Source organism: Polaromonas sp., assembly GCF_013817205.1.
Taxonomy (GTDB): Bacteria; Pseudomonadota; Gammaproteobacteria; order Burkholderiales; family Burkholderiaceae_C; genus Polaromonas.
The window spans coordinates 1-54167 of the sequence record NZ_JACDDD010000001.1 but is presented as its reverse complement, the minus strand read 5'-3'; the positions used below and the strand labels follow the sequence as shown (position 1 = coordinate 54167).

The window sequence follows — 54167 nt, the reverse complement described above, 5'->3', positions numbered from 1 at the left end:
CCAGCACGCACCGGCAAGCTGGCAGGCAGCAAGGTTTTTTCCTATGTGTGGCCCACCACGCTCGATCCGGCTGCGGCTGGTTTTGAGGCCAAAAGTGGCATTCTTGCGTTTGCTGTGACTTCACATCCGGACTTCGACGACACGCCCTTGTTCGATGAAAACGGCGATGGCGACCCCAAAAACGATGGCAATGTGTGGCACTCGCATTGGGTGGTGCTGCAGCCCGACGAAGCCTGTGGCAAGGGTGCGTTGAAGGTGGTGGACATCCCCGAAGGCAGCAAACCCCGCCTGCCAAAAACCTGGCCGGGCCTTCCCTTGCTGATCGACAGCCCGGGCTGGAGCCCGATCTTCAAAGGCCAAACACTGGAGGTGCGCGTGCCTTTTGATGACATATCCGCGGTCAACACTGCCGGGTTTGATGGCGTCACCGCAGCCCTGCGTGTCAACGCCAGCGTGCACAACCCGCTGCTGTGTGTTGCCAATGTGTTTAAAGTCGGCTCGGGCAATTTGTCTTTGCCCGGCAAAGTGAATCAATAAGTATGAACACCACTGTGGAATTGGCGCCCACGCTACAGGTCAGGCAATGGCTCAACACGCCAGCGCCCATCAGCTTGGAGGGCCTGCGTGGGCGCGTGGTGGTGTTGCATGCATTTCAAATGTTGTGTCCGGGCTGCGTCTCGCAAGGGGTCCCGCAGGCTAAACGCATTCAGGCCGCGTTCCCTGCGGAGGACCTGGTCGTCATTGGTCTGCACACGGTGTTTGAACACCACGCCGTCATGAACGCCGAGGCGCTGCAGGTGTTTGTGCACGAGTACGGCTTGTCATTTCCCATTGGCATCGATCAACCGGCAGAGCGTGGCCCCGTACCGCTGACCATGCAGGCCTATGGGTTACGCGGTACGCCCAGCCTTATTGTTTTGGACAGAAGAGGACAGGTTTGCCTGAATCACTTCGGACATCTGGATGACTTCCGGCTGGGGGCTCTGTTGGGGCGGCTCATCGAAAAGCGACAGGCTGCGCTTCAGCCGCCGTTGCCATAAGGCCGGGTGATGATCTCCAGGTAGTGGCCGTCAGGGTCGTTCCAGTAAACCCCGCGCCCGCCGTCGTTGTGATTGATCTTCTCCGGATGCTGGTGGCCAGGGTCGGCCCAGTAGGGCAGGCGGCGCTGGCATATTCGCTCAAAAATCGCATCAAACTCGACCTCACTGACCAGAAAGGCGTAGTGCTCCACAGTGATGTTGCCGTCATGCGTCAGAAAGTCGAGGGTCACGCCGTTGTCAAGTTCTACTCCATGGAAAGGCCCGAAGCGAACCGGCGCAGCCAGCCCCAGCATGTCGGCAAGAAATGTTGCAGACGCCAGTGAATCCCGGGCATGAACAATGGTGTGGTTGAGCTGGATGGCCATGGGGGTTCCTTCTCAATCTTCCTGAAGCTCACCGATGGCAAACCAGAATCCTGGCGGGCTGATGCCGACCTGCTGCAGCCATGTGCCGAAGTCCTGCTTGGTCACAAACTCTTCGAACAGCAACTGCGGATCAGGTGTGGCTGCTTTTTCCACCACCTCTGTCATGTGGCTAAGCGCCGATGAACGTATGAAGATAGGGAGACTTCCGTCCTTGGCAACGTAGCCGACCAGTGGAAGGCCGCGCAATTCAAAGGTGCCCTTGTTCGCCCACTTTGGATCCACGCTTTGGGCGCGCAGCCCGTCGCGGAGCACGCCCTTGGCAAGAGCCCTGGCAATAACACTCTCATGTTGAAGCGTTTCCCTTGCCCACTGGGTAACGATGTCCCATAAGCGGTAGCTTTCAACGTGATGACCTGGGTTCATGGCGTTGCTCCTGACGGCCGACTTCTATAAACGCTGCAATTTCTTGCGCACCAAATGGATATTGCTGCGCAGCGCATACAACTCATTGGTGTATGAAAGCGGCACACTGATCTTTTCTGCGCGGGCTTCAAGGGTGTCGAGCTCTTCAAATAACGCGCTGTTGTCGCCCGTGCCTTCAATGCGGTTTTCAATGTCGCGCAGCTGGCCATACCATTTGAAAATGCGTGAGCGCACGCGAAACTCGTACAGCGGCGGCACGATGCGTGACAGCGGCAGCATGATGGCGATGATGATGCCCATCACCAACCACATGCGCTCGACCAGGTTGGCTACCCAGAAGGACAGGTAGCGTTGCAAAAAAGGCTTGTCGCTTTTAATGCTGCGTTCAGCTTCAGCGGAAATTGGCAGCTCGTTGTTGGTCAAGTTGGGGTATTCGCGCGCCCGTTTGAACCAGCCTGCAGTGCTGTGAATCTGGTTGCCCGCCTGCACAAACAACTGCAGAAGGGCCGGGTGGGTGCCGGTGCGGTTGATGAGTGCAGTCGTAGGCGCCACCAGCCGCACGTCTTGCGCCGGAATGTTGGCTGCAAGGTCCACCACGCCACGCGGAAGCAGCGCGGGGCTCAGAAATGCAAAGCGGCGCGAGTAGGCTTCGCTCTGCGGAAAGTCCATGAGTTTGACGCCGGGGGTTTGCAGCAGCATCTGCACCATCAGTGATTCGGGGGCAGAGGCAAACACGATGGCGTCGATATTGCCTTCCAGAAAAGCCACTGTGGCGGGGGTCTGCTCAAGCTCCGACGTTTTCAGCGTGGTGATGTCTACCTTGTTGCTCTCCAGCAGCTTGTTCATCAGGCTGGGAATTCCGCTGCCAGGCGTTCCCACGTTGATACGCCAACCCTGGAGTTGCGTCAATGAATTTAAGGCCCCCACGCTGGTCGCTTCGCGTGCCAGAGGCGTTACGCTGCCCTTTTCATTGGGTAAGGGGGCTGTGCTTGCTTGGGGCGGCCCGGCGCGGCGCACGCCGTCGCTACCCGCCGCTGCTTTGCGCGCCGCTTCTTCACGATAGAACAGCCAAACAGGTTCGACAAACAGGCTGCCGAGCGACTCCAGATTTTCCTCGTCTTCGGGCTTTTGCTCACTGGTGCCGCCCTGCACAAAGCCCAGGTCGGCCTTGCCTTCGCGCAGCAGTTGCAGGTTGTGTGCCGATCCCTGCGAGGGCAAGAGCACCACTTCAATGCCATCTTCCGCCAGGATTTTGGCGTAGCGTCTACCAAACTCTTCATAGGCGCTTTGCGCCGGCCCGGTGGCCAGTGTCACGCGATTGGGCGGGTTCGGGTCCAGCCACCAGTAGGCCAGCATCAGCATGGCGACAGCCAGCACGATGAAAGGCCCGGCCGACGCCCACAGGTCGCGAAGTGACAGCAGGGTGTAGCGTATGGTTTTCGGCATGCGCAACCATAGCATGGCCGGTGGATGGGTCCGGCAGCGCCAAGGTTTTAAAATGCAGGCGAAAAAGACCTGTAGTCCATGGCTGGTGGGCGCAAGCAGCTATCAAAACTGTAGCAAGTTTGCGTGTTCAAACTGCCTGCAACCAGGGCTGCACAAAGGCGAACCAGCCGCCTGCCAGATACAGGGCAACACTCAGGCCAAAGACTCGGGCCGATGTTTTGCGTGTGCGCAGGCAGGCGTGGCGTAGCGCCGGGTCGGTGGGACAAGGCGCGAAGCGGTTGCGCCACTGCAGCGCGCCGCTAAGCACCAGCATGGCGCCCGCGAGACCAAACACCAGCCCCTTGTACTCGCTGACCCAGACCAGACCAGGCACCACAGACACCAGGGTGGACAGCGCCGCGCCTGCGCCCAGCGCCACCAGCAACGCCGGCAGCGCGCAGCAGATCAGCGTGCCCGAACTGGCAAACAGCGCCACCCAGGACGACCAGACCGAGCTTTGCCCGCTGGGGTCGATGGCGTCCTCGCTCACTTGGCCGCCTTCATCTGCGCCCGGATCTCGGCGACTGACTGGGGTACGGTTTCCAGTTTCGTGACGTCGTAGCCGGCTTCCTTGATCTCGTGGCGGATGGCTTCGCGGTCCAGGGTCTGGCCCTCTTTGGCTTCCACGGCGACGACCTTTTTCTTCAGGTCGACCAGCACCGCCTTGGTGGCCGGCATGCTGGAGAGGCGCTTTTCAATGCCCTGCGCGCAAAACGCGCAGACCATGCCGTTGACGCTGGCCTTGATACTTTCTGCGGCGAATGCGGTGGAAGAGAAGGCAGCAGCCAGAGTGATGGCGACAAATTTCAGAGTGAATGATTTCATGATGAATGCCTGTAAAAAAGTTGACGGATAACCGGGAGTGGATGTTCAGAAGATGTACATGAAATTGAAGCGCCCCTGCTTCATGTTGTTGATACCGACTTCGACAAAGTAGCTTTTGTGAATGAAGCGCAGCATGGGCGTGATTTCGTTTTTTTCCGAGAGGCCACGCATGCGCCTGGCTTCGACGATGAACCAGGGCTGCACTTCGTCGTAGTCGACCTCATAAAACGAGAAGCCGGTGCGCACCGAGGCGAAGTCATGGTTGATGCCCGGCGCCCGGTACAGGCGCAGCGTACCCGACACATAGACCCGCGTGGTTTCGTAGTCGGCCGAGATGCCTGGTGCCAGCATGGTTTTGCTGTCGGCGAAGTTGTTGCCCGTGAGCCGGCCGACACCGCCGACAAACCAGAAGTTGGCCTGCGAATGTTCACCGTTGATGCGGTGCATGAGCCGCGTATAGGTCAGTTCGGAAAACTCCCGCGTCAGGCGCTTGTTGTCCGAACGCATATAGACGCCGCCCGCGCCAAAAGCGTCGCGCGGGCTCACGGCGTGGTTGACCCATGCCTCTCGCCAGTTCGGGCTGAAGTCGCCCATCGCCATGGTGCTGTCCTTGAAGCCCATGGGGCCGGCGTGTGCGGCGGCTACGCCGGCCATCAGACAGCTTGCGAGGGCTGGCCGCCACGAAGTCAGGTTTATTCTCATTTGATCTCCACCAATGCATGCAGCGCAAGGGCTGCCGATGTCACAACGTCTGCCTGTCTACGGCGGACGCACCTTGGGCATGGCGGTCAGGAGATCGGTGGTTTGAGGCTGGAAATGCGTTCAGCACTGCTGAAGTGCTGGACGCTGGCAGCAGGCCCGGCGTGCGGAACAGTGGTCGCGCTTGCCGGCGGGTCCCAGGCAAAGCTCGCCAGGGCCAGGCAGAGCTGGCAGGTATTGCAGCTGGAGCAATGCGCCCCGGCCGCAGCTTCTTCGGCGTCCGCCTGGGCATGCATGGGACAGTCCGGCGGCATGATGGATGTATCACTCACAGCCTCGGCTGAAGCGGGTGTTGCTGCCAGTGACTGCTGCGCGGCCATGTCCACCGCCATGGCGTTGCCGACCCAGCCGCGCACAGGCAGCAGGGCAATCATCAGGGCGAGGAGCAGGACACGCATGAACTATTGATACGACTGAGACGCAGAAAGTTCCTGCGCCGGGTTACTTGCCCGCGGATTCTGGCACGATGGTCAGCACGGTGTAGGCCCCGTTGATCTTGTCGGCGGTGAAGCTGATCTTGTCGCCGGCCTTGACCTTATCGAGCAGGGCCTTGTCCTGGACCTGGAACACCATGCTCATGGGCGGCATGTCCAGGTTTTTGATCTCGCCGTGTTTGAGTGTGATCTTGCCGGCGTCCTTGTCCACCTTGCGGACTTCGGCCTCGGTGGTGGGCAGGGCGGCATGCGCGAAGGCGGCCGAGGTGAGCAGGGCGGCGATGAGGATAGTGAAGCGTTTCATGGGGGAATCCTTCAGGTTCAAGTGCGGTTGTAACTTTGATAAACGCGAGTGCCGCCATTGCGGCTGACAAGCACCACGTCGTACGGGTCTTTGCGGTCGCCGTAAATCTTGCCGTCCATGCCCGGCGAGCCGACCGGCATGCCAGGTACCGACAGGCCAACGGCGGCCGGGCGTTCTTTCAGCAGGCGGTGCACCTCGCGCGCGGGCACATGGCCTTCGATGGCGTAGCCGTCGACCAGCGCGGTGTGGCAGGAGCCGAGCTTCTCGGGCACGCCCAGCCGCTTGCGGGCAGCGCTGTTGCCGCTGCCGTGTACTTTCACATCGAAACCGTTGGCTTCCATATGGATCACCCAGTCCTTGCAGCAACCGCAGTTGGGGTCTTTCCAGACTTCGACCTGCGGCCGGGTCCTGGCCATCAATGCAGGCGCCAACAGGGAGGTGCCCGCGAGGCCAGCGATGGTTTGTACAAAAAATCTTCTTTGCATGGCCTTCTCCTTGATTGATATTTAACGGGATACTGCGGCGACGCTGATCTTGCCGACCATGCCCGCCTGGTAGTGGCCGGCGATCAGGCAGGCAAAGTCAAAGTCGCCGGCGCGGTTGAAAGTCCAGATGAGGCCGCCGGTTTTTCCTGCGTTGACATGCGCCATGTAAGGCTCGTCATGCTCCATGGCTGGAAACTTCAGCATCATGGCGGCGTGGTCATCGAGTTCCTTCTTGGTGCCAATCACCAGTTCGTGACGCAGCTTGCCCTTGTTGCGGATGACAAACCGCACGGTTTCACCCTGTTTGAACGACAGCTTGTCGGGTGTAAACCGCATGTTGTCATCCATGGTCACGGTCACGGTGCGGGTGACGGATTTGGCGTCACCGGCGATGCCCCAATCCTTTTGCTCCTTGGTGACTGCCGCCTTGTGCGACTTCGGATTGTCGCCATGGGCCAGGCTCAAGGGGGTGGTGCCTGCGAGCACCAGGGCGGCGAGGAGAGAGTAGATTTTTTTCATGAACAGTTCTCTTTCAAATCAGTGCTTGTGGGTGGGGGCGGCGACCGGCGCTGGTGTGCCAACAGAACTTGTGTAGCCGCGCAACTGTGCATAACGAGAGATCTGCGTGGGTGTCAGCAGCGCGGTCTGCTGCAGGTGTGTTTCCAGGTGCGACATGCGCAACCGGGCCTGCAACTGGCCAAGGCGTTCGGTATGTGTCGCCAGCCGGGCTGCGTCGATCTGGCGCGACGAGAAAGCGCGGTCCAGCGCGCGTTCGGCTTCGACCAGTTGGGGACCCAGGTCGCGCGCTTCGGCTTTGTGGCGGGTCATCAGCGCTTGACTGGCTTGCTTTTGTTCAGTGCTCAGCTCAAGTTGCGTGGCCAGCTCCAGCGTGTGCATGGGACCGGGGTAGCCGTTAAGCTCGGCGGCTTTCGCCAGCTCCATGCCTTTGCCAGCCAGCAAGTCGGCGGTCTGCTCGGGCGAGAGGGACTTGATCTCACGCGCTTGCTGGCCCGCATACGGACTGGCGTTGTGTGATGGCGGGTGGGAATGTTGGCCAAATGTGCCTCCAGCCCCCGCCAATAAAGCGCAAGCAGCTATCAATTTGGGAGTAAATCGGATCGTCATGGGGTACTCCTGCGTCAGTGGCCGGCATGGCCGGAAGGTTTGCGGATCTGCACTTCAGTAACGGGTCCGGCTGTGGCCGCCGGCATCGCCTTGCTGCCGGGGCGCGGCCGGGCGGGGTCGGGCAAGGCGCCAGTCCATTCATAGGCGACGGTGCCGGCCGGGTGCTTGTACCAGCCCGGGTCTTTGTAGTCGCCGGCCTTCTGATTGGTCCGTACCTTGAGCATGCTGAACATGCCGCCCATTTCGACCGGACCAAACGGGCCCGTGCCGGTCATCATGGGGGCGGTGTTCTCGGGGATTTCCATCTCCATCGCGCCCATGTCGGCCATGCCGCGTTCGCCCATGACCATGTAGTCGGGCACGGCCTTTTGCAGCTTTTTGATCAGGCCGCGGTGGTCCACGCCAATCATGGTCGGTACGTCGTGGCCCATGGCGTTCATGGTGTGGTGACTCTTGTGGCAATGAAAGGCCCAGTCGCCTTCTTCGTCGGCCAGGAACTCGATCTGCCGCATCTGGCCCACCGCAATGTCGGTGGTCACTTCGTACCAGCGCGTCGACTTGGGTGTGGGACCGCCGTCGGTGCCGGTCACCAGAAACTCGTGGCCGTGCAGGTGGATCGGGTGGTTGGTCATGGTCAGGTTGCCCATGCGTATGCGGACTTTGTCGCCCTTGCGCACGTTGAGCGTGTCTATGCCTGGAAAGATCCGGCTGTTCCACGACCACAGGTTGAAGTCCAGCATCGTCATGATTTTTGGGGTCATGCTGCCGGGGTCGATGTCGTAGGCGTTGAGCAGGAACACGAAGTCGCGGTCCACCTCGTCGATCAGCGGATGTTTTGCTTTGGGGTGGGTGATCCAGAAACCCATCATGCCCATGGCCATCTGCGTCATCTCGTCGGCGTGCGGGTGGTACATGAAGGTGCCGGGCCGCCGCGCGACAAACTCATAGACAAAGGTCTTGCCGACCGGGATGGCCGGCTGCGTCAGGCCCGATACGCCGTCCATGCCGTTGGGCAGGCGCTGACCATGCCAGTGAATGCTGGTGTGTTCGGGCAGCTTGTTGGTGACAAAAATGCGCACGCGGTCGCCTTCAACTACCTCGATGGTCGGGCCGGGGCTTTGCCCGTTGTAGCCCCACATATTGGCCTTGAAGCCGGGTGTCATCTCGCGCACCACCGGCTCGGCCACCAGGTGAAATTCCTTTACGCCGGCGTTCATGCGCCAGGGCAGCGTCCAGCCGTTGAGCGTGACCACCGGCTTGTACGGTCGGCCCGTGTTGGGCACCAGCGGCGGCATGGTGTCGGGTTTGGCCTGCAGCACCGGCTCGGGCAGGGCGGCCATGGCAACGCGGCTGACCGCGCTGGCAGCGACTGCCGTCGCGGTAGCTGCGGCTGCGCCAGCAAAAAATCGTCTGCGTTCGTTGTTGATGCTCATGTCAGTGTCCTTTGGCTTCGCCGCCGCTGGCAGCAGCGCCGGCGGTCAGGGGTGCCATGCCGGCGGAGGTCCCTGTCAGTGTGGTTTGCAGGTCGGTGTCTGCCAGCCAGAAGTCGCGCTGCGCTTCGATGCTGGCGTTAACTGCTGCAATACTGGTGCGTGTGTCAGCGAGCAGGTCGAATACGCTGGCCAGCATGCCGTTGTAGCGCAGCAGCAGTTCGTTGTTGATGAACTTTCTTAGCGGCACCACCTCGTTGCGGTAGTGCAGCGCCAGGTCATGGGCGGTGCGCCAGGCGTGGTAACTTTCGCGTGCCTCGGAGCGGGCCTGGATGGCGGTTTCGCGTACCCGCGCCACCGACTGCATGTATTGGCCCTGCGCGCGCGCGTTGCTCGCACCACCCCAGTCAAAAATCGGCAAGGGCAGCTCCAGCTCCCAGCCGCGCTTTATTTCCTTGTCGCCGGTGGCGTTGTCAAACGTGGTGTTGCGCGAATACTTTGCGTCGAGCGCGTTGATGAAGCCCGTGCTGCGTGTCAGCCCCATGTTGTCGGCCACATAGCCGGCCTGCGCCACACTGGCGCGCACGTCGAGGCGGTCGCGCAGTGCGCGGGCTTCGATGTCCGGCATTTCAGCGACCGTTTTCGGCAGGTCCGGCAGGCGCTCGCTGAGCGTGAACTGCGTCTGTTTGCCCCATAGGCCCATCAGGCGTGTGAGTTTTTCGCGTGCGGCATAAGCCGCGTTCTGGCTGCGTGCCAATTGCGCGGCGGCATCGGCGACAAAAGCCTGTTCGCGTGCCTGGTTCAGCTTGCTCCAGTTGCCCACACGCGCCAGACGCCGCGCCAGCTCGCCGCTGGCCTCGGCCGCTTCCTTGGCGTCTTTCATGTAGGCGGCGGTCTGCTGCGCCGCCACGGCGTTGATCCAGGCCTTGCGCGTGTCGGAGGCGAGTTTGACGACCTCCTGTGCGGCCTGCAGCTTGGCCACTTCATGCTGCTGGCTCTGGTATCGGGCGCGCCAGGGCAGCGTGAGCAGGCCGATGACATTGAAGCCGATGCCGCGCTCGATCTCCACCTTGCGGCCCTCGACAAAACGGCCAATCGAGAAATGCGGATTTGGCAGCGTGCCGGCGCGCACACGGTCGGCATCGCTGATGCCCAGGGAAGCCATGGACGCATGGATGCCGGGGTTGTTCAGCAGGGCGATACGCACGGCCGATTCAGCGCTCAGGGGTTGGGACAGCAGCTTGTCGACAGCTTCGCGAGTCTCCGCGCTGTCGCCACGCCCGACCTGCGCGTTGATGCCGCCAGTTTTGCCGGCGGTCAAGGTGTTGATGTCGGCTTGGTTGCCGTCGGGCGACAGGCTGGCGCAGCCGGCCAGCGTGGCGACCGTCAGCAGGGCTGTTGCGGATTTGGGGAATGAAAACATGGTGCAGCTCAATGTTTGTGGGGATGGGCCGCTGCAGGTTTTGCTGCGGCCGGCACAGTGGCCTGGCTCGGTGGCGCGGGCTGCTGCTGTTCCGCCTTGAGGATGTCAACATGTCCGCGCGTGAAGCGGCCGACCTCGTTGTTGGCTTTCTTCCAGTCCTCGCGCCCGGCTTCCACGCCGGTAGGCAGGTCAGCAAACACCGAGCGGTAAGTGACCGCCGGCACGGGCGCCGCCGGGTCGCCGGGCTGGGGCGCGGTCGCGGTCTGGGCCTGCACACTGCCTAGCGGCAGCGCGAGCATGTAGAAAAAAAGACGAATAGTCACGAAAAACCTCCTGAACACGAGCGGAGCGACGGCAAGGTCGCGCGAATCCGGCGAATCCGGCGAAACCGGGCGTGTTGCCCGTGCCGGACGCCAAGTACAAACCCAGTTCGGGCCTGGAGCTCAGGAAATGGGTGGTTTTTGACCCAGCGCGGCGATGGCGCTGGCAAAGTCGGCAGCCGGCGAGCGCGGCAGAGCAGGAGGAGCCGCCAGGGAGGCGGTGCTTGTTGTCGGGGATGACAGCGCTACCGTGTTGCAGGCTTGGCAGGCTGCACACGATTCGCAGTGTCCCGCCGTTTCCTGTTGTACGGGGCCACTGACCTCGCCAGCGGCGTGTCCCGCGCAATCGGCAGGTGTTGCCACCGGGTATGCCACCGATTGCGCTGCGTTTTCATGGTCAAAAAGGCCGTCAGCTCTTTCCCCATGGCCGTGAGTAGCTATTGTTTCTGTAGCAACAGAGCCTTTTTGCAGATGACCAAAGGCCATGCCTGCGGCCATGGCATCGCCCACCATTCCGCGCAGCAGCAGCAGGAAGATCATGGCAATGAAGAAGGGGCGGCGCATGTCTGAATGATACAGCGGAGTTGCGAAAGTTCAAAAAGACGTCAGACGAATGGCTGCGGCCGCCTGCCGGATCAGCTCGCTCAAATGCCGATCCAGCGGCATTGCCGCAAAGGCGCTGACAGTGGCACGACCGGAATTTCCGGCCGGCAGCCGCTGCATGAGGTGGCCCAGCGGGACCAGGGCCAGGCGAAACAGCTGCCCTGCCACTTCGCCCAGGTCCCTGGTCTGCAGTGCAAAACGCAGCATGGCAGTGTGCGAGGCCCAGTGCAAGGCGAAGTTTTGCTGCCCCAGCACATGCGCAGCTTCAAGCCAGGCCCAGCGGGTGGCGATGTTGGCAGGCGTAGCTGTGTTGAAACTGTGCATGAGCTGGCGGAAAACCCGCAGTCGCTGGTCGGGCGTGAACTGGTTCATGAAGCCGTGGGTGGCAAATAAGTGGTTTGCAGCTCGCGCCGCGCCTGTTGCATCACCGACCAGCCGCCCCAGATCGCCATGCTACCCATGACCGCCGCCACCGACAGATCCGGCCAGGCGCTGCCGGTGCCGAAGACGCCCAATGCGGCCAGCATCACGGCGAGGTTGCCGATAGCGTCGTTGCGCGAGCATAGCCAGACGCTGCGCATGTTGGCGTCGCCCTCTCGGTAGGCGTACAGCATGGCTGCGACGGCTACGTTGGCGATCAGGCCCAGCAGGCCGATGCTGCCCATGGTCAGCGCTTCGGGCGTTCCGCCCTGCATCGCCACCCACGCCGCCCGACCCAGCACAAACACGCCAAAACCCAGCATGCTGGCCGCCTTGAGCAACGCCGCCCGGGCACGCCAGGCCAGGCCCATGGACAACACGGCCAGCGTCACGCCGTAGTTGGCCGCGTCGCCAAAAAAGTCGATGGCATCGGCCAACAGCGACACCGAGCCCGACTGGAAGCCGGCGCCGATTTCGATGCCGAACATGGCGAAATTGACAACCAGTGCGATCCAGAGAATGCGCCTGTAGCGTGGACTGTTGGCCTGGGCGGCACTGGGCTCGGGCGTGTGGTTGCAGCACTGTGCGGACATGACGGGTTCTTCGTTGTAGTGATGGGATGGCATGATTGGAAACCCTCAAGTCACTTCAAGGTCAAGCGATGCCTGCTTCAAGTCCACTCCCGGTGCGGGGTTATCAGATTGGCGAGGCCGCCGGGCGCAGCGGCGTCAGCGCCGCCAACATCCGGTTTTATGAGAAAGAAAAGCTGCTCAGCCCGCATGGGAGAAGCGACAACAGCTATCGATTTTATAGCGATGGCGATGTGCACCAGCTGCGCTTCATCCGCCTGTGCCGGGCCATGGACATGTCGCTTGACGAGGTGCGCACCTTGCTGGGGCTGGACCTCAACAACAAGTCAGACTGCGCAGCTGCGCGTGAGGCGCTGGACGGGCACCTGGGCCATGTGCGCGCGCGGCTGGCGGAACTCAGGGCGCTGGAAAAAGACCTCAAGGCCCTGCGCGACCGCTGCGACGGCAGTGACACCCATTGCCACATCATCGAGGCCTTGCATGAGCTAGCTGATGCGCAGGTCACACCCAAGGCGGTGCTGACACGCAAGAAAGGCCATGTGTAGGCCGCTTCGCTGTCGCTCATCCGTCTGGATATGATCAGCCACCACATCTGTGAAGGAGTTTTTTGTGGAAAGCAAATCGCATTGGGAAGAGGTCTACAGAACCAAGTCGTCCGATGCCGTGAGCTGGTACCAGCCGCACGCCACCTTGTCTCTGGAGCTGATCCGCACTGTCGCCACGGACAATTCGGCGCGCATCGTGGATGTGGGCGGCGGCGCCTCCAGTCTGGTTGACGACCTCTTGGCGCAGGGAATGACGGATCTGGGCGTGCTGGATATTTCAGGGGCTGCGCTCGCAGTGGCGCGTCGCCGCCTTGGGCCGGAGCTGGCATCGCGTGTACGCTGGCTGGAAGGCGACATCACCACCCTTGCCCTGGAAAAAGCCAGCATCGACATCTGGCACGACCGGGCCGTTTTTCATTTCCTCACCGATGCGGCAGATCGCGCAGCGTATGTGGCGCAGGTACGGCACGCGGTCCGGCCCGGCGGCCATGTCATCGTTGCGGCGTTTGCGCCGGACGGGCCGCTCGAGTGCAGCGGCTTGCCGGTGGTGCGGTATGCGCCAGACGCCTTGCATGCCCAGTTTGGCGGTGCGTTTGAGTTGCTGGAGCACATGCAAGAAGACCACCACACACCCTCTGGCCTGGTGCAGCATTTTGTGTATTGCCACTGCGTGATGCATTGACCGGCGCTGACCATGCTCTCTGGCCATGGCTGTGCCATCGGTACGTCCAAGGCAGCGATGTTTACCGCGCGATGATTTGCCCCAACCGCTGCGCCAGCATGTCCGCCTCCGCATACCCGTTCGTCAAAACCTGAGCCTGCCCGTCCACCACGGCGAGCAGGGTCGGGAAACCGCTCACGCCCCAGCGCTGGGCCTGCGCAAAGTCGTCGCGCGCGCGCTGGCGCATGGCTTCGCTGTCAAAGTCGCGCAAAAAGTCGATGTGGCCCCAGGCTTCCCTGGTACGGCCATGCACGTCGTCCCAGATCTCGCCGAGAACGGCGGCCTTGGTGGTGTCCCTGCCGTCTGCATAAAACGCATGCTGGATGGCGTGGTACATAGCCAGCGCCAGGTGCGGCGCGTGCTCGCGCACGGTGACCACGGCACGGCAGGCGGGTTCGGTGTCGTAGACAAAATCGTTGCGCTCAAACAGCGCGGGTGAAAACGGCTGACCGGATCGCTGCGCCACCCCGGCCCAGGCGCCGCGCAGTTTGTCCTTGAGGGCGTCGTCCATGACCTGTGTGTTGTAGGCGCGCAGGCCGCCGAGCACCAACTGGACAGACACCTCAGGAAAGCGCGTCAGCAACTGCCCCACCGGTACGCCGAAGCCGTAGCACCACGAACACATCGGGTCGCCGATATAGATCAGTGAGACCGGGCTGGAAACAGTGGTCGGGATGCTCATGGGGAGGGCTCCTTGTCGAGTTGGGCTTGCGCATGGTCTACCCACTGCTGCAGGCTGTCCAGCAGATCATGCTGGCTGAAAGAGCAGCTTTCTTCGTTGAAAAGTGCGCTGGACTCCAGTCTGTCGAGCAATTGCTGTAACACGCCGGCATAGCGGGCGGGAAGCGCAGTCTGCAGTGCAGGCAGGTTTTGGGCGAGACGCGAAAACGCAGCGACGCCCAGGGCGTCACTGCGCAGTTGCTGCACGGCGGCGGCGAGTGCTCTGAGCTGATCCTGTGCGGCGGTCATGGCGATCCTGCCGGCGCGGCCATCACAGGGCGGACGTGGGCTGGCTCGAAAGCCAGCGTGAGCAGGGCCAACAGTCCGAAAGGCACACCGACCCAGCCGAGTTGCGACAGGTGAAGCTGGCCCAGCAGGGAGCCGCTGATCACCGCGCCCAGCGCCGTGCCGACATACAGCATGGAGCCATTGAGGCTCAGCAGCAGCGGCGCCTGGGCCGGCGCCAGGCTGGCCAGTCGGCTCTGTTGCGGCGCCATCATGCCGAAGCCTGCGATACCCCAGACCACCAGCGTGGCCATGGTGGCATACAGATGGCCGCGCGTGAAGGGCAGCACGGCCATCATGGTGACCAGCACGCTCATCTGCACACGCATGGTGGGCAGCGAGCCAAAGCGGTCATTGGCCCAACCACCGGACAGTGTGCCAACAACGCCTGCCAGGCCGAACACCGCCAGCGTGATGGACAACTGGGTGGAACTCATGGCATTGAGCGCCTGCAGCACCGGGCCGATGTACGCAAAGACGCTGAAGATGGCAATGAAATAAAGCAGCGTGCGCAGCCAGGTGCGCAGCACGGCCCCTTGCCGCGCGGCGGCACCAAAGCCGGCAAAGCTGGCCCCGGCGGAAGCCATGTTGGACGGCACCAGCCAGCTGGCAGCCACCAGCATGGCGAGGCTGGCCCCTGCCGACAGCCAGACCGGCACGCGCCAGCCGTACTCAAAGCCCAGCCAGGCGCCCACCGGCACCCCCACGGCGTAACTGATGCTCATGCCCAGGAAGGTGATGGACAGAGCCCGGCCACGCAAGGCCGGTGCGACCAGGCTTACAGCCAGGGCTGAGGCGGCGGCGCTGAACATCGCGCCGGCGCCCATCAGGACCCGCCCGGCCAGCATCACGGCGAAGCTGCCCGAGAGCGCGCAAACCAGGCATCCCGTGCCAAATAAAGCCAGGGCCAGCTGGATGGCACGTTTACGCGCGGCCACCGCGCCGTGGCGATGATCAAAACCGGCGCCAGCAACGCGGTGGAAATGGCATAGGCCGTCATGACCTGGCCGGCCGCCGCCAGGCTCACATTGAGCGAATCGCTGAGCGGCACCAGAATGCCGCCCAACACAAAGGCGCCGCTGCCGATAACAAGATTGCACAACGCGAAGAGGTAAAGCACGGGAGGCATGGCGGGTCTGTCCATTGCGGAAATAAAGAGTAAAATCATGCCTCAGCCCGCGACCCTCTTGCGTATGATGCTATCAAAAGCAGAGCGTATCGCGGTTTGCTGTGGGCGCTGCGGGCAGGCTGCTTTCACGATTGTGCCCGGATGACGCAAAGCATGTGTGCGCCCGTGGCAGCGCATCGCGCTTCAGTCCTGTTGCTGGCCCAGCGTGAAGTGAAAGCTGGTGCCTTGGCCCGTAGCCGACTCGGCCCAGATGCGCCCACCGTGGTGCGCAATGATGCGATGCACGGTGGCGAGACCAATACCGGTGCCGGCAAACTCGGCGTTGGTATGCAAGCGCTGGAAGGCGCCAAACAGCTTGTCAGAATAAGCCATGTCAAAACCTGCACCGTTGTCATGGACTGTGTAGATCGCTTCCCCGGCGCTGCCCTGGCTGCAGCTGAAGTTGATGCGGGCCTGCGCGGTCTGGTTGGTAAACTTCCAGGCATTGCCAAGCAGGTTGTCCAACACCTGCTGCAGCAGGCGCGTGTCCCCCTCGGCCCGCATCCCGGGCGCAACCGTGATGGCTACTGATCGCTGCGGTTCGCGCTCACAGTAGTCGTCAAGCACGGTGCTAGCCATGGTGCTCAAATCCACCGTTTCCCAGTTCAGTTTGGTGCGAGAAAGCTGGGCCAGAGAGAGCAGGGCGTCGATCAGCTCGCCCATCTGCACCACGCCAGCGCGAATGCGCGACAGATAGTGTTTGCCGCGTTCGCTGGCACTGGTGCCGAGATCCTTGACCAGCAGACTGCTGTAGCCGTCGATAGCGCCGAGCGGTGTGCGCAGGTCATGCGATGCGGAGTACGAAAAAGCCTCCAGTTCCTCGTTGGCAACCTGCAATTGCTCGGTGCGCCGCCGCACCCGCTCCTCCAGGCTATTGTTGAGCGCCTGCAGGTCTTCCTGCGCCTGCTTGCGCGCGCTGACGTCCAAATGCATGACGATCACCCCACCCTTACGGTCCTTCGACAGGGGCGTGACCATGAGCATGGACCAGCGGCGCTCTGACCGGGAGTGGCAGGCATATTCGAGCGAGAAGCTGGGCAGGTCGCCCCTGAGCACGGCACGTATGCCCTGAGCGGCTTGCCGTGCGTCGCTGGCGCTACCGCCCTGGGCCTCGTCACAGGCGAGCAGATAGTCGAGCCCCAGGCCGTACTCGGGGCTGAGCAGCACATGAGCGTCGGCGAAATTCCGCCAGGCGTCGTTCACCGAGATGATTTGGCCCTGGCGGTCCAGCAAGGCGATATGCGCCGGCAGCGCATTGAGAATGGCCCCCTGCCGGGCAGCCTCGCTCAGTTGCAACTCGGTCGATTGCCGCAATTCAGCGGTACGCGCCATCACCTGGTCTTCCAGCAGCAGGTTGTGGTTACGCAGGAAGTCGCTGTAGTCTTTCAGGCGCAGCAGGTTGCGCACCCGCAGCCATAGCTCGGCCCTGTCTACGGGTTTGCTTAAAAATTCTTCGGCCCCGGCTTTCAGGCCGGTGATCCGCGCGTCACGGTCGTTGAGCGCCGTCAACATGATGATGGGAATGTTGGTCGACGCCGGGTCGGCCTTGAGCAGGGTGGCGATCTGATAGCCGTCGAGCTCCGGCATCATGACATCCAGCAGGATCAGGTCGGGTGCGGATTCGGCGACCTGTTTCAAAGCCTGCGCACCGCCGGCGGCTGTGATGGTACGGTAACCTTCGGGGTGCAGCAGGGCTTCGAGCAGCTTGCAGTTTTGCGGCTCATCGTCAACGATGAGAATGGTTGCAGGCACTTGGCTCATGGTTGTATCCCGTTTTTGTTCGTTCAAACTGCTCCCGGCGTTCTCGCATCGAGCAGGGTATCGATGGCTGCATACAATGCCTGATATCGCAGCGGTTTGGCAATATAGGCGTCGCAGCCGGCAACCTGGCTTTTTTCCTGGTCTGATTTCATGGCCATGGCGGTCAACGCAATCACGGGGATGGCCGCAGTGATCGGGTCCTGTTTGAGAAGGGAGGTTGCTGCCAGCCCGTCCATACCCGGTAGCTGGATGTCCATCAGGATCAGCTCAGGCCGGTCGGTGCGCGCAGTGGTCAGGCCGGTTTCGGCGTCCACGGCGCACAGCACCTCGTGGCCGGCGTTGCGCAGCAGCAGGCAGGCCAGTTTCATGTTGGCCGGGTTGTCCTCGATGACCAGTATTTTTGCCATCACTTTCCCTTTTGCAGTTGCGGCAGCGCCCGCCTGACTTCGTCGAGAAAGTGCGCCTGGTTCAAGCCGGCTTTCTCAACAATGTGAACGACATTGCCGTGGTCTTTGTTCAAGGTTTTGCGATCCCCGTCCGTGATCTGTTTAGCCGTGACCACCAGGATCGGGATGCGAGCGGTTTCGCTGTTGCGATGCAGCGCCTCGACCACATCGAAGCCGCTGACCTCGGGCATCATCAGGTCGAGAAAAATCAGGTCCGGCCTCAGCCTCTGGGCCAGAGTGATGGCCTCGGCCCCGCCGTAGGCGCGCACGACGGCATACGACGGGCTGGGCAGGAAAGCCGCAATCACTTCCACGGCCTTGGGATCGTCATCTACCACCAGCACGGTCCAGGTCTGCTCAGCCACCGGGTGCAGGCCCAGACTGGCCAGAGACATCTTGAGCTGCGCACGGCTGATGGGTTTTTGCAGCACCGCCGCCGCCCCGCGCGTCAGGCCTAGCTTGCCGGCCATGCCCGAAATGATAACCACCGGCACGTGGGCCAGCTTGCCGCTGTCGCGCACGCGGGCCAGAAACTCCCAGCCGTTGATGCCCGGCAACTCGATGTCCAGGGTGATCAGGCTCAGCGTGTACTGCGGTGCCAGCAGCAGGGCTTCTTCAGCACTCGCGGCGCGCACCACGGTGAATCCTTCAGCTTCGAGCAGCAGCCGCACCAGGTCGGCCGCCTGGTCGTTGTCCTCGATCACCAGTGCCGTGCGCTGGGTGTCGGAGGCGGGCGCCGCCAGGTTGGGCAGTACCGGGTCGGTATCTGCCGGCACGTCAGTGCGCAGCGGCAACCAGACAGCAAAACGCGCGCCTTCACCTTCAGCGCTGGCCACCGCAACAGTACCGCCATGCAGCTCGGCCAGCTGTTTGACCATGGCCAGTCCCAGGCCTGTGCCTTCGAACTTGCGGGCCAGACTGCTGTCGATCTGGCTGAAGGGCTGGAACAGCTTTCCCATGTTGGGCCGGGAGATACCGATGCCGCTGTCACTAACGGCGATTTCCACGAACTCCGCGAACTCGCTGTCTGCCAGCGGGAAGCTGTGTACCGGCCAGGCGCCGGACAACAGCCCCGCGCTATGGCGCGGAACGCGCCGCGCACTGAGCGTCACACGTGCGCCGCGGGGGCTGAACTTGACCGCATTGGCCAGCAGGTTGTAAACGATCTGCTTGGTCTTGCGCATGTCCAGCAGCGGCTGGCCCAGGCCGTCGGTGGTTTCCAGTTCCAGGGTGATGCGCTGACTCAGCGCTTTTTCCTTCACGATGGACAGGCTGCCCGCCAGCAGGCGGTGCATATCCAACGCCTCCAGGTCCAGTGACATCATGCCGGCCTCAACCTTGGACAAATCCAGGATATCGTTGATCAATGACAACAGGTGCTGGCCGCTGGTGAAGATGTCTCCAATGTATTCCTGTTGCGTGGCGCTCATCTCGCCCATGAGACCGTCCTTGAGTGCTTCAGAAAAACCAATGATGGCGTTCAGCGGCGTGCGCAGCTCATGCGACATGATGGCCAGAAACTCGGACTTCATGCTGCTGGCGTGTTCAAGTTCGAGGTTTTTCTCCTGCAGGGCGCGCTCAAAACGTTTGCGCTCGGTCACGTCACGCGCGGCGGCAAACACGCCTTGCAGTTTGCGGTCGCGGTCCTGGAAGGTGGCGGCGTTGTAAGAGACCACGGTTTCCTCACCATTCTGGGCGCGCACCGTGAGCTCGTAGTTGCTGACCTTGTTTTCGGTGAGCACGCGCTTGATAGCCGCTTCGGCCCGCGCCGGATCAGTAAAGAAGTTCTTGCAATGTGCACCGATCAACTCGTCGCGCGTCCTGCCGGTCAGCGTCATCATCTGCTGGTTGACGTCGGAGATGAATCCCTGTGGATCGGTCATCATCAGCGCATCGATGTTGGATTCGAGCAGCGAACGGGTGTAGAACTGTTGATCGCGCAGGCGCTGGTCCAGCAGTTCTTGGGCTGCCTCGACTTCCTTGCGGGCGGTGTTGTCGGTGCCGATCAGCAGGTAGCCGATGATGCCCTCCTGCGCATCTCGCAGCGCTGTCACAGACACGATGGCCGGAAAGCGGCTGCCGTCTTTGCGGATGTAGGTCAGCTCGTAAATGTCTTCAATACCGCGTGAGGCCTTGAAGACCAGCGCCTCAAAGCCCGGTGTGATCGGTGTGCCGAGCTCCAGACTCAGGTTTTGAGCACGTGCAATGACTTCCTGCGGGTCGGAAATGTCGGCGGGGGTGATCTTGTTCAGCACATCGGTGGCTGCGTAACCGAGCATGCGCTCGGCGCCCACGTTGAAAATCTGGATCACGCCCTTTTCATCGGTGGCGATGCTGGAGAAGTTGGCGCTGTTGAAAATCGCGTTTTGCAGCGCGCCCGCCTCGCGCAGGGCTACTTCTGCCTGTTTGCGGGCCGTATTGTCGGTGCCGATCAGCAGGTAGCCGATGATGGTCTGCTGGTCATCGCGCAAGGCGGTGACCGAGACAATGGCCGGAAAGCGGCTGCCGTCCTTGCGGATGTAGGTCAGCTCGTAAATGTCTTCAATGCCGCGTGAGGCCTTGAACACCAGCGCCTCGAAACCCGGCGTGATCGGCGTGCCGAGTTCCAGACTCAGGGCTTCTGCCCGAGCTACAAGTTCGCGCGGGTCGGAGATGTCGGCTGGCGTGACCTGGTTGACGACATCCAACGCGACATATCCGAGCATGCGCTCGGCGCCGACGTTGAAGATCTGGATTACGCCTTTTTCATCGGTCGCAATGCTGGAGAAATTGGCGCTGTTGAAGATGGCGTCCTGCAGGGCGCCGGTCTTGAGCAGGATTTCCTGACGCCGGAACTCGGCGACACCTTCCGACGCTGCGTGTTTTTCGTTGACACTGTCTGAAATCGAGTTGTCCGCCATCACAAGCCTCCACGCAAATGGTCACCTACCGATTGACACGCTGACAAGCGCGGCAGTTCAGCGGACTCACCGCTTACCCGGCCAGCCGGAATGCGGTCGGACCGATGGCAAAGAGGAGTTGTATGTAATAAATAGTAGCAGAGGCCGGCTTGTGTGACTACGTGTTTTCTCGGATCGAGAGACACCGTAACTATTGAGTGCTCGGGGTCAAAAGCAGAGGTGATCTCGTCGCATACGCGCATCGGGGCCGGTGCGTCAGTCCAGCTTGGCCCCGGATGCCTTGACCGCTTGCGCCCAGCGCGGCATTTCTGCAGCGAGGAAACTTGCAAACTCCTCGCTGCCCAGAAAGGCCGGATCTGCGCCCTGGGTCACCATGCGGCTGCGGATGTCGGGGCTGGTCATGACCTGTCTGAAGGCATCGCTGAGTTTTGCGGTCACGTCTTTTGGCAAGCCGGCGGGTGCCAGAAAACCATAGAACCCGACGACCTCGAAGCCCTTGAAGCCCGACTCGATGACGGTCGGAATGTCGGGCAGTGCAGGGTTGCGCTCCTTGCTGGTCACCGCCAGCGCGCGCACCTTGCCCTGCTTGTGATAGTTCGCCGCCTGCGGGATCGACTCGCCCATGAACTGCACCTGCCCACCCATCAGGTCGGCGAAGGCCGGTGCGCTGCCCCGGTAGGGAATGTGCACCATGAACAGCCCGGCAGCGTTCTTGAACATTTCGGGCACCAGATGGCTGATGCCGCCATTGCCAGCCGAGCCGTAGTTGATCTGACCGGGCCGCGCCTTGGCATAGTCCACAAACTCCTTGAGGCTGGTCACCGGCACCTTGGGGTTGACCAGCAGGGCCAGAGGCTGCATGGCGGTGCGCGCAATCGGCGTGAAGTCTTTCAGCGTGCTGTAGGGCAGCTTGGTGTACAGCGCCGGGTTGATGACCATCACACCGGTGTTGGCCAACATCAGCGTGTAGCCGTCTGGCGCGGCCTTCATGACATCCTGCGCGCCCACCGTGCCGCCGGCGCCCGACTTGTAGTCGATGACAATGGGCTGGCCAAGCACCGCCTGCAGGCGCTCAGTCAGAAGGCGGGCGTGCTGGTCCAGCGGACCGCCTGCCGGAAAACCAATCACCAGGCGTATCGGTTTTTCGGGGAAGGCGGCCATCGCCGCAGAGCTGGTGGCGACCAGAAGCGCTGCGAGAAGGTGTCGGGCATGGAAGCGGGGAGCGAACATACAGGTCTCCGTGGTGTTGAAAAATGCTCTCATCATAATCAGCGTCGCGAATGTGACGGCTCTATCGTCTTTCCCGATGCCCTGCTGCCCCGGGCACGTTAGGCTTGCATCAAGGAGACCTCATGGACCGCGCCCATTTCAAGTTCTGGCCGAAACGCCTGCCCCACGCCATCACCTCGCCTGCCACTTCGCTGTGGCACAACCTGGCCGTCAGCACTCTGCGTTTCCCCGACAAGGCTGCGCTGGTGTTTTTTGGCCGTGTGTTCACCTATGCGGAAGTGCTGGACAAGGCCGAACGCCTGGCCGCGACCCTGCATGCGTTGGGGGTTAAAAAGGGTGATCGCGTGGTGCTGGATATGCAAAACTGCCCGCAGTGGGTGATCGCCCACTTTGCCATCCTGCGCGCCGATGCAGTTGTGGTCCCGGTCAACCCGATGAACCGGGCCGAGGAACTCAAGCACTACATCACCGACCCGGACGCCAAAGTCGCCATCATCGCGGCCGACTTGGCACCCGAACTGGCCCGTGCCAATGCGGAGTTGGCACCACCCGAGCGGCTGCAGCACATGATTGTTTCGCATTACAGCGACGCCTTCGACCTGCAGGCCGACGGCGCCGAGACCCTGCCCCCGGCGTGGGAGGAATGGCTGACGACGCGTCATGCCCTGCCGGTCCTGGACGGCGGCGCGGTCATGGACTGGGACCACGCCCTGCGCGGCGACCGCACCACGCTGCCTGCCGGCACGGCCATGCCGCAGGATCTGGCGGTGCTGCCCTACACCAGCGGCACCACAGGCTTGCCCAAAGGCTGCATGCACACCCACGCGAGCATCATGCACAACGCGGTCGCGAGCAGTTTGTGGGGCAACAGCACATTTGAAAACGTGGTGCTGTCGGTGGTTCCCATGTTCCACATCACCGGCATGGTGTCTGTCATGCATGCGTCGATTTATGGCGGCGCGACCTTGGTGGTGATGCCTCGCTGGGACCGCGAGCTGGCCGGGCGGCTGATCTCGAAGTGGCGTGTGACGCATTGGACCAATATCCCGACCATGGTCATCGACCTGCTGGCCAGCCCGAACTTCGCGAGCTTCGACCTGAGTGGTCTGGTTTATATCGGCGGTGGCGGCGCGGCCATGCCGCAGGCTGTGGCCCAGCGCCTGTGGGAGCAGTACGGCCTGCGTTTTGCTGAAGGTTACGGCCTGACCGAAACAGCCGCGCCTTCGCACAGCAACCCGCCCGACGCGACCAAGCAGCAGTGCCTGGGCGTGCCTTTTGTTGGCGTGGATGCGCGGGTGATCGACCCCTTGACGCTTGAAGAAATGCCGCAGGGCGAACAGGGCGAGATCATCATGTGCGGGCCGCAGAACTTTTCCGGCTACTGGAAACGCCCCGAAGCCACTGCTGCGGCCTTCATCGACATCGACGGCAAGCGTTTCTTCCGCTCGGGTGATCTCGGGCGGGTTGACGAGGACGGCTACTTTTTCATCACCGACCGGCTCAAACGCATGATCAATGCGTCCGGCTTCAAGGTCTGGCCTGCCGAGGTTGAGGCGCTGATGTTCAAACACCCGGCCATCCAGGAGGCTTGCATCATCTCGACCCGCGACGCCTATCGCGGCGAAACCGTCAAGGCGGTGGTCGTGCTGCGCCCGGCCGCCAAAGGTGCTACCTCCGAGGAAGACATCATCGGCTGGTGCCGCGACAACATGGCGGCCTACAAATATCCACGAGTCGTGCAGTTTGTTGAGGCCCTGCCCAAGAGCGGGTCCGGAAAGGTGATGTGGCGGAGTTTGCAGGAGGCGGAGAAAATCTGAGGCCCTGATTGACCATGCGATCGTCCCGGACCCCGAATAAAGTCCGGGGCTGGCCCGGTCCGGGCCCATTTGCGTGGATTACCACCGTTCGGGCTGAGCTTGTCGAAGCCTTCTCTGTCTCTTTGATCCGTGGCTTGCCAGCAAGCCGGGTGTCGCCCCGGCGGGATGTCCTTTTTTTCTTTGCGACGCAAAAAGAAAGTGAGTTGCCGCCGAGCCCCCCGGCTTGTTGGCGAACTGCAAACCCAACGAGGCGTTGAAGCAGTCAGCAGACACGGTTCCCGGATAAAGTCGGCGACAACATTGAAAAGAAAAGAAATCGCTATGAATTCCATAGCTGCATGTCCCCGTCAGACGAGGGCTGTAGCCCGATTTTGTGCATGAACCGGCCCCGGACCGGCGGTCTCAGTCCCGAACAATCAGAATCGGCAAATGCGCATGCGCCAGCACTTGCGCCGCCACGCTGCCGAGCACGAGTTTTTCAAGACCACGGCGCCCATGCGAGCCCATCACGATGAGGTCCGCGCCGACGGAGTTGGCTGTTTCCAGGATGCCGCGATAAACCGCGTGGCCCTCGATAATGGAGGCGGTCACCGTGATACCGGCCGCTTCAAGCGACTGCGTGGCGTCACCCAGCGCGCCCTTGGCCTCGGCGGTCGCCGCCTCCAGGTACTGCGCCTGGCCGTAGGCGAAGTCGGTACCGCCCCCACCGAACGCATACGGGTCGATCACGTAGATCAAGGTCACGGTGCTGCCGAAAGCCTGGGCCAGACCCCTGGCTTTTTCGACCGCCATCAGTGAGGTGGACGAGCCATCGACTGGCAACAGTATGTGCTTGAACATGATGAGACTCCTTGAGTCAGGCTTCGATCTTCACGCCCTTCCAGAAGGCAATGCGGCCCTTGATTTCTTCGGCCTCGGGCTTGGGGTCGGGGTAGTACCAGGCGGCGTCGGTATTCATCTCGCCGTTGACCAGCAACGAGTAATAACTCGCCTGGCCTTTCCATGCACACATGGTGTGGTGGTTGCTGAAGGTGACGTGATCGCGGTTCAGCGCGCTCTCGGGAAAATAATGGTTGCCTTCGATGGTGACGATATCGTCACTTTGCGCAATCACCGCGCCGTTCCAGATGGCCTTCATAAGCTTCTTTCTTGGGTTGCTGGTCCGCCGGCAGACCGGGACAAGGGGGCAGAGCAACAATCTTCGCACAGTCTTCGCCGCGCGCGCGTCATGGCGGCGGGTAACCCAAACGAAAAATGGCGCGACGGCAAGCCATCACGCCTTTTCATGGTGCCTTGCGGCAGGAAAGATCAGGCCATGCGCAGGTTATTGCCTTCAACAATCACCTTGGATCCGACCGCTACCGAGCTGGACACCTCGACATTTCGGGTCGAGCCATCGTTCATGCGCACGCGCACCTGATAGACAGTGACTTTCTTCATGTTTTGCTCGATCTTGTTGCCGGCAAAGGCGCCGCCTGCCGCGCCCAGCACGGTCATGGCTGTCTTGCCGTTGCCGCCGCCGACCTGGCTGCCCAGCAGACCGCCGATCACTCCGCCGGCGACGGTGCCCAGACCCACGGTGGTATTGCCAACAGCCACGCCGTTGACCTGGCCCTGGCGCTCAATCGGCGTCACGGCTTCAACGGTGCCGCAATCGGCGCAGACTACTGGTTTTGGTGCCGGTGCCGGTGCCGGTGCTTGGGCCACGACAACCGGACGCTGTTCCGCGTAACGCTGTTCGACCGGGCGCTGTTGCACCGCAGGTCGGGCAGGTGCCGCCGTATTGCTGGCAAGCTTGGTGCTTGTGCTGGTACTTGTGCCTGTGCCTGTGCTTGTGCTTGTACTGGTTTTCGATGTCGTTGTCGGCGCGACGGCAATCGCCTCGGTACCGCCTGGCTGTGCGTTAGAGCGGTTAACCACCAGTACGCCGGCCAGGGCCATCACGGTAACACCGAGCACGGCCACAATCGCGACCAGCCCCTTGCTGTGTTGCATGCGCTGCGGAAAACCGAGCTGGCTGCCCGGCGTGGCGGAAATCTGATTGTTTGTATCCATGATGGGTACTCCTTTGTGTGAGCCTCCCTTGTACCAAGACCGTGTCAACGGCAATGTAGGACGGAGTGAAATTCGTAAGTAAAGGTATGCGCAGACCCACCATAAGCGCGCAGTAATGCGCACCGGAGCCCAACTTAACAACCGCTTTTCCTGTGCTTTACACGCCGACTTGGAGGTGGGTGGGGTCAGTCGACAAGCGCAGCATACACAAGACTGCGAAACAGCGGCCGGTAGTGGTCGCGCTGATTCGGCGCCTGGATCATCAGAAGCGCATACAGCTGCTGCGCCGGATCGACAAAAAAGGTGGTGCCCGCGATGCCGCCCCAGTAGTAGAGGCCGACAGAGCCGGGTACCGGTGACACGCCCGTCGCCGTGCGCACTGCAAACCCGAGCCCGAAGCCATGGCCGGGTGGTAAGAGGTCGCCGGTTGACGGCAGGCCATCCAGATGATCGGCCGTCATGAAGTCCACCGTGTGCGGCCCCAGCAGGCGCACGCCTTGCAGTTCGCCGCGATTGAGCATGAACTGCAGGAAACGGGCGTAGTCCCTTGCGGTGGACATCAGGCCGCCACCCCCGCTTTCCATGGCAGTGGCGCGGCGGGCGTCCAGCACCCGCATCGGCACGCCGCCGTCGGGATCGTGCGCAAAGGGCTCGGCAATCCGGTGATGGGCGCTTTCGGCCACGGTAAAGCCGGTGTCAATCATGCCCAGCGGAATCAAAATGATTTCGCGCAAATAGTCACCGAGGGACTGCCCGCTGACGACCTCGACCAGCCGGCCCAGCACGTCGGTGGCGCGGCTGTATTCCCAGACACTGCCGGGCTGGTGCATCAGCGGCAAGGCCGCCAGGACGCGCGAAAACTCCGCATTGCTGCGCTCGCGCGAGCCCATCTGCTGCCCGGCATACTGCCGCTGCACTGCCGTCGTACCGAGAAATTCATAGGTCAGGCCGGCGGTGTGGCGCAGCAGGTCCTGCACGGTGGCGGGGCGCTGCACATCCTCCAGCACGACCTGGCCGTCCCGTTCCACCGCCACCTTCTGGTCGGCAAATTCGGGCAGGTGCTTGAACACTGGATCGCTGAGCAGCAACTTTCCCTGCTCCATCAGCATCATGACGGCCACCGAAACCACCGGTTTGGTCATGGAATAGATGCGGAATATCGCCTCGCGGTTCATGGGCGTGCCGGCTGCCGGATTGAGCTGGCCAAGGCTTTCAAACAGGGCGATGCGGCCGTGCCGGGCGACCAGCGCCACCGCGCCGGGCAAGCGCCCGCAGTCCACGTCGGCCCGCAACACATCCAGCAAACGCTGCAGGCGATCCGGGCACAGGCCCAACTCACTTGATGGGGCAAACGCCAGTTCAGTCATGCCTGCCCCCATGCCGCGTAACGCTCTCGCGCGAGCGCAGCTCCCTGGGCCAGCGCCTGCAGCTTTTTGAGCGCAATCTCGCGGTCCATGGGTGCCAGGCCGCAGTTGGTGCAGGGCAGCAGGCGGTTCTTCGGCACGTACTGCAGGGCCATGCCGATGGTGTCGGCGATCTGCTCGGGTGTTTCGATCTCTTCGCTGGCGACGTCGATCACGCCGACCATCACGTCTTTGCCCTCGAGTAGTGCCATCAGATGCGGCGGCACATGCGAGTGGTAACACTCCAGGCTGACCTGCTGGATGCTGCTTTTGGCCAGTGCCGGCAGTACCTGCTCGTACTGGCGCCACTCCTCACCCAGAGTCAGCTTCCAGTCATCATTGGCCTTGATACCGTAGCCGTAACAGATGTGAACGGCGGTGGTGCAGGTCAGGCCCTGTGCAGCGCGCTCCAGCGCCTTCACGCCCCAGTCGGCCGCGTCTTTCATGTACACGTTGAAGGCCGGCTCGTCAAACTGGATGATGTCCACACCGTCGGCCTGCAAGGCCAGCGCTTCCTGGTTCAGCAGCTCGGCAAAGGCCATGGCCAGTTTGATGCGGTCGCCGTAAAACCGGTCGGCTACGGTGTCCACAATCGTCATCGGGCCTGGCAGAGTGAACTTGATTTTTTTGTCGGTATGCGCGCGCAGCAATTGCGCCTCGGCCGCATGTACACGGCCCTTGATCCTGAGCGGCGCCACCACCTGCGGCACCATGGCGTCATAGCGGTTGTCGCGTATGCCCATCTTGACCTTGTGCTCAAAGTCAATGCCTTCGACTTGCTCGAGAAAGCCATGCACAAAATGCTGGCGCGACTGCTCGCCGTCACCTATCACGTCGAGACCCGCATCCTCCTGCGCCTTGATCCACAGCAGGGTGGCGTCGGCCTTGGCCTGCGCAAGTTCGGCACCTTCGGCCTTCCATTGGGGCCAGAGTTTGCGGGTTTCCGACAGCCAGGCCGGCTTGGGCAGGCTGCCGGCAATGGTGCTGCTGAAGATTGCTCTTGTCATGGGGTTTCCTGTTGTTGATGGAAGTATGAAGGGCTAATCCGTGCGAAATTGCGCTGCCAGCAATTCGTAGGAGCGCCGCCGCACGGCCGGGTCATGGGCCCAAGTGATCACCACCAGTTCCTCAATCTCCAGCGCTGCGGCCAGATGACGCAATTTTTCGGCAACCTGCGCGCCGCTGCCCACCAGCGCGGATCGCCTGATCTGCTCCGCCTGGATCTTTTCAGAAGGACTGTAAGGCAACAGCGCCACCTCGGCCGGCGACTGCAGCGCCCCAAGCACGCCGCGGTTGCGGTCCATCTTCCAGCGCTCGCGGCCCGAGAAATGATGCCAGGCATCTTCTTCGGTATCAGCCGCCAGCGCCCACAAACACAGGGCGGGCTGCGGCTGCGGATGCTGCACGCTGGGGCGATACAGTTCTCGGTACAGCGCGATGGCCTCTTCCGCGCCCTGCCCGTCGGTGATGAACCAGGCAAACGCATACGGCAGGCCGTAGTGCGCCGCCAGTTGCGCGCCATAGTTCGAGCTGCCCAGCATCCACAAGGTCGGTGCGGTCGGCCCCCTGGGCTCGGCCGTCACACCCCGCCCCGGGTGGCCTTCAGGCAATTCGGTGCCGCTCACCCAGGCCTGCAGCTCACGCACCTGCAGCGGGAAGTGGTCAGCGGCGCTACGCGTCTGCGGGTTGAGCAACTGCGCTGTGCGGCCGTCCGAGCCCGGTGCACGGCCGACGCCCAGGTCGATGCGCCCGGGCGCCAGCGCTTCAAGCACGCGAAACTGCTCGGCCACCTTGAGCGCTGAATAGTGCGGCAGCATCACGCCGGCGCTGCCTATGCGTATGCGCTGAGTGGTCGCCGCGATCGCCGCCATCAGCACCTCGGGTGCGCTGCCCACGATGGTCGGGTGACTGTGGTGTTCGCTGACCCAAAAGCGCTGATACCCGAGTGTTTCGCAGTGTTGAGCCAGGGCCAGGGTTTCACGGATGGAGGCATCGGCGCTGCGGCCGGTCACGGCCACCGATTGATCAAGAACAGACAGTCGGATCATGGGATCATGATAGCCAGACTGACTTGCCCTTGCCTGTCTGTTCCAATACAGGCCTCTACCGATAACATCCAGAAAACCAACATGGCACTCAAAGCCACCATCTACAAAGCGCAACTGGCGATTGCCGACATGGACCGCGGCATTTACGGCGACCACAACGTGACGATTGCACGCCATCCATCTGAGGCGGATGAACGCATGATGATCCGGCTGCTGGCCTATGCGATGAATGTCCCCGCCGACGACAAAAAGGGCCACCTTGAGTTCGCAAAAGACTTGTGGGATGTCGACGAGGCCGCGCTCTGGCACAAGGACTACACCGACCACATCCTGCACTGGATCGACGTCGGCCAGCCCGACGACAAGCGTCTGATGCGCGCCGCCGGCCGGTCCGAACGGGTGAGCGTTTACAGCTTTGCTAGCAGCACGCCAGTCTGGTGGAAAAACATCGAAAGTAAACTCACGCGGGCTGACAACCTGATGGTTTGGCAAATTGATGCGGCGCAAAGCCAGGCCCTGGCCAAACTGGCCGAACGTAGCATGCAGCTACAGGTCTCTGTACAGGACGGCACGGTCTGGATGAGTACTCCGGCGAACTCCGTCGAGATCACGCCACGCCGGCTCACGGCGGGCGCTTAGGGCGCTTCTTTGCTGAGGCTTTCTCCGGCGCCGCTTCCTGCTGGTAGACCGGCAAACGCGCGCCGCAATTGAAGCAAAAACTTGCCTCTGCGGCATGACCCTCGGTCAGGCACTCGTGGCAGGTGCGCGTGGTCGGCGCATGCGACCAATGGGAGCGGCGCTGCGACGACATTTCGGCCGTGACAATGCCCGTCGGCACGGCCAGAATGCCCCAGCCCATCAACATCATGAAAGAGGCAATCAAGCGCCCGAGGTCGGTCTTGGGCGTGATGTCGCCAAAACCCACGGTGGTCACCGTGCTGATGGCCCAGTAGACGGATGTCGGGATGCTGGTGAAGCCGTTGGCCTGACCCTCAACCACATACATCACCGTGCCCATGATGAGCACCAGCATCAGCACGGCCGACAAAAAAATCAGTATCTTGCGGCCACTGGCCGCCAGCGCTCGTCCGAGAAACTGGTATTCGGCGACATAAGCAGCCAGCTTCAAAATCCGGAACACGCGCAGCAAGCGAAGCACACGCACGTCGATGAGCGCATGCAGCTCCGGGAAAAACAGCGCCAGGTAAGTGGGCAGCACCGCCACCAGATCGACGATCCCGAAGAAACTCGTCGCGTACTGCAGCGGCCGGCGCACAGAAAGCAGGCGTGCGATGTACTCGGCCGTGAACAGCAGCGTGAACAACCATTCCAGCGTCATGAAAACGCGGCCATGACGCAGTTGAAGCGCCTGCACGCTATCGGCCATCACCACCGCAATGCTCAGCAGGATGATAGCGAGCAGGGACAGGTCAAACCAGCGGCCGGCCCGCGTGTCAGATTCAAAGATAACCGTGTACCAGCGCAGCCGCCAGCCGGTCAGCGGCCTGTCGGCGGACGAGGGAAAAGTAGCGGATTTGGGTGGGGTCATGTGCGCGCGTGATGGCTTGTCATGCAGACCTTAACCTTAACCGAGTTCTGCGTAATGGTGCGTCGGCTGGGAAGCCGTGGGGGGGGGGCGATTGGGGAGTTGCAACTAGCGCCAAGAGCAAGACAGGGGCGCAGCGCGATGACTGACTGCGTCGAATCGCGCGCAGGCTCAATTTATGAATAATTCGGCCTCCAGCCCTTATGCATCAAGCGCACATAGCTATAAAATATGTAGCAAACAGACTCAGTCTCTTACATCTGCCACCGGCTGGCTGCCGAAGTCCGCTCTGGCCAAAAAGGCCAGGATGCGTGCGGCAGCTTCTTCCGGTGAGGTCAGCAGACCGCGCTCCTTGAGGTTGATGAAGTTGCTCTGGTCCGGAAAGGCCGCCGCTTCGGCGCCGCGTAGCTGGGTTTGCATGTCGGTGTCGATTACGCCGGGCGCCAGTGAGCAGAGCGTGGCGCCCCGGGGCTTGAGCGCTTCTTCCAGGGCCACGCAGCGTGTGAAGTGGTCCATGCCGGCTTTGGCGGCGCAATAAATCGACTGGGACGCCATGGCCTTGCGTCCCAGTCCCGACGAGATGTTGAGCACCTTGCGTTGGGCGGTCCAGCTTTCGGTGGCGCGCAGGAAGGCGGCGGTCAGTTGCATGGGCGCTTCCAGTCCGACAGCCAGACCCTGGTGCAGGTCGTCGGCATCCGCATCGCTGAGCGGGCCAATCCGGGGGATCACGCCGGCGTTGTTGATCAATACGGCGCTGGCAAAACCTTCGCCGGCCAGCTCGCGCAGCCATTGCTCCAGTCGCGCGCTGAGATCGACGCTGTGCGCCAGGTCCTGCGGCCACTGCACCAGCGCCGCGCCTGCGAGCTTGGCCTGCGCGGCCAGGGTGTCGTTGGTCTTGCGCGAGATGCACAGCAGCGTATGGCCCGGTTTAAGCAGTTGCCGCGCCATGGCCAGGCCCATGCCGCGGGAAGCGCCGGTCAGGATGAAAAGGTGGTGGGTCATAGCTGCCGATGTTACTGACAAACGCGACCGGCATGCCGGTTTGTGCGCCTCAGGCCGTCACAACAATGGGAAAGTTTGCACGCAGGCCATCATTACCTGCCGTGAACGGAACGGTCAATGCTGCCCGGTCCGTCTCATCGAGCCGGCGCCACAAAAAATCGCGTGTGTTGCCGGCGTCTCCGGCCACATACAGCTGGGTTGTCAGCAGTTCGCGCTGGCCGAGCTTGACTTTCACATGGATGTGCGGTGTGCGCCCGGCATAAGCGACCGGCCGGAGCGTGCGAAAGCGGTAGCGTCCGTCGGCAGCCACCGTGACGCTGCCGAAGCCCTGGAAGCGCCGGTCTGCCCGGTCGCCGTCGCCGGGGTGGTGATAGTGGCCGGCGTGGTCGCACTGCCAGATCTCGACGCGGGCACCTGCCACCGGTTTGCCGGCCAGATCGCTGACCTGGCCCTCGACCCAGGCCGGCTCGCCCTCGGGATAGACCAGCGTGCCGTTGCGCAGCAGGTCGGGGTCGCTGTCCCTGGGCAAAGCCACCGGGTAAAACGGCCCTTCGGTTTGCGAGGGTGTGGCGCGCCGGGCGGTGCCTGGTTGCGCGCGCGGGCCCAGCCACAGGGCGGGGAAGGCCACCAGGGCGGCGGCGACGGTACGACGACGAAGCAAAGTTGGGCGGTCAGTGGGCATGAGAACTCCGTTTCTGATGGTCATCAGATGCAGCCGACGTCGACGAAGTTCCGCGCCCCTGCGTCAGTGTTCAGAACGGAGGCGCACTGCGGAGATCCATCAGCTCACCGCTGACGGGATGTGCAAACTGCAAACGGCTGGCGTGCAGCAGCAGGCCCGGCGCGCGTGCCTGCACGGTGGCGTCGCCGTACAGGCGATCCCCCAGGATGGGGTGGCCGATGGCCTGCAGGTGCACGCGCAACTGGTGCGATCGGCCGGTCAACGGCGCCAGTTCCAGGCGTGAGCTGCGGGTGAGCGCATCGTGCCCCAATACGCGCCAGCGTGTCTGGCTGGCTTTGCCATGCTCTGCGTCAATGACGCGCAGCGGGCGGCTCGGCCAGTCCACGGCGATGGGTAGGTCGATCAGGCCCCAGGCTCCGGCGCCGGGCGGGGTGACAGGGTCGCCATCGACCACCGCGACGTAGCGCTTGTTGACCTGACGGCGCTCGAACAGCGCGCCGAGTGCGCGCTGGATGGCGATGCTGCGCGCCATCATCAACAGGCCCGAAGTGGCCATATCGAGCCTGTGCACGACCAGCGCGTCGGGGTAATGTTGTTGCACCCGTGTGCTCAGACAGTCCTGCTTGTCCTCACCCCGGCCCGGTACCGACAGCAGGCCGGCGGCCTTGTTGAGCACCAGCAGGCTGGCGTCGGCATGGACTATTTCAAAACCGCGCGGCGCGGCGTCATTACCTCTGAGGTCATTGTTTTGCGATGAGCCAGGCAGCATCATGGAGCCATCAGCAAGTGTTTAACCAAGGAGAAAAATCATGACAGACGCAGGTGCCATTTCCATTGCAGCCGGCCTTTTGATCGGACTGGGCGCCGTTGGCGCCTGCCTGGGCATAGGGGTGATGGGCGGGCGTTTCATCGAGGGCGCGGTGCGCCAGCCCGAATTGATGGAACCGCTGCAGGTCAAGATGTTCCTGCTTGCCGGCCTGATCGACGCCAACTTCCTGATCGGTGTGGGTGTGGCCATGATGATGCTGTTCGCCAACCCGCTGGGTGCTTAGGTCTTTGGCGGCGGGAAATTGTGCACCGTCGGCGCGGCGCGGCGTTGCTCGCGCAGCATGAACAGGAAAAGGCTTTCGACCTTCTCACGCGCCCAGGGCGTTTTACGCAGGAATTTCAGGCTGGATGGCACGCTCGGCTCGAAAGTGAAACAGCGGATCGCAATCCGCTGGCCGAGTTCTCCCCAGCCATAGTGCGCCGACAAGGCGGTGACCATGGCTTCGAGCGTGACGCCGTGCAGCGGATTGCCCGCCTGTATGGCCCCCACGCTCGGCACTGGCGTGTCCTCGCTGCCCCCCGAGGGGGCTAATTTTCCTTGGGGCGGCTCGGCGGAAAATTGCGGTGGGACTGGAGCCGTCACTTTTACTTGTTCTTCAGTTTGCCGCGCAGGGGGACTTGGGTGACGATGGTCGGGCGCACCGCGTCGGGCGACACCGCTTTCGGTGGCGAGGTGTCTTTTTTCGGTTTCTTGACCATCTTGTTGTTGTGGGTCTGTCCTTTGGCCATGGTGTTTCTCCGTTGGGTTGATGGGAATGCCGCTGATTATCAGTGCAACTTGATGCGCGGGCGGTAGGTGCGGTCAATCATTTCCGACAGGGTGATCAGTGCGGTTTTCTTCCAGCCGCCCAGCGCCAGCTGGTGCTGCTTGTGCAGCGCCCAGTACATCACTTTGGCGAGCTGGCCTTCGATGAAAAAGCTGCCCTTGGTGAGGCTGCCCATCAGGCTGCCGACCGAGGAGTACTCGGACAGCGACACCAGCGAGCCCTGGTCTCTGAAGACGAACGGCGACATCGGCTCGCCGCGCTGCAGGCGCGGCAAGGCCTTCACCAGGTACATGGCCTGCTGGTAGGCCGCCTGCGCACGCGGCGGCACCCAGGTGCCGTCGGGTTGCTGGCAGGCGGCGCAGTCGCCGAAGGCGAAGATGCTGGCGTCGGTGGTCTGCAGGTTGCCGTTGACGACCAGCTGATTGAGCCGGTTGGTTTCCAGTGCCTGCTCGCCGCCCAGTGTTTTCAGGAAGTCGCCGGCCTTGACGCCGGCGGCCCAGACCGTGAGGCTGGACGAGATCACCTTGCCGCTGGCCATCTTCAGGCTGCCTTCGGTGACCTCGACGACCTTCTCGTTGGTATGGACCTCGATGGCCAGCTTGCGCAACTCGCGCAGCGCTGATTCGCTCAGGCGCTGGGGCAGTTGCGCCAGCAGGCGCGGCGCAGCCTCGACCAGCACGATCTGCAAGTCTTTTTCCGGGTGGATGTGGTCAAAGCCGTAGTTGGCCAGCACACGCGCCGAGGCATGCAGTTCGGCCGCCAGTTCCACACCGGTGGCGCCGCCGCCGACGATGGCCACCGTCAGGCGGCCGCTGCCTGCGCTACGCGGAACGGTCTGCGCGCGTATGCAGGCGTTGATCAGCCGGTCGTTGAAACGTTTGGCAGCCTGCGGGCTGTCCAGCTTGATGGTGTGTTCGGCTGCGCCCAAGGTGCCGAAGTCGTTGGTCTGGCTGCCAACGGCGATGACCAGCGTGTCGTAGCCCAGCTCCTGCGCCGGCGTGATTTCGCGTCCGGCCTCGTCATGGCTGGCGGCGAGTTGCAGGGTTTTGCTGGCGCGGTCCAGGCCTTCGAGCCGGCCCAGGCGGAACTTGAAATGATTCCAGCGCGCCTGCGCAAGATATTCGATTTCCTCGGCATGGGTGTCAAAGCTGCCGGCCGCCAGCTGGTGCAGCAGGGGCTTCCACACATGGGTGCGGGCGGCGTCGACCAGCGTGATCTGGGCCAGCCCCTTTTTGCCCAGGCGTTTGCCGAGCTGGGTGGCCAGCGCCAGCCCGCCTGCGCCCCCTCCGACGATGACGATGCGATGCATGAGATTTTTCCTCTCCGGCCTCAGGCGGCCGGTGGTGATGTTGTTGTGGCTACATGGTAACTGGCGGGGAGGCGGGTGCGTTTGGAGTAATAAGTCTATGCCTCGGTGGCGGGTTGACCATGCACTGAAGTTGCCAGCAAGTAGGGGGGTGCCCGGCGGTAACTAATTTTTCTTTTGCGTCACCGAAAGAAAAATAACCCAAAAAAAAGCCGAGCCGATGGTCTGCATCCGCTTCGCTTGGCGCGGGAGCAACCGCCAGTGCTCGCCAAAAGCGGGTCTCGCTCGAACTCGGCTTCACCTCAAACAATCGCGATCCCTGTTCCGCTTTTTTTGCCTGCGCTCCACGGCCCAGCCCGACGGGTGGGAGCTCAAATACAGAACCCCATCCGGTGCCCGCAGGCCGATGCCCGGCGGCGTGGCCAAGCCGTCAGTCCGCAGCCAGCGCCGGCTCAACGGGCGGCCGCAGCGGCAGCAGGACGGTGAACACCGAGCCGTGGTCGGGCTGGCTTGCCACTTCGATGCTGCCGCCATGCGCATGCACCAGCTGGCGGGTGATGTACAGACCCAGGCCGAGGCCGCCGGTATGGTCACCTTCGCGTGAAGTGGCGCGTTCAAACTGGCCGAAGATGCGCTTCTGGTCAGCCACCGAAATGCCGCAGCCGCCGTCGCGAACATCAATGCGCACGCCGTCGGGCAGCGGTGTCATGCGCACATCGACGGGTTGGCCCTTGCCGTAACGCAGTGCGTTGGTCAGCAGGTTGATGAGCACCTGCTCGATACGGAACTCGTCCCAGAAGCCGATGACGGGTTGCGTGGCGTGCAGCGTGATGGCGCAGCCGGCCGAGGCGGCCTGGTTGGCGAGATTGCCGACCACACGCTCCAGCAGCACCGGCAGGTTGACGTCGCTGGGGCGTATTGACAGGCGGTTGTTGCGCAGCCGGGTGACGTCCAGCATGTCGTCGATCAGGCGCACCATGTTCTGCACCTGCAGCTTGTCGCGTGCCACCATTTTCTGCAGGTAGGCCGCGTCGAACATGGCGGTGTTGCCGAGGTCCAGCTGCATCTTGCGTAACTGCGCATCCAGAAACAGGGTGTTGAGCGGTGTGCGCAGTTCGTGAGCCACCATGGACATGAAATCGTCGCGCATGCGCACGGCAACCTTCAGCTCGGCCTCGGCGGCCTGCAACTCCTGCACCAGCACTTCCTGTTCCTCGCGGCTTATTTCGAGCGCCTGTACCTGGCGCCGCGTTTCGTTGCGCTGCAGATGGAGTTCGACAAACACATTGACCTTGCTCCTGACCGCTTCGGTATCCAGCGGCTTGTACAGAAAGTCCACCGCGCCGGTTTCGTAGCCTTTGAAGGCGTAGTTCGATTCCTTGCCTGCAGCGGTCACAAACACGATGGGGATGTTGCGTGTTTTTTCGGTGCTGCGCATTATTTCGGCGAGCTCGAAGCCGTTCATGCCGGGCATCTGCACGTCCAGGATGGCCAGCGCAAACTCATGCTCGAGCAGCAGGTCCAGCGCTGCCTCGCCGGAGCTGGCCTGGAAGATTTCGCGGCCTTCCAGGCGAATCAGGGCGTTGAGCGCCAGCAGGTTGTCGGGCAGGTCGTCAACGATCAGGACTTTGGCGGTGTCAGGTATTCGCATGGTTGTGGTCAAGTTGAATGAGCAATTGCCGGATGCCATCCAGCGTGAGAATCAGGTTGGGTTTGAGTTTTCGTATGGCTGCTTGCGGCATGGTGGCGACCTGGGCTTCGGCCGGGTCCTGTACCGCAGTCAGGCCGCCCCGTTGCTTGATGCGGGCCAGGCCAGCCGCGCCGTCAAAATTGGCGCCGGTCAGGAGCACCCCGGCAAGACTGGGCCCGTAGGCGTCGGCAGCGGAATCCATCAATATATCGATCGAGGGCCGCGAATAGTTGACAGGTTCTTCGCAACTAAGTGAAAAAGTCCGGTCGGCCTCGATCGACAGGTGGTAGCCGGAGCCAGCGAAGTACAGGGTGGACGGCGCGATGGCTTCCTTGTCGGCGGCCTCGCGCACCACCATGCCCAGCCTCTGGTTGAAGACGTCCGCCAGCCGGCTGTCGCGCTCTTTGGGCAGGTGCAGCACGGCAATGATGGGCAGCGAAAACTGCGCCGGCAGCCCTGACAGCACGGTCAGCAGCGCGTGCACTCCGCCGGCCGAGGCACCAATCACCACGGCCTCGACGGCATGTCTTGCTGCGACCTGCTGGATATCCATGCGCCTGCTCAGTCCTCCAGCTTGCGGAAAATCCGCTCGGGCCGGTCCAGTGGCTCAAAGCGCGTGGCATAGGACGAGAAGTCAATGCTTTCCTTGCTGCCCAGGCCCATGAAGCCGCGGAGGCTCAGTGATTCGTGAAACAGGCCCAGCGCGCGGTCCTGCAGCTTCTTGTTGAAATAAATCAGCACATTGCGGCACAGCACCAGCTGGATTTCTGAAAACACGCTGTCCGTGGCCAGGCTGTGATCGGCAAAGGTCACGTTGTCACGCAGGGACTTGTCGAAAACGGCAGCTTCGTAAGCGGCTGTGTAGTAGTCGGAAAACACCTGCCGGCCGCCGGCGGCGTGGTAGTTGGCAGTGTGGCCCTGGATACTGGACAGCGAAAAAATGCCCTTGCGCGCTTTGGCCAGCGACTTGGGGTTGATGTCCGTTGCATAAATGAGGGAGCGGTCCAGCAGACCTTCTTCCCTGAGCAGGATGGCCAGTGAATACACCTCTTCACCGGTGCTGCAGCCGGCCACCCAGATTTTCAGCGAGGGATAGGTGTGCAGCACCGGCATGACCTGCTGGCGCAGGGCCAGGAAAAATGTGGGGTCCCGAAACATTTCGCTGACGGGAATGGTCAGGTACTGCAGCAACTGCATGAAAACAACCGGGTCTTGCGCAACCGCTGCCTGCAGGGCCGGGATGGTCGGGTAACCGAGCTGGGCGAGCGCCTTGATGACCCGCCTTTTCTGGGACGCACCCGCGTAGTCGCGGAAGTCGTAGCTGTACTGGCTGTAGATGGCCTGCGTCAAAAGGTGCAAGTCAGCTTCTGCATGGTCCTCGGCAGTATCCCTGCCCGGGGCGCGTCCGGTCGCTGCTGCGTGGAGCTCGGTTTTTTTGGGCATCAGCTGCGATCCGTGACCGGCATCCACACGCGAAGCAGGGAAAACAACCGGTCCAGGTCAATCGGCTTGGCGAGGTAGTCACTGGTGCCGGCCTTCAGACATTGCTCCTGGTCGTCCTTCATGGCCTTGGCGGTGACGGCAATGATGGGCAGTTTCTTGAAACGTGCATCCTTGCGGATGCGCCGCGTCGCCTCCAGCCCGTCCATGCCCGGCATCATGATGTCCATCAGCACCAGGTCAATGTCTGCGATTTCGTCGAGCTTGCTGATGGCTTCAAAGCCGTTGCGACCGACCTCGACCCGCATGCCCTTTTGTTCCAGGGCGCTGGTCAGGGCGAAGATGTTGCGCGCATCGTCGTCCACTACCAGCACCTTGCGGCCGTCAAAGGCGGCATCGCGGCTGCGCATGTTCTGAAGCATGATCTGGCGGTCCGCCGACAGCTCCGATTCGACCTTGTGCAGAAAGAGGGTGACTTCGTCTAGCAGCCGTTCGGGCGAACGCGCGCCCCTCATGATGATGGCGCGCGAATACTTCAGCAGCTCGGCCTCTTCCTGGCGGGTCATCTCGCGTCCGGTGTAGACGATGACGGGCGGTGAAGAAGAAAGTTCCTCGGCCGACATGCGCTGGAGCAGCTCATGGCCCTGCATGTCGGAAAAGTTCAGGTCCATGATCATGCAGTCGAACATGGTGCGAGTGAGCAGCTCGAGCGCCTCACCGCCGGTTGCCACTGCGGTGATCTCGATGTCACCGTCACCAATCAGTTGCACCACACTGTCACGCTGCAAGGCATCGCCTTCGACCAGCAGCACGCGCTTGATTTTCTGGGCCAGTTTGTCGCCAAGCTTCTGGAACACGTCCTTGAGCTGCTCGCGCGTGGTGGGTTTGAGCGCATACCCGATGGCGCCCATCTGCAGGGCTTCCTCGGTCAGGTCTTCACCCGACACCACATGTACCGGGATGTGCCGCGTTTTCGGGTTTTCCTTGAGTCGCTGCAGCACCGACAGGCCCGGACGATCCGGCAGCCCCATGTCGAGCAGGATGGCATGCGGAATGAACTGCATGGCCAGCGCAAAACCGTCTTCGGCGCGATGGGCCACCAGGCAGTGGTAGTTCATCTCGCGCGCCAGGTCGTAGAGGATTTGCGCAAAAATGACATCGTCTTCGATCACCAGCGCCAGGCGGCCGCCGGGCGGTAAATGCCTGTCATCGGCAAAAGCCGCGGCAGGCACCGGCCCACGCAAAGGGGCGGACTCCGGAACTGGCGCCGTGTTGCGGGGTCGCGCGGGCGCCCGGCGGGCGGGCTTCAGGACCTGGGGAGCCGATGCCGGGTTCCATTCGCAGGGCAGCAGCAGGGTGAAGGTGCTGCCCCCTCCCTGTCTGCTGTCTACCGAGAGCGAGCCGCCCAGCAGGGTGGTCAAATCGCGTGAGATCGACAGGCCCAGCCCGGTGCCGCCATAACGCCTGCTGGTTGTGCCATCGGCCTGACGGAAGGCGTCAAAAATGAGCTGCTGCTGGTCGGGGCGTATGCCGATGCCGGAATCGCGCACCGAGAAGGCAACGATGCCCTGTTGGTGCAGCGCGACGCGCAGGCTGACTTCCCCGGCGTCGGTGAACTTGATGGCGTTGGAGAGCAGGTTTTTCAGGACCTGCTCAATACGCTGGCGATCGGTTTTCAGCGTCGCCGGGGCCCCTGGTTCGATGCGGATGGTGAGGGCCAGCTTCTTCTGATTGGCCAGCGGTTCAAAGGTGTTTTTCAGCGAGTCCACCAGCTTGGTCACCGCCACGTCCTCCGGCGACAGCTCGAGCTTGCCGGCTTCGACCTTGGAAATGTCGAGGATGTCGTTGATCAGGCTGAGCAGGTCGTTGCCTGCCGAATAAATCGACTGTGCAAAGCGGACTTCTTCCTGGCTGAGGTTGCCCTTGGGGTTGTCGGCCAGCAGCTTGGCAAGAATCAGCGAACTGTTCAGCGGCGTGCGCAACTCGTGTGACATGTTAGCCAGGAATTCTGACTTGTAGCGGCTGGCGCGGCTCAATTCAGCGGCGCGCTCCTCGAGCAGGGTCTGGGCCTGGTTGAGTGCTGCGTTTTTGTGGTCCAGCGACAGGGCCACTTCCGACAATTGTTCGTTGTTCTGCTCAAGCTCGGCCTGCTGGTTCTCCAGCGTGACCTGGTACTCCTTGAGCACACGGGACTGCTCTTCGAGTTCTTCATTGGTGGTGCGCAGCTCTTCCTGCTGGACCTGAAGCTCCTCATTGAGCTCCTGCGACTGGCTGAGCACATCTTCCAGGCGACGGCGGTAAAGCGCCGCGTGGATGGAGTTGCCGATGTTGCTGGCGATCAGGGCGACAAATTCCAGGTCGCGCGGGGCCAGCGCACGCAGGAATCCGAGTTCGACCACGCCATTGACAACCCCGTCGTTGTGCACCGGGATCACCAGCACATGGCGGGCAGAGCCCTGGCCCAGGCCGGAGCTGACCTTGAGGTAGCTGGCCGGCAGATCGTCAAGCTGGAGGATCCGGTTTTCAAGCGCGGCCTGGCTGACCAGGCCCTCGCCGGTGCGATCTGTTTGCCCCGCTTCGCCGCCGTCATGGGTCTGGCCGTAGGCTGCCACGCGCTGCAGCTCGCCGTTTTCCTGGCGCACATAAAGAGCGGCGACGGCCACATCGAGATAACGCGCCAGAAACTCCAGCATCTTGCGCCCCAGCGACGCCAGTGCGTGTTGTCCCTGGGTTTGTTCGCCCAGTTGCCTTTGCCCGGTGCGCAGCCAGAGCTGCTGCTCCAGAAGCAGCGCCGTTGCGGCTTGTTTGTGTTCCGCCTCGCCGTAGGAGTCCGACAGACGCTGCAACTCGCGGTGCCCAAGTAATGCCAGCAGCCCGCTCAGCCCCAGGCTGAAGAGCAAGTAGGCAGCCATGCCCCAGGCGGTGTTGTTGCGTGCCTGCGCGTTGCGCTCCTGCAGCAGGCGCTCTTCAATGCTGATGAATTCTGCGAATTCACGCCGGATCTCGTCCGTCAGGCTTTTGCCGCCGGCCGAGCGCACGGGCGCCTGGTAGTCGAGGTCCTTGCGCCGCAGATCCACAATGCTTTGCGCAAACTCGTTCCATTGCGTCTGCAGGGCTGCAATGCGCCGGAGCCGGCTGACCTGATCCTGGTTGTCCCTGACCAGCCCGGACAGCGTGGCGGTTTCAGCGGCGATGCGCGGCTTGCCGATCTCGAACGGCTGGAGCAGGGGCTCTTCGCCGGTAACCAGGAAGCCATACATGCTGGCTTCCATATTGGCGCCCAGTTTGGCGATCTGGTTGGCGCTGCTGATGGCGCGCTCTGCCCGCTCGACACCGCCCAGAACGGACAACAGGTAAAAGATCAGAGCGACGAAAACGACGGCACTCAGCGTGCCAACGCCCAGCGGCAGGCCGACGTTGCGCGTCAGGATGCGACGATAGTTTTCTTCGTTGATGACGCTGGGTGCGGTCATGGATTTTCCCCGCGCCATGCGCAAAATCCTGATTGTCCTACAAAGACCGCTCGGCCAGCGTGCTACTTGGGGTCAAGCTGCCCCAGGGGCTACGTGGGCGAGGGCTGCGGCGCAGATTCCTGGCCCAGAAAGTCCCCGATCAGCTGTGCGAGCTGCGCGGGCTGGTCATGGTGCAGCATGTGGCCGGCGTCCTGAATGACGGCGGTGCTGATTTGTGGCACGGATTTCAGGCGCTCGTGGTATTCGGCCAGTGTGTATTTGCCTTGCCACCATTTGCCCAGGGAGTCGTCCGAGGCCTCGATGGCCAGCGTGGGCGCGCTGATGTTGCGGTAGATTTCCAGCACCTCGTCGACGCGGTAAAGCTGCGCGTTGGTGATCTTGTGGGCCGCGTCGCCCAGAATGTTCCACTGGCCCTGGGCGTCGGGGGCAGCCCAGTGCCGGGCCAGCCAGTCGGCCTTGTCCTGGCTCAGGCGGGGGTTGGTGCGCATCAGCCGGCGGGCCACGCCATCGGCGTCCTTGTAGGGCTTGAGCGCCATCTCGCCCTTGTGCAGGCTCTTGAGCTCGTCCATCCATTTGGCAAAACGTCCCGGTGCCTGGCTGGCGCGGGTGGCAGGCATGCCGAAACCCTCCAGGTTAATCAGCTTGCGAATGCGGGCCGGTCGCACGCCGGCGTAGAGCATGGCGACATTGCCGCCCATGCTGTGGCCAACCAGGTCCACCGGGTGGTCGCCGGCGTAGTGGTCCAGCAGGAAATCGAGGTCGGCCAAATAGTCCGGAAACCAAAAGTTGTCTGCCCCCCCTGTTCCGGTCTGGCCATAGCCACGCCAGTCAGGCGCGATGATGCTGCGGCCCTGGACAAACGCGTCAGACAGGGCATCCACCACAAACTGGTAAGACGCGGAGACATCCATCCAGCCGTGTACCAGTACAAGTGGTACCCCCACGTTCCCCACTGCGTGTGGTTCACTGCCCCCCGAGGGGGCTGGCCTTGCTTGGGGCGGCCCGGCGCTAGCGGCCGAGGCGTCAGTCTGCGGGGACTGCCAGATGCGGACGCGGTAGGTGATACCACGTATAGGGACTAACTCGCTGCGGGAGATGCGTTTTTCTTTGTACATTGGAGTGATGATAAAGAGACTTGCACCGCCTACGAGTAAAGGCAGGGACAACGCGACCGCCAAGCCCCCCGATCTTTACGACGCCCTGCACGCCGGCTTTCGGTGGCAGGTCGATGAATACTTCAACATTGCCGGCGTTTGCTCACGACGCTGGGCAGAGATGCCGGATGCTACAAAAAGAATAGCTATCCGCGCCCACCAGTCGGGGGCTGAGGGTATTTTTTATACCTATTTCCAGCTGCAGGCGGCAGCCGATGCGCTCAGCCATGTGCTGGTGGAACTCGGCGTCAAACGCGGTGACCGGGTTGCCATCGTGATGCCGCAGCGTTTTGAAACTGCGGTGGCCTACATGGCGGTGTTTCAGATGGGCGCAGTGGCCATGCCGCTGTCCATGCTGTTCGGACCCGAGGCGCTGGAATATCGCCTGCAGGACAGCGACGCGGTGCTGGCCATCTGCGACGAAAGCTCCATGGACAACATCCAGGTCGTGCGCAGCCGCTGCCCGGCCCTGCGCACGGTGATCGCCGCCGGCGCGGCTGCGGGGCAGGGCGACGTGGATTACGAGGCTGCGGTGGCCGCGCAGCAGCGCGCATTCACCGCCGTCAAAACCAAAGCCGACGACGCAGCCATATTGATCTACACCAGCGGCACCACCGGCCCGCCCAAGGGCGCATTGCTGGCGCACCGTGCGCTGATCGGCAACCTGCCCGGGTTTGTCTGCAGCCAGAACTGGTTTGGTTTCCCCACTGACGGTGGTGTACCGACCCCCTCCCCCGCGCGGGGGAGCGAAGTCGGGATGCCCTCCCCCGGCCGGGGGAGGGGTCGGGTGGGGGCGAGCCTGAAAGGGGCAAAGCCCAGTCTGCCGGAGCCAGAAACGCAAAGCGTTTTCTGGTCACCGGCGGACTGGGCCTGGACGGGCGGCCTGATGGATGCGCTGCTGCCGACGCTGTACTTCGGTCGGCCGATTGTGGCTTTCAACGGCCGCTTTAGCCCGGAGCTGGCCTTCAGCCTGATGCAGCAACAGGGCGTGACCCACACCTTTTTGTTTCCGACAGCGCTCAAAGCCATGATGAAGGCCTACCCGCAGCCGCGAAAGCACTTCAAACTGAAGTTGCGGGCCATGATGAGCGCCGGCGAGGCGGTGGGCGACGCGGTGTTTGCTTACTGCCGCGACGAGCTCGGTGTGCTTGTCAATGAGATGTTCGGCCAGACCGAAATCAACTACATCGTCGGCAACTGTTCTGCACTGTGGCCAGCACGGCCCGGCAGCATGGGCAAGGGCTACCCTGGGCACAGGGTGGCGGTGATAAACGACGAGGGCAATGAATGCGCCGTCGGTGTGGCTGGCGATGTGGCCGTCAACCGCTTTGACATCCATCGCCATGCCGACCCGATTTTCTTTTTGGGCTACTGGAAGAAGGAGGCGGCGACACAGGCCAAATTCACCGGTGACTGGTGCCGCACCGGCGACCTCGCCACGCGCGACGCCGATGGCTATCTCTGGTACCAGGGGCGTGCCGACGACGTGTTCAAGGCCGCCGGCTACCGCATCGGCCCCGGCGAGATCGAGAATTGCCTCGTCAAACACCTGGCGGTGGCGAACGCCGCAGTGGTGCCCAAGCCGGACCGGGAGCGCGGCGCGCTGGTCAAGGCCTATGTTGTGCTTGCTCCTGATTTCATAGCTGCCCGCGCCCGTCGGACGGGGGCTGAGGGCCAATTTGATGCTGAACTGGTAGCAGAACTGCAAAACCATGTGCGGGGACTGCTGGCGCCTTACGAATACCCCAAGGAGATCGAGTTCATAGCCGCACTGCCCATGACCACCACCGGCAAGGTCCAGCGCCGCGTGCTCCGGCTGCAAGAGGAGCAACGCTTCCTCCAGGCAGGCTGAGCTGCTGTTCTCTACCAGCAGGGGTGAGCTTAATTGGCGCGCGGGGCCGGGGTGCCCGGCACCGAGCGCGGCAGTCGAACCGTAAAGGTGGTGCCATCGGCTGCAGTGGAGATTACGTCCAGGCTTCCGCCGTGGGCGCGGACAATCTCCTGGCAGATGAAGAGGCCCAGGCCCAGGCCCGAGGTTTCGCGGCGCTCGCCCTGGCCGGCCGCCATGCCGCGCACCAGCGGCCTGAAGATCCGCTGCTGCTCCTGCAGCGGGATCGGCGTGCCCAGGTTGTGCACCGAAAAGGCCACACCTCCGGCTTCTTCCCACAGCCGGACCTTCACAGGTTCCCCGCCATGGGTCAGGGCATTGGTCAGCAGGTTGGACAGCAGTTGCCCCATGCGGCCCTCGTCCCAGAAACCGTTGAAGTCCCCGGTGCTTTCAAGGCTCAGCACGCTGCGTGGATACCGCGCGCGGGTTTCGGCCAGCACTTTGGCAAACTGGAGGGCCAGGTCGCCGGGCACGGGCTTGATTGGCATCATTCCCTCGGACTGCACACGCGTGAAATCGACCACGTGCTCGATCACGCTGTTGATACGGACCACGCTGTTGATGATGGTTTCCGCCGCACTGGCTTCCAGCTTGCCGGAGCGCACCAGATACTGCGCCGACATGGAAATGGTGCCCAGCGGGTTGCGGATGTCGTGGCCGAGGATGCCTATGAACAGCTCGGTGGATTTGCGGGTCTGATCGGTGTAACGGGCCACCGAGTCGGCAATCGCCTGGTCCATGGATTGATGGAAGCGCACCAGATCCTCCATGTCGCGGGGCTGCTCGCGCCCGCCGCCTGCAGCCAGCCACAGCTGGACAATGCTGGTGCGGAAGGCCCGGTATTCGGTGATCATGGCGTCGATGGCAAACCCCGAGACCATGCGGGTGTCGGCATGGGTTCCGGCGGCAGCCTCCAGGTCATCCGAAGCCCCATCGCTGGCGTCTGGGGGCGTGTCGAGTTTGTCCGCGGGCGGCGGGCGATCAAGTTCGTCGGCGATGGCCGCAAGAATCTCACCGGCATGATCCCGCAAGGTGGCGGGGTCCATCATGCTGCCGTCCTGCACCAGGGTGGCCGCAAAAGTGTCCCAGGCTACAAGAATCTCCTCCGCGTTAACACGCAGGTGGGTTGAAAGTCGCATGAAAAGCCTTTGGTGAATATGCCCCAAGCATTATGGTGCACGCCGGACCGGCGGAGCCGGAAAACAAAAACCCCCCCGGTCTCCCGGAGGGTTTGCCATGGGTTTCCCCATTGATGTGCCGGTGCCTGCCCTGCGCACAGAGCGTCACCGGCAGGTGGCGCCTGTGCCCAAAGGATCAGGATGCGACGGTTCGATCAGCGCGCTGCGGCCTGGACGGGCTCTGCCACATAGATTTCGACGCGACGGTTCTTGGCGCGGCCTGCATCGGTGTTGTTGTCTGCAATGGGCTGGCGGGCGCCGGCGCCGTCGGTGCCGACACGATTGGCGGCCACACCGCGGCTGACCAAGTAGTTGCGGGTGCTGTTGGCACGGTCCATGGACAGCGGATTGTTGATGGCATCGCCGCCGGTGCTGTCGGTGTGGCCGATGATGGTCACACTGGTCACCGGGTTCTGATTCAGGCTGCCTGCGAACTGGTTCAGGATGGGCGCGAAGCTGGAATTGATGTCCGAACGGCCGGTCGCAAACGAGATGTCGGCGGGGATGTCAAGCTTGAGGCGGTTGTCGGCGGTCTGGCTCACAGCCACGCCGGTACCGACGGTGGCTTGCTCCATCGCAGCTTTTTGCTGCTGCATACGCTGCGACCAGAGATAACCGCCGCCTGCGCCTACGGCACCGCCAAGCACAGCGCCAGTGGCTGCACCCTTGGAGCCGCCAGTAGCGGCACCGATGACTGCGCCTGCGACAGCGCCAATGCCGGCGCCTTTGGCCGTGCCTTGCTGGGTTTCGCTCATGTTGGCGCAGCCGGTGAGGAAGAGGGCGGCGCAGGTCAGGGTGGTAAGGGCGAGTTTCATGGATTTTCTCCTGGAAAGTTGTTTGGCAAAGCACGCCGAGTGCGCGCTTGTGTGGAGCATCTTAGGCGCGGCAGCTCCGGGGACTTGTAAGTCAAACGCCCGAGTGCCTGCGCGGCAAGGGCGTGTTTTGCACGCTTTAAAATTGTTGGGGTCAGCCACCCCTGTTTTCCCTCATAGCCCTTATTGAACCCGTAGTGAATCCATGAACCAAGTCCAACTCGGCAGCAGCGACCTGAAGGTCACCCCCCTTTGTCTGGGCACCATGACCTTCGGTGAGCAGGTGAACGAAGCCAGCGCCCACGCCATTCTTGACCGCTCGCTGGAGCGTGGTGTCAATTTTCTCGATGCGGCGGAAATGTATTCGGTGCCGGCGCGCGCTGAAACCTTTGGCGCGACCGAGACCATCATCGGCAATTGGTTCGCCAGCCGCCCCGGCGCGCGCGGCAAGATGGTGGTGGCGACCAAGGTCGCCGGCCCGGCGCGCGGCATGGACTGGATCCGCAAGGGCAGCCCTGACCTGACGGCCAGTGACATCGTGCAGGCCTGCGAGGACAGCCTTCGGCGCCTGCAGACTGACGTTATTGACCTGTACCAGATTCACTGGCCTGCCCGCCATGTGCCGGCTTTCGGCGTGGCGTATTTCGACCCCGCCAAAGACAAACCAGTCAGCAGCATCGAGCACCAGCTCGAAGCCCTGGACGGCCTGGTCAGGGCGGGCAAGGTGCGGGCCATCGGCCTGTCCAACGAAACGCCTTATGGTGTGCACGAGTTCGTGCGTCTGGCTGACCAGATGGGCCTGGCCAAAGTGGCCACGGTGCAAAACCCGTTCTGCCTGGTTAACCGCACGGTGGAAAACGGCCTCGACGAGAGCATGCATCGGCTGGGCGTGTCGCTGCTGGCCTATTCGCCGCTGGGCTTCGGCCTGCTTACCGGCAAGTACGACCAGAGCGGGACCACCGGCCCGGACGTACCGGCCGAAGCGCGTATCGCCAAATTCGAAACCGTGCGCAAGCAGCGCTGGGGCCGGCCCGAGGCGCTGGCCGCCGCGCGCCGCTACAACGCGCTGGCGCGCGAGCATGGCCTGACGCCCACGCAAATGGCACTGGCCTTTTGTTACGGCAAATGGCAGGTCGCCAGCACCATCATCGGCGTCACCTCGGTCGCGCAACTTGATGAGAACCTGGATGCGTGGGGCACGGAGCTGTCGCCCGAGTTGCTGGCTGCGATTGACACCATCCGTTGGGAATTGCGCGACCCGGCGCTTTAAATATGGCTTCCCCCCGAAGCGCCTTCGGCGCCTCCCCCCAGGGGGCGCCATCTGCGGCCCGGCAAAGCCGGTTCCGCGCTGGCACTTGAACGGAGGCGCCGCTGTGGGCAAAAAGGAACATGTCTCGGAGACACCGGCCACGCAGCTGTTGAAGGCCAACAATGTGGTTTTCACCGAACACCCCTATGAGTACCTGGATCACGGCGGCGCGCAGCACAGTGCACAGGTGTTGGGTTTTGATCCCTTCACCGTCGTCAAAACTTTGGTGATGCAGGACCAGGACGGCAAACCCCTGCTGGTGCTGATGCACGGCAACCGCAAGGTCTCGACAAAAAATCTCGCGCGGCAAATCGGCGCCAAGTCGGTTGAGCCCTGCCAGCCGGAGGTGGCCAACCGGCACAGTGGTTATCTGGTCGGTGGGACATCGCCCTTTGGCACCCGCAAGACCATGCCGGTGTACATCGAGGAAAGCATTCTGGCGCTGCCCCGGATCGCCATCAACGGCGGGCGGCGCGGCTACCTCGTCGGGATCGCGCCGCAGGTGTGCGTGGACCTGCTGGGTGCAAAATCCGTCAACTGCGCGCTCATCGACTAAAAACAAGACACCGGAGAACACATGGACTATCTCTATTCCGCCATCGCCGTGGTGGCCGCCTACCTGATGGGCTCACTGTCTTTTGCTGTCATTGTCAGCAAGCTGATGGGCCTGAACGACCCGCGCAGCTACGGCAGCAAGAACCCGGGTGCGACCAATGTGCTGCGCTCGGGCAACAAGGCCGCAGCGGTTGTCACTCTGCTGCTCGACGCCCTCAAGGGCTGGCTGCCGATGGCGCTGGTGGGCTGGTTCGGCCGCGACTACGGCCTGAGGGAAGGCACACTGGCGGCCGTCGGTCTGGCGGCCTTCCTCGGTCACCTGTACCCGGTGTTCTTCAAGTTCGAAGGTGGCAAGGGTGTGGCAACAGCCGCCGGCGTGCTGTTCGGTGTGCACTGGGTGCTGGGGCTGGCGACGCTTGCGACCTGGGTCATCGTCGCCTTTTTCTCGCGCTACTCGTCGCTGGCCTCGCTGGCCTGCGCTCTGTTTGCGCCCTGGTACTACATGATCGGCGACCGCAGCTTCTGGTACGCAGAAAAATCAATGGCGCTGGCGATATTTGTGATGAGTGCCTTCCTGGCTTTCCGGCACAAGGAAAACATCAACAAGCTGCTCAAGGGTACGGAATCCAAGCTGGGCAGCAAGGCCAAAAACTGAGCTGCTCCGTGCCCTGGTTCAGTAGCGCTTGACGAGAATCATCTGCTCGTTTTCGCGCAGCATCTGGAAGCGGGTCAGGAAGCTGTTGCCCAGCAGCATGTAGGGCATGGGCTGCGGGGAGACGACCGCATCCACGTCATACACCTCGACGTCGCCGACGCGCACCGAAGCAAGTTTCACGCGAAAGCCCTGGGTGATGCCGTTGGCGGTGCTCATGCGCACCGGCTGGCCGTCTTTGTAGCTGATGCCCGCACGCTCGGCATCGGCCGCGCTCATCGCGATGCTGGTGGCGCCCGTGTCCACCATGAACTGCACCGCCCGCCCGTTGATCTGGCCAGCTGTCATGAAATGGCCGCCGCTGCCGGCGTTGAGCACAATGCGGGTGCCCTTGCCGGCCCCGCCCCCGCCGCTGCTCGCGCCCACGCTGACCGGCGCATCGCCCACCCGCAAAGTGTGGCGCTTGCCATTGAGCTCCAGCACCGCCTGGTCGCCCGAGACCGAAATCACTTTGACATTCATGTGGGTCTCACCGGCTGCCACCGACTTGGGTGGTGCACCGTTGACGACCAGCAGCGCCTTGGAGCCCAGCATGCCGGCGAGTGCCACGCTCTGGGCGATGGCCGCCGGTGCGGCCAGAAAAGCAGCCAGGCCGAGCAAGCCCGCCAACAGGGAGCGGACAGGTACGCTATTCATGGGCTCAGTCTCTGAAGTTGTTGAAGCTTAAAGGCATGTCAGGCAACTCGGCCTTGATCATGGCCATGGCCTCCTGCAGGTCGTCGCGGTTCTTGCCGGTGACCCGCACCGCGTCGCCCTGGATGGAGGCCTGCACCTTGACCTTGCTGCCCTTGATCAATTGCGAGATCTTCTTGGCCTGCTCGGTCTCGATGCCGTTGCGCACCTTGGTGACCTGCTTGACCTTGTCGCCGCCAATTTTTTCGACCTTGCCGGCGTCGAAAAAGCGCACATCGACGCCGCTTTTGGTCGCCTTGTTGCGCAGGATGTCGGTGATCTGGTCGATCTGGAAGTCGCTGTCGCCAATCAGGGTGATTTCCTTGTCCTTGAGTTCGATCGCGGCTGCCGTGCCCTTGAAATCAAACCGCGTGCCGATTTCCTTGGCGGTGTTTTCAACCGAATTCTTGACCTTGACCAGGTCGGCTTCGAGGACGGTGTCAAAAGAGGGCATGGTTCGGGGCTTCCTGGTTGACGCGACGGCGGCGGTCCGGATGAGACAATCCCCGGATGTTAGTCGAGAAAAACGTCCCTCTCCAGTTTTCCAACAGCTTTGGCATCATGGCCAAGGCCCTGAGCCTGGTCCGCATCACCAATGAGCAGGATATCGCCGCGGTGCTGGCCGATCCGGCGCTGCGCGACGCGCCCAAGTTTGTGCTGGGCGGCGGCAGCAACATCGTTATCACCGGCGACGTCAAGCCGCTGGTGCTCAAGGTCGAGATCAAGGGCAAAAAGCTGGTCGGCGAGACTTCCAAGGCCTGGATCGTCGAGGCCGGCGCCGGTGAAAGCTGGCACGACATCGTGGACTGGACCGTGCACCAGGGCTACCCGGGCCTTGAAAACTTGGCCTTGATCCCGGGCACCGTGGGCGGCTCGCCAGTGCAGAACATAGGCGCTTACGGCGTCGAACTGCAGGACCGCTTCGAGTCGCTGGACGCGGTGGACCTGTCAACCGGAAAAACCTTCACACTGGACGCCGCACAATGCGCCTTCGGCTACCGCGATTCGGTGTTCAAACACAGCAGCACCGGCCCCAACGGGCTCGGTCTGGCCGGCAAGGCGCTGATCACGCGGGTGCGGTTTGCCTTGCCCAAGGCTTGGAAACCGGTGCTCGGTTATGCCGATATCGAGAAAAAAATGGCCCAGTCGCCGGGCGTCCAGCCCGATGCGCTGCAGATTTATGAGTGGGTCTGTGAAATCCGGCGCGCCAAGCTGCCCGACCCCCAGGTCATCGGCAACGCCGGCAGCTTTTTCAAGAACCCCACGGTGTCGCCCGAGCAGTGTGCCGACATCATCCAGCGCGAGCCCAAGATCGTCCATTACCAGCTGGCCGACGGCTCGGTCAAACTCGCCGCCGGCTGGCTCATCGACGCCTGCGGCTGGAAGGGCAAAAGCATAGGCAACGCCGGTGTTTACGAACGCCAGGCGCTGGTGTTGGTCAACCGCGGCGGCAGCACCAACCCAGTGACGGGCGGCGAGGTCATGACCCTGGCAAAAGCCATCCAGACCAGCGTGTACGAACGCTTCGGCATCCGGCTGGAGCCGGAGCCGGTGGTGGTGTAGGGCCGGTAGAGCCTGCTGCGCGGGTGTGCTGCTGCTCTACGGTGCCTCGAAGCGCTACGTTTTTGATAGCTGCTCGCGCAGATTTGACGGGGGCTTGAGGCCGATTTGGCTTATAAAAAGTGCAAATTTCGGGTTTTCTGGCCGTCTGCCTCTCTCTCAAGCCTGCTTTCATACTTGCGCTTTGTATTAAAGATCAGTTTAATGTGATTTCATCAAATTAAAGACCTCTTTTGCACCATGCGCAGCACCGGTACCTACGCCACCTCCACCACCTTGGGCGAATCCGTGCAGGCGTTTGTGCCGCACGCACTGCCGCCCACCAAGCCAGCGCTGGCACCCGAGTCCTTTGTTGAGGCCAACCGTGCGGCCGAGCTGGCGCTGGCCCGGTTGTCAGGCGTTGCCGGGCTGGTGCCGTCGGTGGACTGGCTGCTCTACAGCGCCATCCGCAAAGAGGCGCTGCTCACTTCTCAGATTGAGGGCACCCAAGCCACGCTGGCAGACTTGTTTGACGAAGAAGCGGGTTTTGCGGTCAGCAACACCGATGACGTGGAAGAGGTCACCAACTACCTGCGCGCCTTCCGGCTGGTGCAGTCGCAACTGCGTGACCCCGCTGGCTTGCCCTTGAGCGTGCGCTTGCTGTGCGATGCGCACCGGTTGCTAATGGACGGCGCGCGGGGCAACGGCAAGCAGCCTGGCGAGTTGCGCCGCTCGCAAAACTGGATTGGTGGCACGCGGCCGGGCAATGCGGCGTTTGTGCCGCCACCGCCTGAGCGGGTGCCTGCCCTGCTGGCAGACCTGGAGCGTTTCATACACAACACAGACCATGGTTTGCTGCCCTTGCCCCCGCTGGTAAAAACGGCCCTGGTCCATCTGCAGTTTGAGACGATTCACCCATTTCTGGATGGCAATGGCCGTATTGGGCGCCTGTTGATTGCCGCGCTGCTGGAGCATTGGGGCTTGCTGCCCGAGCCGTTGATGTACGTTAGCGGCTACCTGAAGCAACACCAGGCCGAGTATTACCGGCGACTTTCCAACGTGCGTACCGAAGGCGACTGGGAAGGCTGGGTCGCATTCTTCCTGGAAGGCGTGGCCGTGGCGGCCCAAGATTCCGAGCGCAATATCGTGGCCATTGCCACGCTGCTGGCAACCGACCGCCGCACTCTGCTGGCCGCACCTAAAGCCGGACCCAGCAGCTACCGCCTGTTTGAAATGCTGCCCATGATGCCGCGCTTCACCATCGACCAAGTGCGCCAGAGGCTGGCTACCACCTTCCCCACGGCCACTGCGGCGGTGAAGGTGCTGGAAGATTTGGGCATCGTGACCGAGATGACGGGGCAGAAGAAGAACCGCAGCTACAGTTATGCCGCGTACATTGCGCAACTCAGTAGATAAGAATTTAAAGGACACACCATGGTCTTGGGCAACAAACTTCACATCACCAGCCAAGTTGAACTCAACCGGGTTGAAGAAAAGCTGAGCAAGCAAAAAGCCAAACAATTGTTTGAAAGCGGAGACATAACCCAAATGGAAGTGGGCACCTTTGCGGGCTTGGCCGCTATCCATAGCTATTTGTTTGGTGAGGTGTATGACTTTGCAGGGCAGGTGCGTGACGTGAATCTGGCCAAAGGCAACTTCCGGTTTGCCCCTGTGATGTATTTGCAGCAGTCGCTGGCGCACATCAGCGCCATGCCGCAGCAAAGCTTTGACCAAATCATTGAAAAATACGTGGAGATGAACGTCGCCCACCCGTTTCGCGAAGGCAACGGGCGTGCCACACGCATCTGGCTCGACTTGATGCTGAAAAAAGAATTGCAGCGTGTGATCGACTGGAACGCAGTGGACAAGGCCGAGTATCTGTCGGCCATGGAGCGCAGTGTGGTGAAAGACCTGGAAATCAAACACCTGCTCAAAAGTGCCTTGACTGACCAAATCAACGACCGCGCGCTGTACATGAAAGGCATTGACGTGAGCTACTACTACGAAGGCTATAGCGAATACAAGGTTGAGGATTTGTGAGCCAAGGCCCATCGCCCCAGGCGGCCGCGCCGGGCTCTGCCCTTATCAGAACATCCTGTGTAGCGGTAGCCTGGATGTCCACCCAAAGGCGGCATGAACCAAAAACCCGCTACCCCACTAGTTTGAGATGCTGCCCATGATGCCGCGCTTCACCATCGACCAAGTGCGCCAGAAGCTAGCGACTACCTTCCCAACTGCCACTGCGGCGGTGAAGGTGCTGGAAGATTTGGGCATCGTCACCGAGCTGAACGGGCAGAAGAAAAACCGCAATTACAGTTATCGGCGTTACGTGGAGTTATTGAGCGGGTAGCGCCATCACCGTTGTCTATGTGACCTGCCCCCACCCAGCCGTACCATCGTAAAAGAGAGAAGTCCGCCAACCCAGGAAAATGGCGGACATGAGAAAAAGCAGATACACCGAAGAGCAGATCATCGGCTTCATCA

The 54167-nt window shown here is 62.3% G+C and carries 62 protein-coding genes (1 of these 62 running past the window's edge); 15 read left to right on the top strand and 47 right to left on the bottom strand.

Annotated features, from left to right (window positions below; all coding sequences use genetic code 11):
* Positions 1–537, top strand: the 3' portion of a protein-coding gene (locus H0W47_RS00310) for a hypothetical protein (protein ID WP_296919287.1). 222 nt of this gene lie to the left of the window's left edge; only the last 537 of its 759 coding nucleotides appear in the window; the start codon falls outside the window, past its left edge; its stop codon occupies positions 535–537.
* 2 nt (positions 538–539) lie between these two features.
* Positions 540–1040 carry a redoxin family protein gene (locus H0W47_RS00305; RefSeq protein WP_296919285.1) on the top strand — a complete coding sequence of 167 codons (501 nt, stop codon included), beginning with the start codon at positions 540–542 and terminating at the stop codon, positions 1038–1040.
* Here H0W47_RS00305 and H0W47_RS00300 read toward each other — a convergent pair.
* The 17 genes from H0W47_RS00300 to H0W47_RS00220 form a co-directional block, all read right to left on the bottom strand.
* Positions 1022–1405: a VOC family protein gene (locus tag H0W47_RS00300; RefSeq protein ID WP_296919283.1), complete on the bottom strand. Its 384-nt coding sequence runs from the start codon at positions 1403–1405 to the stop codon at positions 1022–1024. The two genes, H0W47_RS00305 and H0W47_RS00300, sit on opposite strands and share 19 nt — an antisense overlap.
* A 12-nt stretch (positions 1406–1417) precedes the next feature.
* Entirely contained in the window at positions 1418–1828 is a 411-nt protein-coding gene (locus H0W47_RS00295) for a hypothetical protein (protein ID WP_296919281.1), read from the bottom strand.
* Positions 1829–1852: 24 nt separating this feature from the next.
* Entirely contained in the window at positions 1853–3274 is a 1422-nt protein-coding gene (locus H0W47_RS00290) for a TAXI family TRAP transporter solute-binding subunit (protein ID WP_296919279.1), read from the bottom strand.
* Positions 3275–3401: 127 nt separating this feature from the next.
* Positions 3402–3803 carry a hypothetical protein gene (locus H0W47_RS00285; RefSeq protein WP_296919276.1) on the bottom strand — a complete coding sequence of 134 codons (402 nt, stop codon included), beginning with the start codon at positions 3801–3803 and terminating at the stop codon, positions 3402–3404.
* Positions 3800–4138, bottom strand: a complete 339-nt coding sequence (locus H0W47_RS00280) for a heavy-metal-associated domain-containing protein (protein WP_296919274.1) — start codon at positions 4136–4138, stop codon at positions 3800–3802. Before H0W47_RS00280 ends, H0W47_RS00285 begins: the two co-directional genes overlap by 4 nt.
* Before the next feature lie 45 nt (positions 4139–4183).
* The gene (locus H0W47_RS00275; protein WP_296919273.1) at positions 4184–4792 is read right to left on the bottom strand and encodes a hypothetical protein; all 609 of its coding nucleotides are present in this window, start codon (positions 4790–4792) and stop codon (positions 4184–4186) included.
* Positions 4793–4926: 134 nt separating this feature from the next.
* Positions 4927–5295, bottom strand: coding sequence for a hypothetical protein (locus H0W47_RS00270; protein ID WP_296919272.1), 369 nt, complete (start codon positions 5293–5295; stop codon positions 4927–4929).
* 43 nt (positions 5296–5338) lie between these two features.
* A complete protein-coding gene (locus H0W47_RS00265) occupies positions 5339–5635 on the bottom strand; it encodes a copper-binding protein (RefSeq protein WP_296919270.1) in 297 nt (98 codons plus the stop codon).
* A 17-nt stretch (positions 5636–5652) separates the two neighbouring features.
* Positions 5653–6120, bottom strand: coding sequence for a DUF411 domain-containing protein (locus H0W47_RS00260; RefSeq protein ID WP_296919268.1), 468 nt, complete (start codon positions 6118–6120; stop codon positions 5653–5655).
* Between the two features lie 21 nt (positions 6121–6141).
* Positions 6142–6639, bottom strand: a complete 498-nt coding sequence (locus H0W47_RS00255) for a cupredoxin family protein (RefSeq protein WP_296919266.1) — start codon at positions 6637–6639, stop codon at positions 6142–6144.
* 18 nt (positions 6640–6657) lie between these two features.
* Positions 6658–7245 (bottom strand): periplasmic heavy metal sensor, encoded by a 588-nt coding sequence (locus tag H0W47_RS00250; protein ID WP_296919264.1) that lies wholly within the window; start codon positions 7243–7245, stop codon positions 6658–6660.
* A gap of 14 nt (positions 7246–7259) precedes the next feature.
* Positions 7260–8678: a copper oxidase gene (locus tag H0W47_RS00245; RefSeq protein ID WP_296919263.1), complete on the bottom strand. Its 1419-nt coding sequence runs from the start codon at positions 8676–8678 to the stop codon at positions 7260–7262.
* Between the two features lies 1 nt (position 8679).
* A complete protein-coding gene (locus H0W47_RS00240; protein ID WP_296919261.1) occupies positions 8680–10098 on the bottom strand; it encodes a TolC family protein in 1419 nt (472 codons plus the stop codon).
* Positions 10099–10106: 8 nt separating this feature from the next.
* The gene (locus H0W47_RS00235) at positions 10107–10421 is read right to left on the bottom strand and encodes a hypothetical protein (protein WP_296919260.1); all 315 of its coding nucleotides are present in this window, start codon (positions 10419–10421) and stop codon (positions 10107–10109) included.
* Between the two features lie 120 nt (positions 10422–10541).
* Entirely contained in the window at positions 10542–10982 is a 441-nt protein-coding gene (locus H0W47_RS00230; protein WP_296919258.1) for a hypothetical protein, read from the bottom strand.
* 30 nt (positions 10983–11012) lie between these two features.
* The gene (locus tag H0W47_RS00225; protein WP_296919256.1) at positions 11013–11393 is read right to left on the bottom strand and encodes a DUF3703 domain-containing protein; all 381 of its coding nucleotides are present in this window, start codon (positions 11391–11393) and stop codon (positions 11013–11015) included.
* The gene (locus H0W47_RS00220; RefSeq protein ID WP_296919382.1) at positions 11390–12034 is read right to left on the bottom strand and encodes a cation transporter; all 645 of its coding nucleotides are present in this window, start codon (positions 12032–12034) and stop codon (positions 11390–11392) included. The genes H0W47_RS00225 and H0W47_RS00220 overlap by 4 nt, the downstream gene beginning before the upstream one ends.
* A 68-nt stretch (positions 12035–12102) precedes the next feature.
* Between H0W47_RS00220 and H0W47_RS00215 the strand changes: the two genes are divergently transcribed.
* Both H0W47_RS00215 and H0W47_RS00210 read left to right on the top strand, forming a co-directional pair.
* Positions 12103–12576, top strand: a complete 474-nt coding sequence (locus H0W47_RS00215) for a Cd(II)/Pb(II)-responsive transcriptional regulator (protein WP_296919254.1) — start codon at positions 12103–12105, stop codon at positions 12574–12576.
* A gap of 64 nt (positions 12577–12640) precedes the next feature.
* Complete coding sequence (locus tag H0W47_RS00210) at positions 12641–13258, top strand: class I SAM-dependent methyltransferase (protein ID WP_296919252.1); 618 nt, start codon at positions 12641–12643, stop codon at positions 13256–13258.
* Positions 13259–13319: 61 nt separating this feature from the next.
* Here the strand turns inward: H0W47_RS00210 and H0W47_RS00205 are convergent, their stop codons facing one another.
* The 8 genes from H0W47_RS00205 to H0W47_RS00170 all read right to left on the bottom strand — a co-directional run bounded on the left by H0W47_RS00205 (position 13320) and on the right by H0W47_RS00170 (position 21738).
* Entirely contained in the window at positions 13320–13979 is a 660-nt protein-coding gene (locus tag H0W47_RS00205; RefSeq protein ID WP_296919250.1) for a DsbA family protein, read from the bottom strand.
* The gene (locus tag H0W47_RS00200; protein ID WP_296919249.1) at positions 13976–14266 is read right to left on the bottom strand and encodes a hypothetical protein; all 291 of its coding nucleotides are present in this window, start codon (positions 14264–14266) and stop codon (positions 13976–13978) included. Before H0W47_RS00200 ends, H0W47_RS00205 begins: the two co-directional genes overlap by 4 nt.
* The gene (locus tag H0W47_RS00195) at positions 14263–15240 is read right to left on the bottom strand and encodes an MFS transporter (protein WP_296919248.1); all 978 of its coding nucleotides are present in this window, start codon (positions 15238–15240) and stop codon (positions 14263–14265) included. The genes H0W47_RS00200 and H0W47_RS00195 overlap by 4 nt, the downstream gene beginning before the upstream one ends.
* On the bottom strand, positions 15150–15431 hold the full coding sequence (locus H0W47_RS00190; RefSeq protein ID WP_296919247.1) for a hypothetical protein: 282 nt from the start codon (positions 15429–15431) through the stop codon (positions 15150–15152). Before H0W47_RS00190 ends, H0W47_RS00195 begins: the two co-directional genes overlap by 91 nt.
* 183 nt (positions 15432–15614) lie before the next feature.
* Positions 15615–17231 carry a response regulator gene (locus tag H0W47_RS00185; RefSeq protein ID WP_296919246.1) on the bottom strand — a complete coding sequence of 539 codons (1617 nt, stop codon included), beginning with the start codon at positions 17229–17231 and terminating at the stop codon, positions 15615–15617.
* 23 nt (positions 17232–17254) lie between these two features.
* On the bottom strand, positions 17255–17638 hold the full coding sequence (locus H0W47_RS00180) for a response regulator (protein ID WP_296919245.1): 384 nt from the start codon (positions 17636–17638) through the stop codon (positions 17255–17257).
* On the bottom strand, positions 17638–20577 hold the full coding sequence (locus tag H0W47_RS00175; protein WP_296919243.1) for a PAS domain-containing hybrid sensor histidine kinase/response regulator: 2940 nt from the start codon (positions 20575–20577) through the stop codon (positions 17638–17640). Before H0W47_RS00175 ends, H0W47_RS00180 begins: the two co-directional genes overlap by 1 nt.
* Positions 20578–20832: 255 nt before the next feature.
* Positions 20833–21738 (bottom strand): tripartite tricarboxylate transporter substrate binding protein, encoded by a 906-nt coding sequence (locus H0W47_RS00170; protein WP_296919381.1) that lies wholly within the window; start codon positions 21736–21738, stop codon positions 20833–20835.
* Between the two features lie 191 nt (positions 21739–21929).
* Here H0W47_RS00170 and H0W47_RS00165 point away from each other — a divergent pair, with 191 nt between their 5' ends.
* On the top strand, positions 21930–23624 hold the full coding sequence (locus H0W47_RS00165) for a long-chain fatty acid--CoA ligase (protein ID WP_296919242.1): 1695 nt from the start codon (positions 21930–21932) through the stop codon (positions 23622–23624).
* A gap of 402 nt (positions 23625–24026) precedes the next feature.
* Here the strand turns inward: H0W47_RS00165 and H0W47_RS00160 are convergent, their stop codons facing one another.
* The 6 genes from H0W47_RS00160 to H0W47_RS00135 form a co-directional block, all read right to left on the bottom strand.
* Complete coding sequence (locus H0W47_RS00160) at positions 24027–24464, bottom strand: universal stress protein (protein WP_296919240.1); 438 nt, start codon at positions 24462–24464, stop codon at positions 24027–24029.
* A 16-nt stretch (positions 24465–24480) separates the two neighbouring features.
* A complete protein-coding gene (locus H0W47_RS00155) occupies positions 24481–24762 on the bottom strand; it encodes a DUF427 domain-containing protein (protein ID WP_296919238.1) in 282 nt (93 codons plus the stop codon).
* A 170-nt stretch (positions 24763–24932) separates the two neighbouring features.
* On the bottom strand, positions 24933–25679 hold the full coding sequence (locus H0W47_RS00150; protein WP_296919237.1) for a glycine zipper 2TM domain-containing protein: 747 nt from the start codon (positions 25677–25679) through the stop codon (positions 24933–24935).
* Positions 25680–25864: 185 nt separating this feature from the next.
* The gene (locus H0W47_RS00145) at positions 25865–27046 is read right to left on the bottom strand and encodes a serine hydrolase (protein ID WP_296919235.1); all 1182 of its coding nucleotides are present in this window, start codon (positions 27044–27046) and stop codon (positions 25865–25867) included.
* A complete protein-coding gene (locus H0W47_RS00140; RefSeq protein ID WP_296919380.1) occupies positions 27043–28077 on the bottom strand; it encodes a methionine synthase in 1035 nt (344 codons plus the stop codon). Before H0W47_RS00140 ends, H0W47_RS00145 begins: the two co-directional genes overlap by 4 nt.
* Before the next feature lie 45 nt (positions 28078–28122).
* Positions 28123–29127 (bottom strand): LLM class flavin-dependent oxidoreductase, encoded by a 1005-nt coding sequence (locus H0W47_RS00135; protein WP_296919379.1) that lies wholly within the window; start codon positions 29125–29127, stop codon positions 28123–28125.
* A gap of 84 nt (positions 29128–29211) precedes the next feature.
* Here H0W47_RS00135 and H0W47_RS00130 point away from each other — a divergent pair, with 84 nt between their 5' ends.
* On the top strand, positions 29212–29769 hold the full coding sequence (locus H0W47_RS00130) for a YaeQ family protein (RefSeq protein ID WP_296919234.1): 558 nt from the start codon (positions 29212–29214) through the stop codon (positions 29767–29769).
* Here the strand turns inward: H0W47_RS00130 and H0W47_RS00125 are convergent.
* The 4 genes from H0W47_RS00125 to H0W47_RS00110 form a co-directional block, all read right to left on the bottom strand.
* A complete protein-coding gene (locus H0W47_RS00125) occupies positions 29753–30679 on the bottom strand; it encodes an ion transporter (RefSeq protein ID WP_296919232.1) in 927 nt (308 codons plus the stop codon). The genes H0W47_RS00130 and H0W47_RS00125 overlap by 17 nt on opposite strands.
* Before the next feature lie 243 nt (positions 30680–30922).
* Positions 30923–31678, bottom strand: coding sequence for an SDR family NAD(P)-dependent oxidoreductase (locus tag H0W47_RS00120; protein WP_296919231.1), 756 nt, complete (start codon positions 31676–31678; stop codon positions 30923–30925).
* 49 nt (positions 31679–31727) lie between these two features.
* Complete coding sequence (locus H0W47_RS00115; RefSeq protein WP_296919229.1) at positions 31728–32360, bottom strand: protocatechuate 3,4-dioxygenase; 633 nt, start codon at positions 32358–32360, stop codon at positions 31728–31730.
* A gap of 70 nt (positions 32361–32430) precedes the next feature.
* The gene (locus H0W47_RS00110) at positions 32431–33129 is read right to left on the bottom strand and encodes an RluA family pseudouridine synthase (protein ID WP_296919378.1); all 699 of its coding nucleotides are present in this window, start codon (positions 33127–33129) and stop codon (positions 32431–32433) included.
* A 40-nt stretch (positions 33130–33169) separates the two neighbouring features.
* On the opposite strand from H0W47_RS00110, the gene atpE reads away from it, so the two are divergent.
* Complete coding sequence (atpE, locus tag H0W47_RS00105; RefSeq protein ID WP_296919227.1) at positions 33170–33412, top strand: F0F1 ATP synthase subunit C; 243 nt, start codon at positions 33170–33172, stop codon at positions 33410–33412.
* On the opposite strand, the gene H0W47_RS00100 is transcribed toward atpE, so the two are convergent.
* The 8 genes from H0W47_RS00100 to H0W47_RS00065 form a co-directional block, all read right to left on the bottom strand.
* Positions 33409–33687: a VF530 family protein gene (locus tag H0W47_RS00100; protein ID WP_296919377.1), complete on the bottom strand. Its 279-nt coding sequence runs from the start codon at positions 33685–33687 to the stop codon at positions 33409–33411. The genes atpE and H0W47_RS00100 overlap by 4 nt on opposite strands.
* Positions 33688–33773: 86 nt before the next feature.
* The gene (locus H0W47_RS00095) at positions 33774–33917 is read right to left on the bottom strand and encodes a hypothetical protein (protein WP_296919225.1); all 144 of its coding nucleotides are present in this window, start codon (positions 33915–33917) and stop codon (positions 33774–33776) included.
* Between the two features lie 39 nt (positions 33918–33956).
* Positions 33957–35264 (bottom strand): NAD(P)/FAD-dependent oxidoreductase, encoded by a 1308-nt coding sequence (locus H0W47_RS00090; protein ID WP_296919224.1) that lies wholly within the window; start codon positions 35262–35264, stop codon positions 33957–33959.
* A gap of 427 nt (positions 35265–35691) precedes the next feature.
* Positions 35692–36912: a hybrid sensor histidine kinase/response regulator gene (locus H0W47_RS00085; protein ID WP_296919222.1), complete on the bottom strand. Its 1221-nt coding sequence runs from the start codon at positions 36910–36912 to the stop codon at positions 35692–35694.
* Positions 36899–37504, bottom strand: a complete 606-nt coding sequence (locus H0W47_RS00080) for a chemotaxis protein CheB (RefSeq protein ID WP_296919220.1) — start codon at positions 37502–37504, stop codon at positions 36899–36901. The genes H0W47_RS00085 and H0W47_RS00080 overlap by 14 nt, the downstream gene beginning before the upstream one ends.
* Positions 37505–37512: 8 nt before the next feature.
* Positions 37513–38394, bottom strand: a complete 882-nt coding sequence (locus H0W47_RS00075; RefSeq protein WP_296919218.1) for a protein-glutamate O-methyltransferase CheR — start codon at positions 38392–38394, stop codon at positions 37513–37515.
* A complete protein-coding gene (locus H0W47_RS00070; RefSeq protein ID WP_296919216.1) occupies positions 38394–41864 on the bottom strand; it encodes a response regulator in 3471 nt (1156 codons plus the stop codon). Before H0W47_RS00070 ends, H0W47_RS00075 begins: the two co-directional genes overlap by 1 nt.
* Positions 41865–41953: 89 nt before the next feature.
* Entirely contained in the window at positions 41954–42979 is a 1026-nt protein-coding gene (locus H0W47_RS00065; RefSeq protein WP_296919214.1) for an alpha/beta hydrolase, read from the bottom strand.
* Between the two features lie 7 nt (positions 42980–42986).
* Between H0W47_RS00065 and H0W47_RS00060 the strand changes: the two genes are divergently transcribed.
* Positions 42987–44870: an acyl-CoA synthetase gene (locus tag H0W47_RS00060; protein ID WP_296919213.1), complete on the top strand. Its 1884-nt coding sequence runs from the start codon at positions 42987–42989 to the stop codon at positions 44868–44870.
* A 29-nt stretch (positions 44871–44899) separates the two neighbouring features.
* Here the strand turns inward: H0W47_RS00060 and H0W47_RS00055 are convergent, their stop codons facing one another.
* On the bottom strand, positions 44900–46045 hold the full coding sequence (locus tag H0W47_RS00055; RefSeq protein WP_296919211.1) for a sensor histidine kinase: 1146 nt from the start codon (positions 46043–46045) through the stop codon (positions 44900–44902).
* Positions 46046–46239: 194 nt separating this feature from the next.
* A complete protein-coding gene (locus tag H0W47_RS00050; protein WP_296919210.1) occupies positions 46240–46899 on the bottom strand; it encodes an OmpA family protein in 660 nt (219 codons plus the stop codon).
* Between the two features lie 202 nt (positions 46900–47101).
* Between H0W47_RS00050 and H0W47_RS00045 the strand changes: the two genes are divergently transcribed.
* The 3 genes from H0W47_RS00045 to plsY all read left to right on the top strand — a co-directional run bounded on the left by H0W47_RS00045 (position 47102) and on the right by plsY (position 49415).
* The gene (locus H0W47_RS00045) at positions 47102–48166 is read left to right on the top strand and encodes an aldo/keto reductase (RefSeq protein WP_296919208.1); all 1065 of its coding nucleotides are present in this window, start codon (positions 47102–47104) and stop codon (positions 48164–48166) included.
* A gap of 103 nt (positions 48167–48269) precedes the next feature.
* The gene (locus H0W47_RS00040) at positions 48270–48761 is read left to right on the top strand and encodes an aminoacyl-tRNA deacylase (RefSeq protein ID WP_296919206.1); all 492 of its coding nucleotides are present in this window, start codon (positions 48270–48272) and stop codon (positions 48759–48761) included.
* A gap of 21 nt (positions 48762–48782) precedes the next feature.
* The gene (plsY, locus tag H0W47_RS00035) at positions 48783–49415 is read left to right on the top strand and encodes a glycerol-3-phosphate 1-O-acyltransferase PlsY (RefSeq protein ID WP_296919204.1); all 633 of its coding nucleotides are present in this window, start codon (positions 48783–48785) and stop codon (positions 49413–49415) included.
* A gap of 18 nt (positions 49416–49433) precedes the next feature.
* Here plsY and H0W47_RS00030 read toward each other — a convergent pair whose 3' ends face one another.
* Together H0W47_RS00030 and H0W47_RS00025 are read right to left on the bottom strand one after the other, a co-directional pair.
* The gene (locus H0W47_RS00030; protein WP_296919203.1) at positions 49434–50108 is read right to left on the bottom strand and encodes a TIGR02281 family clan AA aspartic protease; all 675 of its coding nucleotides are present in this window, start codon (positions 50106–50108) and stop codon (positions 49434–49436) included.
* Between the two features lie 4 nt (positions 50109–50112).
* Positions 50113–50598 (bottom strand): YajQ family cyclic di-GMP-binding protein, encoded by a 486-nt coding sequence (locus H0W47_RS00025; RefSeq protein WP_296919201.1) that lies wholly within the window; start codon positions 50596–50598, stop codon positions 50113–50115.
* 56 nt (positions 50599–50654) lie between these two features.
* On the opposite strand from H0W47_RS00025, the gene murB reads away from it, so the two are divergent.
* The 4 genes from murB (at position 50655) to H0W47_RS00005 (ending at position 54033) form a co-directional block, all read left to right on the top strand.
* Positions 50655–51707 carry a UDP-N-acetylmuramate dehydrogenase gene (gene murB, locus H0W47_RS00020; RefSeq protein WP_296919200.1) on the top strand — a complete coding sequence of 351 codons (1053 nt, stop codon included), beginning with the start codon at positions 50655–50657 and terminating at the stop codon, positions 51705–51707.
* Between the two features lie 237 nt (positions 51708–51944).
* Positions 51945–53099 carry a Fic family protein gene (locus H0W47_RS00015; RefSeq protein WP_296919199.1) on the top strand — a complete coding sequence of 385 codons (1155 nt, stop codon included), beginning with the start codon at positions 51945–51947 and terminating at the stop codon, positions 53097–53099.
* Between the two features lie 18 nt (positions 53100–53117).
* Positions 53118–53723: a protein adenylyltransferase Fic gene (gene fic / locus H0W47_RS00010; protein ID WP_296919198.1), complete on the top strand. Its 606-nt coding sequence runs from the start codon at positions 53118–53120 to the stop codon at positions 53721–53723.
* A gap of 127 nt (positions 53724–53850) precedes the next feature.
* Positions 53851–54033, top strand: a complete 183-nt coding sequence (locus tag H0W47_RS00005) for a hypothetical protein (protein WP_296919197.1) — start codon at positions 53851–53853, stop codon at positions 54031–54033.
* Positions 54034–54167 lie beyond the last annotated feature (134 nt).

Excerpts from the sequence above, each read along its gene's own strand:
- H0W47_RS00215 (WP_296919254.1), top strand. The coding sequence starts at position 12,103 with ATGCCTGCTTCAAGTCCACTCCCGGTGCGGGGTTATCAGATTGGCGAG.
- fic (WP_296919198.1), top strand. The coding sequence starts at position 53,118 with ATGGTCTTGGGCAACAAACTTCACATCACCAGCCAAGTTGAACTCAAC.
- H0W47_RS00030 (WP_296919203.1), bottom strand. The coding sequence starts at position 50,108 with ATGAATAGCGTACCTGTCCGCTCCCTGTTGGCGGGCTTGCTCGGCCTG.
- H0W47_RS00220 (WP_296919382.1), bottom strand. The coding sequence starts at position 12,034 with ATGTCCGCACAGTGCTGCAACCACACGCCCGAGCCCAGTGCCGCCCAG.
- H0W47_RS00015 (WP_296919199.1), top strand. The coding sequence starts at position 51,945 with ATGCGCAGCACCGGTACCTACGCCACCTCCACCACCTTGGGCGAATCC.
- H0W47_RS00165 (WP_296919242.1), top strand. The coding sequence starts at position 21,930 with ATGGACCGCGCCCATTTCAAGTTCTGGCCGAAACGCCTGCCCCACGCC.
- H0W47_RS00170 (WP_296919381.1), bottom strand. The coding sequence starts at position 21,738 with ATGGCCGCCTTCCCCGAAAAACCGATACGCCTGGTGATTGGTTTTCCG.
- H0W47_RS00275 (WP_296919273.1), bottom strand. The coding sequence starts at position 4,792 with ATGGCCGGCGTAGCCGCCGCACACGCCGGCCCCATGGGCTTCAAGGAC.
- H0W47_RS00120 (WP_296919231.1), bottom strand. The coding sequence starts at position 31,678 with ATGACCCACCACCTTTTCATCCTGACCGGCGCTTCCCGCGGCATGGGC.
- H0W47_RS00050 (WP_296919210.1), bottom strand. The coding sequence starts at position 46,899 with ATGAAACTCGCCCTTACCACCCTGACCTGCGCCGCCCTCTTCCTCACC.
- H0W47_RS00005 (WP_296919197.1), top strand. The coding sequence starts at position 53,851 with ATGCTGCCCATGATGCCGCGCTTCACCATCGACCAAGTGCGCCAGAAG.
- H0W47_RS00305 (WP_296919285.1), top strand. The coding sequence starts at position 540 with ATGAACACCACTGTGGAATTGGCGCCCACGCTACAGGTCAGGCAATGG.
- H0W47_RS00175 (WP_296919243.1), bottom strand. The coding sequence starts at position 20,577 with ATGGCGGACAACTCGATTTCAGACAGTGTCAACGAAAAACACGCAGCG.
- H0W47_RS00205 (WP_296919250.1), bottom strand. The coding sequence starts at position 13,979 with ATGAGCATCCCGACCACTGTTTCCAGCCCGGTCTCACTGATCTATATC.
- H0W47_RS00155 (WP_296919238.1), bottom strand. The coding sequence starts at position 24,762 with ATGAAGGCCATCTGGAACGGCGCGGTGATTGCGCAAAGTGACGATATC.
- H0W47_RS00255 (WP_296919266.1), bottom strand. The coding sequence starts at position 6,639 with ATGAAAAAAATCTACTCTCTCCTCGCCGCCCTGGTGCTCGCAGGCACC.
- H0W47_RS00065 (WP_296919214.1), bottom strand. The coding sequence starts at position 42,979 with ATGTACAAAGAAAAACGCATCTCCCGCAGCGAGTTAGTCCCTATACGT.
- H0W47_RS00145 (WP_296919235.1), bottom strand. The coding sequence starts at position 27,046 with ATGACTGAACTGGCGTTTGCCCCATCAAGTGAGTTGGGCCTGTGCCCG.
- H0W47_RS00260 (WP_296919268.1), bottom strand. The coding sequence starts at position 6,120 with ATGCAAAGAAGATTTTTTGTACAAACCATCGCTGGCCTCGCGGGCACC.
- H0W47_RS00150 (WP_296919237.1), bottom strand. The coding sequence starts at position 25,679 with ATGGATACAAACAATCAGATTTCCGCCACGCCGGGCAGCCAGCTCGGT.
- H0W47_RS00075 (WP_296919218.1), bottom strand. The coding sequence starts at position 38,394 with ATGCCCAAAAAAACCGAGCTCCACGCAGCAGCGACCGGACGCGCCCCG.
- plsY (WP_296919204.1), top strand. The coding sequence starts at position 48,783 with ATGGACTATCTCTATTCCGCCATCGCCGTGGTGGCCGCCTACCTGATG.
- H0W47_RS00070 (WP_296919216.1), bottom strand. The coding sequence starts at position 41,864 with ATGACCGCACCCAGCGTCATCAACGAAGAAAACTATCGTCGCATCCTG.
- H0W47_RS00225 (WP_296919256.1), bottom strand. The coding sequence starts at position 11,393 with ATGAACCAGTTCACGCCCGACCAGCGACTGCGGGTTTTCCGCCAGCTC.
- H0W47_RS00185 (WP_296919246.1), bottom strand. The coding sequence starts at position 17,231 with ATGAGCCAAGTGCCTGCAACCATTCTCATCGTTGACGATGAGCCGCAA.
- H0W47_RS00080 (WP_296919220.1), bottom strand. The coding sequence starts at position 37,504 with ATGGATATCCAGCAGGTCGCAGCAAGACATGCCGTCGAGGCCGTGGTG.
- H0W47_RS00265 (WP_296919270.1), bottom strand. The coding sequence starts at position 5,635 with ATGAAACGCTTCACTATCCTCATCGCCGCCCTGCTCACCTCGGCCGCC.
- H0W47_RS00180 (WP_296919245.1), bottom strand. The coding sequence starts at position 17,638 with ATGGCAAAAATACTGGTCATCGAGGACAACCCGGCCAACATGAAACTG.
- H0W47_RS00230 (WP_296919258.1), bottom strand. The coding sequence starts at position 10,982 with ATGCGCCGCCCCTTCTTCATTGCCATGATCTTCCTGCTGCTGCTGCGC.
- murB (WP_296919200.1), top strand. The coding sequence starts at position 50,655 with ATGTTAGTCGAGAAAAACGTCCCTCTCCAGTTTTCCAACAGCTTTGGC.
- H0W47_RS00290 (WP_296919279.1), bottom strand. The coding sequence starts at position 3,274 with ATGCCGAAAACCATACGCTACACCCTGCTGTCACTTCGCGACCTGTGG.
- H0W47_RS00190 (WP_296919247.1), bottom strand. The coding sequence starts at position 15,431 with ATGCCTCCCGTGCTTTACCTCTTCGCGTTGTGCAATCTTGTTATCGGC.
- H0W47_RS00295 (WP_296919281.1), bottom strand. The coding sequence starts at position 1,828 with ATGAACCCAGGTCATCACGTTGAAAGCTACCGCTTATGGGACATCGTT.
- H0W47_RS00245 (WP_296919263.1), bottom strand. The coding sequence starts at position 8,678 with ATGAGCATCAACAACGAACGCAGACGATTTTTTGCTGGCGCAGCCGCA.
- H0W47_RS00055 (WP_296919211.1), bottom strand. The coding sequence starts at position 46,045 with ATGCGACTTTCAACCCACCTGCGTGTTAACGCGGAGGAGATTCTTGTA.
- H0W47_RS00130 (WP_296919234.1), top strand. The coding sequence starts at position 29,212 with ATGGCACTCAAAGCCACCATCTACAAAGCGCAACTGGCGATTGCCGAC.
- H0W47_RS00270 (WP_296919272.1), bottom strand. The coding sequence starts at position 5,295 with ATGCGTGTCCTGCTCCTCGCCCTGATGATTGCCCTGCTGCCTGTGCGC.
- H0W47_RS00280 (WP_296919274.1), bottom strand. The coding sequence starts at position 4,138 with ATGAAATCATTCACTCTGAAATTTGTCGCCATCACTCTGGCTGCTGCC.
- H0W47_RS00200 (WP_296919249.1), bottom strand. The coding sequence starts at position 14,266 with ATGACCGCCGCACAGGATCAGCTCAGAGCACTCGCCGCCGCCGTGCAG.
- H0W47_RS00250 (WP_296919264.1), bottom strand. The coding sequence starts at position 7,245 with ATGACGATCCGATTTACTCCCAAATTGATAGCTGCTTGCGCTTTATTG.
- H0W47_RS00115 (WP_296919229.1), bottom strand. The coding sequence starts at position 32,360 with ATGCCCACTGACCGCCCAACTTTGCTTCGTCGTCGTACCGTCGCCGCC.
- H0W47_RS00060 (WP_296919213.1), top strand. The coding sequence starts at position 42,987 with ATGATAAAGAGACTTGCACCGCCTACGAGTAAAGGCAGGGACAACGCG.
- H0W47_RS00090 (WP_296919224.1), bottom strand. The coding sequence starts at position 35,264 with ATGCATCGCATCGTCATCGTCGGAGGGGGCGCAGGCGGGCTGGCGCTG.
- H0W47_RS00160 (WP_296919240.1), bottom strand. The coding sequence starts at position 24,464 with ATGTTCAAGCACATACTGTTGCCAGTCGATGGCTCGTCCACCTCACTG.
- H0W47_RS00085 (WP_296919222.1), bottom strand. The coding sequence starts at position 36,912 with ATGCGAATACCTGACACCGCCAAAGTCCTGATCGTTGACGACCTGCCC.
- atpE (WP_296919227.1), top strand. The coding sequence starts at position 33,170 with ATGACAGACGCAGGTGCCATTTCCATTGCAGCCGGCCTTTTGATCGGA.
- H0W47_RS00110 (WP_296919378.1), bottom strand. The coding sequence starts at position 33,129 with ATGCTGCCTGGCTCATCGCAAAACAATGACCTCAGAGGTAATGACGCC.
- H0W47_RS00125 (WP_296919232.1), bottom strand. The coding sequence starts at position 30,679 with ATGACCCCACCCAAATCCGCTACTTTTCCCTCGTCCGCCGACAGGCCG.
- H0W47_RS00240 (WP_296919261.1), bottom strand. The coding sequence starts at position 10,098 with ATGTTTTCATTCCCCAAATCCGCAACAGCCCTGCTGACGGTCGCCACG.
- H0W47_RS00300 (WP_296919283.1), bottom strand. The coding sequence starts at position 1,405 with ATGGCCATCCAGCTCAACCACACCATTGTTCATGCCCGGGATTCACTG.
- H0W47_RS00095 (WP_296919225.1), bottom strand. The coding sequence starts at position 33,917 with ATGGCCAAAGGACAGACCCACAACAACAAGATGGTCAAGAAACCGAAA.
- H0W47_RS00025 (WP_296919201.1), bottom strand. The coding sequence starts at position 50,598 with ATGCCCTCTTTTGACACCGTCCTCGAAGCCGACCTGGTCAAGGTCAAG.
- H0W47_RS00045 (WP_296919208.1), top strand. The coding sequence starts at position 47,102 with ATGAACCAAGTCCAACTCGGCAGCAGCGACCTGAAGGTCACCCCCCTT.